Raw genomic sequence first — 56,942 nt, 5'->3', positions numbered from 1 at the left:
GCCGCCGACGTCTTCGTGGCCACGCTCATCCCGCTGGCCTCGGCCGGCCAGGAGGCCGCCGCACGCACCTTCAACGCCGCGCTTCCCGGCATCGTGCAGAACAAGGTGAACAGCGGCAAGCGGGTCCACCTGGTCGACATGCACGCCGCGCTGACCACCGCGGACCTGATCGACGGCATCCATCCCACCGCGGGCGGCTACGACAAGATGGCCGCGGTCTGGTACGCCGCGCTGCGTTCGGTCCCCGGCACCATCGGCGAGACGACCGGCACCCCCACCCCCACCGGCGGCGCCCTGGTCGGCGCCGGCTCGGGGCGTTGCCTGGACGTGCCCGGCGGCAACAGCGCCAACGGCACCCAGCCGGTCATCTGGGACTGCAACGGCGCCGCCAACCAGAAGTGGACCGCCTCCGGCCAGACACTGCAGGCCCTGGGCAAATGCCTCGACTCACCGACCAACGCCACCGCCGGCGCCAAGGCACAGCTCTGGGACTGCTCCGGGGCGGCCAATCAGCGCTGGAACCGCAACGCCAACGGCACCATCAGCAACGTCGCGTCCGGCCTGTGCCTGGACGTCGCCGCCAACGCCACCGCCGCCGGCAGCCTGGTCCAGCTGTGGACCTGCACCGCCGCCGCCAACCAAGTCTGGACCGGTCGATAAGCCATGAGACGCCTCAAGACCATGCTCGCGGCAGGACTGCTGCTGCTGTCGGGCACCATGTTCGTCGCCACCGCCTCGCCGGCGCAGGCCCTGGACAACGGGGTGGGCCGGACGCCGCCGATGGGCTGGAACAGCTGGAACACGTTCGGCTGCAACATCAGCGAGTCGCTGATCCGGGGAATGGCGGACAGCATCGTCAGCACCGGCATGCGCGACGCCGGCTACCAGTACGTGGTGGTCGACGACTGCTGGATGAACCCCAACCGTGATTCGAGCGGCAACCTGCAGGCCGACCCGACCCGCTTCCCCAGCGGCATGAAGGCGCTCGGTGACTACATCCACGGCAAGGGCCTGAAGTTCGGCATCTATCAGGCCCCGCTGGACAAGACCTGCGCGCAGTATTTCGGCTCCTACCCGGGCGCGACCGGCAGCCAGGGCCACGAGGCGCAGGACGCCCGGCAGTTCGCGGCCTGGGGCGTCGACTACCTCAAGTACGACTGGTGCTCCCCCAGCGGCACCATCAGCGAGCAGGTCGCCACGTTCGCCAAGATGCGTGACGCGCTGGCCGCCACCGGCCGGCCGATCCTCTACAGCATCAACTCGAACAGCATCCACTCGAAGACCGGCCCCCAGCGCGACTGGGGCGATGTGGCCAACATCTGGCGCACCACCGAGGACATCCAGCTGGTCTGGAAGACCGACCAGGTCAACGGCTATCCGATGGGCGTGCAGAACATCATCGACGTCAACGTGCCGCTGGCCGGGTATGCGAAGCCGGGCGGCTTCAACGACCCGGACATGATGGAGGTCGGCCGGGGCACGCTGAGCGACACCGAGCAGCGATCGCACTTCGCGATGTGGGCGATCATGGCGGCCCCGCTGATCGCCGGCAACGACATCCGCAGCATGTCCGCGGCCACCCAGACGATCCTGAAGAACCCGCGGCTGATCACCATCAACCAGGACACCCTCGGCCGGCAGGGCGCCCAGGTCGCGGGCGACGCCAACCAGCGCGTACTGGCCAAACGCCTGTCCAACGGTGACGTCGCGGTCGCTTTGTTCAATCAGACCAACGCCACCCGTACGATCTCCACCACGGCCGCGGCGATCGGGAAGAGCGGAGCGTCGTCGTACTCCCTGGCCGACGCCTGGACCGGCTCCACGACCACCACCAGCGGCACGATCAGCGCGAGCGTTCCCGCCCACGGCACGGCCGTCTACCGGGTCAGCGGCGGCACCACCGGCGACCCGCAGACACCGGCGTCGGCCAGCCTGGTCAGCACCTCGTCCGGGCGCTGCCTCGACGTGCCGAACAGCAACACCGCCAACGGCACCCAGCCGGTCATCTGGGACTGCAGCAACGCCGCGAACCAGAAGTGGACCATCTCCGGGCAGACCCTGCAGTCGCTGGGCAAGTGCCTCGACTCTCCGACTAACGCCACCGCCGGGACCAAGGTGCAGTTGTGGGACTGCAACGGCGGCACCAACCAGCAATGGACCCAGACCAACGGCACGGTCCGCAACAACCAGTCCAACCTGTGCCTGGACGTCAACAACAACCAGACCGCCAACGGCACCCTGACCCTGCTGTGGACCTGCACGGGCGCGGCCAACCAGCAGTGGACCCGGCGATGAGCGCGCTGTTGCGGCGCGTCCTCGCCTCGGTCGTCGCGGCGCTCTGCGCGCTGGCGCTGCCCGCCTTCGCCGGACCGGCCCGGGCCGACAACCCGATCGTGCAGACCATCTACACCGCCGACCCGGCGCCGCTGGTCCACAACGGCCGGGTGTATCTGTACACCGGCCACGACGAGGACAACTCGACCTACTTCACGATGAAGGAATGGCGGGTGTACTCGTCGGCCGACATGGTGAACTGGACCGACCACGGTTCCCCGATGAGCGTGGCCACGTTCAGCTGGGCCAGCGCCGACGCATGGGCCGGCCAGGTCGTCAGCCGCAACGGGAAGTTCTACTGGTACGTCCCGGTCAAGAACCGGGCCACCGGTCGGATGGCCATCGGCGTGGGCGTCTCGAGCAGCCCGACCGGGCCCTTCACCGACGCCATCGGGCGGCCCCTGGCCGAGAACGGCGAGATCGACCCGACCGTCTTCATCGACGACGACGGCCAGGCCTATCTCTACTGGGGCAACCCGAACCTGTGGTACGTCCGGCTGAACAGCGACATGATCAGCTTCAGCGGTGGCGTGAACCAGATCCCGCTCACCACGGCCGGTTTCGGCGCCCGCTCCGGCAACACCAGCCGCCCGACGCTGTACGAGGAAGGGCCCTGGGTCTACAAGCGCAACGGCGTCTACTACAACGTCTTCGCCGCGAAATGCTGCTCCGAGTTCATCGGCTATTCGACGGCGCCGGGACCGACCGGCCCGTGGACCTATCGCGGCACCGTCATGCCCACCCAGGGCAGCAGCTTCACCAACCACCCCGGAGTCATCGACTTCAACGGCGGGTCGTACTTCTTCTACCACAACGGTGCGCTGCCCGGCGGGGGCGGCTACACGCGCTCGGTGGCCGTCGAGAAGTTCACCTACAACGCCGACGGCACCATCCCGGCGATGACCATGACCACCGGCGGGGCCCCGCAGAACGGCACGCTCAACCCGTACGCCCGGCAGGAGGGTGAGACCATCGCCTGGAGTTCGGGGGTCGAGACCGAACCGTCGTCCGAGGGCGGGATGAACATCGCCAACCTCGAGAACGGCGACTACGTCAAGGTCAAGGGCGTCGCGTTCGGCGGTGGCGCCACCTCGTTCACCGCCCGGGTCGCGTCGGCCACCAGCGGCGGGCGCCTCGAGGTGCGTACCGGAAGCCCCACCGGCGCCCTGGCCGGAACCTGCACCGTGCCCGGCACCGGCGGCTGGCAGGCCTGGACCTCGGTCTCGTGCGCGACGACCGGCCTGACCGGCACTCAGGATCTCTACCTGAGGTTCACCGGCGGCAGCGGCTACCTGTTCAACGTGAACTGGTGGCAGTTCGGCGGCGGCACCACCGGCGGGAACCTGCTCGGTAACCCCGGCATGGAGGACGGCACGGCGAGCTGGCAGGTGAACGGCAGCGGCACGCTCGCCGCCGACACCGGCACCGTGCGCAGCGGCACCCGCGCTCTCACGATCACCGGCCGCACCGGAGCGTGGAACGGCCCGGCCCAGGACGTGACCTCCCGGATCACCAGCGGCCGGGCCTACACGGCCGCCGTGTGGGTCCGTAGCCAGGGTGGCGCACCCAGCGCCAAGGCCACCCTGGCCCTGACGGCCGGCGGCACCACCAGTTATCTCCAGCTCACGCCGGCCGCGACGGTGAATGCGAACGGCTGGACACTGCTGTCCGGCACCGCGACCCCCACCTGGAGCGGGACGCTGTCCCGGGCGCTCTTCTACGTCGAGACCGCCGCGGGAACCGACAACCTCACCATCGACGACGCCTCGTTCCAATAGCCGGACCTCTTGGGGGTACAGCCTGCTGTACCCCCAAGAGGGCAGTTAGCCGGATCGATCAAGCGACGGCCGGCAAATAGATTTTTTACATGACCACGACGAAGAAGTACCGCAACGTGACGGTCGGTCTGACCACCGCCGCCATCCTCGCCGCGGGTGTCGGAGTCGCCCACGCCGACGTCACCGCAAACGCCGGCACCGGCGGAACCCGGGCCGTCGCCGCGGCCGGGCAGTCCGGCTGGGAAGGCATCACCCGCGAGCAGGTGAGCATCGACTTCGGCCAGGGCTGGGTCACCAAGGCCGAGCTCACCTATCCGGCCAACGCAACCGGCCGCCTGCCGCTGGTCATCTTCCTGCACGGCAGCGGCCACAACGACATGAACCAGACGCTGCCGGACGGCAAGGGAGCGACCTTCATCCCGCTGGCCCAGGCGGCCGGCCGGGAAGGGTTCGCGACCCTGCGGTTCAACAAGCGGGGCGTGACCGACATCGGGCCGGTGGAGAGCACCGACCCGGCCCAGCTGCTGCCGAAGAACCCGTACGCCCGGATCCAGCAGGACGCCGCCGCGGTGGTGCGGTTCGCCGCCCGCTCCGACAAGGTGGACCCGTCGAAGATCTTCCTGCTCGGCCACAGCGAAGGCACCAACGTGGCCGCCAACCTCGCCGCCGCCCCGGCCAAGTTCGACATTCCCAAGCCGGCCGGAGTGGTCGAGATGGGCGTCGTCGGCCTGCCCATCAGGCAGTTGCTGACGTTCCAGATCTACGGCCGGCTGCTGGCCGAGCTGCACGACGAGTTCGACGTCGACGGCGACGGGCAGCTGACCCGGGCCGAGGCGGCCAACGGCCTGATCGGGCAGCCCAAGGAGGTCGCCGACCAGTTCCGGTCCGTCCTGCTCGACGGCCGGAAGGTGCGGGCGACGACCGACCGCAACCGTGACGGCCGGATCGCGATCGACGCCGAAGCGGGCCCGGTCTTCCGTAAGCTGACCAACATCGACCTCTACCCGAACCTGCCGGACCTGGACGACTACACGATCAGCTACGCCAAGGACTTCGCCCGCTTCCCGACCGTGGCCCAGGCCCTGCCCAAGTTCTCCGGCCCGACCCTGATGCTCAACGGCGAGAACGACATCCAGACCCCGGCGCGCGCCGCGATCGTGGCCGACGCCGCCGTCGCCGCGGCCGGCAACCCGGACCACAAGCTCGTCATCTACCCGGGCATGTCGCACACCATGAACATCACCCCGAAGTTCCAGCCCGAGTTCGGCGACCCGGACCGGCAGGTCGTCACCGAGATCCAGGGCTGGCTCAAGGCCCACCGCTGACCGGCAAACGACCGGGGGCGGCCGCCGACCAGGCGGCCGCCCCTTCCGCGCGCGCTCACGGGCCGAGGGTGACCTTCAGGATTCGTTCGTTGCTGTTGCTGGGCACGCTGTCCTTGTCGCCGCCGCTGCTGGTGGTCAGCCACAGGTTGCCGTCGATCGACGGTTCGACCGTCCGGAGCCGGCCGTACGTGCCGACGAAGTACTGCTGGACGTCGGTGAGGGTGTCCCCGCTGATCACCGCGCGGTAGAGGCGGGCGCCGCGCAGGCACGCGATGTAGAGCACGTCCCGGACGATCGCGATGCCGCTGCAGGAGCCGGCCGCAACCGGGTAGGTCCGGACGGGCGCCACCAGACCGGCTCCGGCGCAGTCACCGGTGGTGCCCTCGCACGCCGGCCACCCGTAGTTGCCGCCCTTCACCACGATGTTCGTCTCGTCCATGACGTTGTTGCCGAACTCCTGCTCCCAGAGCCGGCCCTGCGAGTCGAACGCCAGCCCCTGCGGGTTGCGGTGCCCGTAGCTCCAGACGTAGCTGCCGGCGAACGGGTTGTCGGCGGGCACCCCGCCGTCCGGCCTCAGCCGCAGCACCTTGCCGCCGAGGTTGCCCAGATCCTGGGCCTGGTCGGGGTCCTGACCGTCGCCGGCCGCGGCGTACAACATGCCGTCCGGACCGAACCGGAGCCGCCCGCCGTTGTGGTACTTGTTGCGGGGAATCCCGGTGAGCAGAACCTCGAGGGTGTCGGTGCGCAGCGTCTCGTCGTAGCGGATCCGCACGATCCGGTTGTCGGTCGCGCTGGTGTGATAGATGTACAACCACCGGTCGGCGGCGAAGTCCGGTCCGATCGCCAGCCCGAGCACGCCGCCCTCGCCGTTGGTGCCCTGCACGCCGGGCACGGTGCCGATGCTGTGCTTGTTCCCGCCGTCCGGATCCATCGCGATGATGTCGAAGACGTCCCGCCGGCCGTAGAGGACAGTGCCGTCGGGCGCCTGCACCAGACCCCACGGCAGATCCCGCTCGGTGGTCACCTGGGTGGTGCCGCACACCGGGTTGGTGCAGCTCGCCCCGGTGGTGACGGTGAACGACGCGCTGCGCGCCGAGGTGTTGCCCTGGGCGTCGCGGGCCACCACGGCGTACCGGTAGGTGGTGCCCGGGCGCAGCCCGCTGTCGGTGAACGAGGTCGCCGGCGGGACGGCGGCCGAGCCGGTGACGGTGCCGATCGCCGTGCCACCGCGGTACACCACGTACGCGGTCACCGCCACGTTGTCGGTGGCCGCCCGCCAGGACAGGGTGGCCGTGGTCCCGCTCGTGGTGCCGGTCAGCCCGGTCGGGGCGGCCGGCGCCTCGTCGTCTGCCTCGCAGAAGGGTGGCGTGACCGGCACCGTGGGGCCGGCCTGCGAGACGTTCCCGGCCCGGTCCCGGGCATTGACGTACCAGCCCCAGGTGACCCCGCCGACCACCGGCAGCGTCGCCGAGGTCGTGGTCCCCGGCACCGAGGTCACGAGCTGACCGTCGTGGTAGACGTCGTAGGCGTCCACGCCGACGTCATCGGTGGCGGCCGACCAGCTCAGCCGGACCGAGTCGCAGGTGAGGGCGCCGGCGTCCAGCTCGGCCGGGGCGGTCGGCGGCGTGGTGTCGGCCGCGATGAGTGCCGGCAGGAGCAGCAGCAGCGCTACAGCACGCATGGGAAGCACCTTTCTCCGGGCGTCGGGAAACAGCAGCGTCAGTACGGGTAACCGGGCACGCCGAGCGAGATGGCGGAGATCCCGTAGTCGCCGGTCCGGCCGGCCGTGATGTAGAGGGTGCGCCGGTCGGGACCGCCGAACGCCGCGTTGGTGGCCTCCGGGCCGGCCGTGATCGTGCCGAGTTCGGCGCCGGACGGGGAGAACACGTGCACCCGGCCCTCGTTGTGCGAGACCCAGTAGACGTTGCCCGCGCAGTCCACCGTCACCCCGTCCGGGCTGCCGATGCCGGCGAAGACGGTGCGCGCGCCGGTGCTGCCGTCGGGCCGGACGGCGTACGCGTAAATGCGGTTCTCCCCGTACGCGCCGACGTACAAGGTGCGGCCGTCGGGCGACAGGGCGATGCCGTTGGGCTGGCGCACGGTGTCGTCGACGAGGGCCACCTGGCCGTTCACGACCCGGAACACCCCGGTCCGGCCGCGCATCTCGTCGGCCCGGCGCCCGCGCTGGAAGTTGGGGTCGGTGAAGTAGACGACTCCGTCGGCGCGGACCGTGACGTCGTTCGGCGAGTTGAACGCCCGGCCCTCGAACGTGGCCGCGACCACCGTCCGGGTGGCGTCGGACAGCCGGAACTCGGAGACGGCGCGGTTGTCGTGCGTCGCCGCGACGATCCGCTGCCCGTCCGGGCTGAGCGCCAGGCCGTTGCTGCCGGAGGCGGCCACAAAAGTCTCGGCCGGAGCGCCCGGGGTCAGCCGGTGGATCGTCGAAGGCTGGACCTGCTGGGCGCCGGCCGCCGGGCGCATATCGGACACGAGCAGATAGCCCGGCCGATCGATCCACACGGGACCTTCGAGGAAGGAGAATCCACCCTGGACCCGCGGGGCGGTCAACGTGGTCCCGGGAAGGGGCGGCTCGGCCGGAGCGGCAGCCTCGCACACGCCGGGCGGCGCTCCCGGCGCAGTGTCCGGTTCGGCGGCGGCCGAGGCGCCCGGCACCAGGAGGCACGCAACGCCGGCCACGGCCGCCAGGGATCGACTCATATCGACGTACATGATTGTGAACGTAACATCTGAGGCCGGACGCGCAAGTCGTAGGGGAAATGCTTTGGTGAGGGTCTGACCTGGACGCAGTGGCGTTTGCACAGTGCGTGGGAGCGCTCCCGATCAGAGTAGGTTCTGTCGTTAACGCTCACAGGATAGTTGCCGATCCGAAGGGACTCGAACGTGTCCGAACCCGAATCGCTTGCTGACGTCCGTTCCCGCATCGACGACCTTGACACCCAGCTGGTCTCACTGCTGGCCCGCCGCCAGAAGCTGGTCGAGGCGGCGGCCCGCTTCAAACTCGACGAACACGCCGTGCGAGCGCCCGATCGGGTCGACCGGGTCATCGCCGCCGTCCGCGCCCAGGCCACCACCGCCGGACTCGACGCCGCCGTGGCCGAGGCGGTCTGGCGCGCGATGATCGGCGCGTTCATCGAACTCGAACTGACCCGTCACCGCGGCCCGGCCGAGGGATAGCCCGACACTCACGACGGCTTCCTCGAACACTCGTCCGCAGTGATGGCAGACCGGATCGTGGCGGCCGGCGTTCCGACCGATCGGCTTCGCCGCGTGCGCAACCCCGCCTGACCACCGGCAGGCCGGATCAACGCACGAATCAACGGCCGCTCTCCCCTTCCGGCGCCGCGGAGTCGACCGGCGTCTCGTCCGCGCCGACGGTCGGCTCGGACTTGAGCCGGCCGCGACGGGTGTCCCAGATGTCGCGGGCGATGATCTGGAGGATGCCGGCGACCGGGATGGCCAGCAGCGCACCGAGAATGCCGGCCAGCTCGACCGCGATGAGGATCGCGATCAGCACGGTCAACGGGTTGATTTTGACGGTCCGCGCGAAGATCAGCGGCTGCAGCAGGTGGTTCTCCACCTGCTGGTAGAGCACGAAGAAGACGATGACGACGATGCCCGCGGTGGTCGACTGGACGAAGGCGGCCAGCGTGGCGATGACCGCGCCCAGCGTGGCGCCGACCAGCGGGATCAGGTCGGCCAGCCCGACGAAGAGCGCGATCAGACCGGCGTACGGGACCCCCAGGATCGCGAGCACGACGAACGTGAGGCTGCCGCAGATCGCGCTGATCAGAAGGTTGCCGGTGATATAGCCGGTGATCGTTCTGGCGCAGTCATGGCCGACCCGGCGGATTCGCCGACCGCGCCGCTCGTCGAACAGGGCGAGGAAGCCGGTGACGACCTTCGGCGCCTCCAGGACCATGAGATAGGCGAGCACGAAGATGGTCACGATGCCGGCCACACTGGTCGCCGCGCCACGCAGGACGGCGATCGTGGGCGCGCCGAGCCGGCCCGCGTACTCCCGGAACTGGTCGGCGTGATTCTGCGCGTACTGGAGCAGGTTGAACCGCTCGATGAGCCCGCCCACCGGGCCGCGACCGGCCCGCGCGTCCTCGATGATCTTGGGGAAGTCGGCCACCACCTGGCTGCCCTCCCGGATCAGCGGGACGACGAACAGCGTGACCAGCGCGCCGATGAGGACGAGAGCGACGAGGAAGACCAGCAGCGTGGCCAGCCAGCGCTTGCCGAACGCGGCTCGGCGCTGCACCCAGGTGACGGCCGGATTCAACGCGATCGCGAAGAACATGGCCACCACGATCCAGGTCAGCACCTGGCTGGTCGCCTGAATCAGGCGATAAAGAAGAAGAGTGGCCACGACCAGCCCGATGACAATCATCGTCCGCCGGGCAGTCAATCGCGTGTCTGCACTACTCACCGTGTCCGCACTACTCACTGAGCATGAATACCCGGCGAAACGGACGCCAAACGGGCGGAGAGTGCCACCGCGAGGAACTCGGGCGAGAGCAGTCCGGCCGATCAAAGTTTATCACATAAACTCACCGCTCCCGGGAGGCCGCCGGTCGGCCTTTCTTCTTGTGCTTTTGGTCGTCGCGTAGCTGGTAGAACGGCCCGTGGGCCGACGATCCGGAACGGTGCGGGCGGGTGCCGTAACAGACGTTTATGTCCTAAACGTAGGCATGAGAATCCCTCGCCTCGACAGGTGCTCAAGGCCTTCCCGGACGAGTCGGCGAATACCTCACCGTCATGGCGGCGTACGCTCTTCGCGAACTGCGAAACCGTTTTGGCCCAGCATTACCTAGCGACAGGGAGCCCCTTCGTGGGAGCATCGCCGATCTGGCGGCACAGCGTCGTCCAGCGCGACGATCAGGTGATCGTCGCGCTGGCCGGGGAGCTTGACGTCTCGGCTTGTGACGACCTTCGCGAGCTGCTGCTCGACGAGATCGGCCGACCGGGGACAGCGCTGGTGCAAGCCGACCTCGGTGACGTCGGCTTCATCGATTCCTCGGCCCTGGGGAGCCTGGTGGCCGCGCACAACGGGGCGCAGGATCAGGGCAAGCAGTTCGTGGTCGTCAACGCGTCCGGAGGCGTACGCCGGGTTCTCGAGGTCACCGGTCTGCTCGACGTGCTGACGCGAAGTTCAGGCGGCCACGGCGGACGGTAGGAGAGCGAGCCGGGCCCATACGACCTTGCCGCGCGGGGTCGCACGTGCGCCCCACTCGTTGGTCAGCCCGGCCACCAGCAGCAAGCCCCGCCCGCCCACGCGGCGCCCGTCGGGCGGTTGGGGCCTCGGCAGCACCGGATCATCGTCGTGAACCTCCACTTCGACCACCCGCTCGCCGACCGTCAGCACCAGCTCGCCGCCTCCGGTGGTGTGCTGGGAGACGTTCTGCACCAGCTCCGACACCACGACCAGGACGTCCTCGACGTAGTCGGCCGGGCACGACGGCGCCAGCAGGTCCCGGACGTCGCGGCGGAGTGGACCGGCGGCCGAATCGTGCGCGAACGGCACCCGCAGTGTCGTCATCGTCGCCGCCACCTTTCCCTCCGCACCCACTGCCGCAGACCTGAGCGAACACCATTGAAGCAACCCGCCACCCACCGCGTGACGCGGCCGCCTCCCCGATCGGCACCCGGCCGCCTCCACTTGAGCGGATCCGCGAACCCGTCAGGAGTGGTGGACGCCCCGCCGCTCCGCTTGGCGCCCCGAATGCCCGAACCGCCCTTATTTATCCAACGAGAGTCCGGCTATATCGGCGTGGCGGACACCGCCGCGGGTACGCCCTCGCCCTCCGTAAGGGAACGGTAAGCGCCCCGATCTGGCGCGACCGGCCATTCCCGGGTTGGCTCGGAGTCGTGAACCGGAGACCGCTTTCGAAGCCCCTGACCTGGATCGTTGTGGCGCTGGTGGGCTTCGGCGCGGCCGGGGTCCTCTACTGGTTCCAGCCGTGGCGGCTCGTCACCAACACGACCGTGACCGACACGTTGTCCGTCGACGCTTCCGCGGCCGCCCCGCGCACCTCGGCGTCCTCGGCGAAGATCCCCGCACCGGCGGCGACGGTGCTCGCCCAAGGCACCTTCGTCACCCATGAGCACGACACCACCGGCACCGCCCGGCTGGTGCGCAACGCGGACGGCAGCCATCAGCTGGAACTGATCGGCCTCGACACCTCGGACGGACCCGACCTGCGGGTATGGCTCTCGGACCGGCCGGTTCGCCCGGACGCCGCCGGCTGGCACGTCTTCGACGACGGCGCCTACGCGGAACTGGGACGGCTCAAGGGCAACCACGGCAATCAGGTCTACCGGCTGCGCCCCGGCATCGATCCGGGCGACTTCCGCAGCGTCAGCATCTGGTGCAAACGCTTCTCGGTGTCGTTCGGCGCGGCCGCCCTGGCCTGACTTCTAACGGCGTTTCCGACCCCGTACGGGTGACACAGTGAGACGGTTGAGCACATCGCGCACGCCGGGCGTCGCCCACGCCCGCTGCCCGGCGACGTCACAGGCATCCTGCGTGTCCAGGCGGCCGGCCAGGATCACCACGCCGTTCTGAACATCGACGACGAGGTGGCCGCTCTCCAGCAGCGGGGGCCGTAACAGCTGCTCCGCCACCCGGTGCGCCAGCACGGTGTCGACAGTGCCGGCGCGGCCCTCGTCGTCACCGGGAGGATCGGTGTGCCCATCCCAGTAGGGCCAGAACGGGTACATGTCCGTGCCTCCCTGCGCCGCCTGCCATCTGAGCCCAGCGTCGCGGCCCGAGTTGGCGCGCTCTGCGCGGGCCCATGACGAACAGATGACAGTCCGGGCGGATCAGGATCGGCGGGCGGTGGTGGCGACGTAGACGGTGTTGGCCGAGGTTCCGCCGGTCAGCGGGTTGGCGAAGGACACCACGTGGGCGGTGGCGGTGGCGAAGCACTCCCGAAGGACGGCGAGGAAGGCGTCGTCAGGGGCGTCGTCGGACCACAGACCGAAGGCGCCGCCGGGGTGCAGGCGGTCGCCCAGCCGCGCCAGCCCGGCCGGGGTGTAGAGGTCGGCGTGGGTGGGGTCCAGGACGTTGACCGGTGAGTGGTCGATGTCGACCAGGATGGCGTCGAAACGGCGGCCGGGGGCGGCCGGGTCGAAGCCGGCGCCGTCGCGGAGCAGGCCGAAGAAGTCGCCTTCGAGCAGCGTCGTGCGCGGGTCAGCGGTGAGGGCGCGGGCGTGCGGGATGAGATCCTGGCGGTGCCAGTCGATCACCGGGCCGAGGGCCTCGACCACCGTCAGGGATGTGACCCGGTCGTCGTCGAGAGCGGCGCGAGCGGTGTAGCCGAGGCCGAGACCGCCGACGACGACCTCGAGCGGGGCGTGCGACAGGGCGGCCAGGGTGAGCCGGGCCAACTCCTCCTCGGCCACCGTGAACAGGCTGGACATCAGGTATTCGTCGCCGAGCTTGACCTCGTACACCTCGGTCTGGAGGGTGGGGTCGAAGCGCCGCCGCAGGCTGATCTCGCCGATGCGGGTCGGGGCCCAGGCCAGTTCGGCGAATCTCGGATGCATCGGTTGTCCTCCCGGCGCGCGCGGTTTCGCGCCGACGGGGAATGGCCGGATGTTCGAGGAACGCGACACGTCTGGCCATAGTCTGGCAGCCACCGGGTGCGGCGGGCCCACCGCGTCCCTCGGTCGCCCGGGCCGCCGACCGGCCGGGCACGCAGCTCACCGGCGGTGTGTGGCGGGCTCCGGAACAGCCGATCACAGCAGCGGTTACGCTGGGTCGACAGTAATCCCAGGGATGTGGCTGCAGATGATCAATGCGCAGGAATTCGCCCGGCGGCTCAGCACCCTCGGAGTCGATGAGTTCACCATCGACGACGTCGTGGACCTGGCGACCGCCGCCGGAGTTCGCATCAGCGCCGACCTCGAGATCGACGCCACGGTGGCGCAACGGTTGCTTGACGGGGTCTCCCCCGCGCTGCCGGTCACCGGGGCGCAGATCGTGGCGTCTCAGTGGCCGCCACCGATGTCGTCCCGGCCGGCGGCGCCTCCGGTGACGTTCTCCAGTCCCGGCGCCTTCGACGCCCCGGCTGATCAACCGACCCGCTCCCGCGGTTCAGGGCCCGCGCGTGGCCGGCGACCCGGCCCCCGGCGAACCAACAACAGGTGACAGGTTCAGCGGATCGGGTCATGCGTCGTGGATGCTGCCCAGGCCCGGGATCGGTGAGAAGGCCACCCACAGGGTGGCGGCCGCGACGCCGGCCGCACCGGACACCATGGCCGTGAAGGGGCCGGCCTGGGTGGCGATGATGCCTCCGGCGGCGGCCCCGATCGGAATGGCACCCCAGGACACCAGCCGGTAGGCGGCGTTGACCTGGCCGCGCAGGGGTTCGGGGGTGGCGGCCTGGCGCAGGCTGACGGCGTGGACGTTGGCGATCCCGATGCCGATGCCCATGACGACAAAGATGCCACACAGCAACGCGAGAAGCCCGGAACCGGCCCGGTCGGCCAGCGCCAGGCCCAGCGGGGCGCCGTTGCCCGCGGCCAGGGTTACCAGCAGGACCCGGCCGTAGCCGAAGCGGCCGGTCAACCGGGCCCCGAACCAGGCGCCGGCGAACGAGCCGAGGCCGCCGGCGGTGAAGACGGCGCCGATCGCCAGCGGGCTCAGGTGAGCTTCCCGGACGGCGTACAGCAGCAGGCCGAGCATCAGGATCTCGTTGAAGAGGTTGAAGGTGGTGGCCTCGCCGAGCAGCGGCCGGACGAAGCGGTGGCGGACCGTGAAGCCCAGGCCGCGGACCAGATGGCGCCAGGCCGGGGTGCGGGCGGCGGGCTGATCGGCGACCGGCGGCGTGGTGGGGCGCGGCAGGCGGATCCGGCTCAGCGACATGGCCGACACCAGGTAGCCGCCCGCGTTGAGGAGCAGCGCGAACGGCGCCGACAGGGCCTGGACGAGCAGAGCGCCGACGCCGCGACCGCCGATCTCGGACGCGGACTGTGTCGCGGCCAGCTTGCCGTTGGCGTCGACGAGCTGGTCCGGCGGGACGAGCTGCGGCAGGATCGCGAAGTCGGCGACCTGGAAGACGACCGTCAGCACGGCGGCCGCGAACACCACGACATAGAGGACCGGCATGTCCGCCGTGCCGGTCCAGGCGGCGATGGGAAGCAGCACGACGAGCAGCGCCCGCCCCACGTCGGCCCCGATCATCAGGCCGAGACGGCGGTGTTCGTATCGGTCGACGATCAGCCCGACCGGCAGGGTGGCCAGCAGGAACGGCAGGAACTGGGCGACCCGCAGGGCACTCGCCTGTGCCGCCGTGGCCGACAAGGTGACCAGGGCGAACAGCGGCAGCGCGATCTCGGCGACCTCGCTGCCCAGCGTCGAGGCGGCCGATCCGCGCCAGAGCCGGCGGAAGTTCGGGTGGGACCAGACGGACGGCGTACGGCCGGGGGTCGTTCTCGTAACCACCTTCATGCTCAAGGAGGTTATGGCTAACCGGGTTCATGGGCAACTCGGTTACGATGGCCGCATGTCAACCGGCTCGACGGCGGCCCCGGACCGGCTGGAGCCGGTGCGGCAGTTCATCAACACCCTGGACATCGAGGCCGGCACCGACGCGTTCGACGACGCCGAAGGGCTGCGGCAGTGGCTGGACGTGGCCGGCCTGCGCGACGGCGGACCGGTCGGCGACGACGAGCTGCGCCGCGCGCGCGAGTTCCGGGAGGCGTTGCGTACGGCGGCCTCGGCCAACCACGACGCGACCGCCCTGCCTCCCGGTGTGCTGGCCGTCCTCGACGAGGTCGCGCACCGGGCCGGCATCGCGATGACCTTCACCCGGGACCGCGACTGGCGTGCGACGGCCCGGACGGGCGGCGTCGACGGGGCCCTGGGCGAGCTGATTCTCCGGGTGATCGAGTCGATGAGCGCCGGCACCTGGCCCCGGCTCAAGGTGTGCGCCCGGGACTCGTGCCGCTGGGCGTTCTATGACACGTCGCGGGCCGGCAGCGGCAAGTGGTGTTCGATGCGCCTGTGCGGCAACCGCGCGAAACAGGAGGCCTGGCGCGACCGGCGACGCACGACCGGGCCGGATCCCGCCTGAAGCGGCCCGGTTACGGCGCGGCCGGCGTCACGGCTTTCGGGCAACGGCTCCATAGATGCTGATGCGGCTGGGGTCGGTGTCGTCGGCCTGGGCGTCGGGACGCCACCGGCTGATCAGTTCGATGCCGGGGCCGACCAGTTCGAGACCGTCGAACAGGGCGGCGAAGGCGGCCCGGTCCCGCGGCCAGATGTCGCTGATGCCCGCATCGAGCAGTTGCTGATAGCGGGCCTGCTCCTCGGCCGGCATGAAGTCGACCGTGAAGTGGGTCGCGGCCAGATAGCTGCCGGAGGGAAGCGCGTCGATCAACGTGCGTACGATCGCTTGGGCCTGTCCTTGACCGGGCGGGATGAAGTGCAGCACGGCGATCAGCATCAGCGCGACCGGCTGGGAGAAATCGAGCACCTGCCGCTTGCGCGCGGCGTCCAGGATGGCTTGCGGATCGCGCAGGTCGGCCTCGATGTAGTCGGTGGCGCCCTCGGGGCTGCTGGTCAGCAGCGCGCGGGCGTGCGACATGACCAGAGGATCGTTGTCGACGTACAGCACCCGGGTCTGCGGCGCCGACCGTTGTGCCACCTCGTGCGTGTTGTCGGCGGTCGGCAGGCCGGTGCCGATGTCCAGGAACTGCCGGATGCCGGCCTCGGCCGCGAGATACTCGGTCATCCGGCGCAGCACAGCGCGGTTGGCCCGGATGCCGGCGCGCATCCCGGGGAACTTCGCCTCGATGGCGTCCGCGGACTCCCGATCGGCCGCGAAGTTGTCCTTGCCGCCCAGCCAGTAGTCGTAGCGCCGCGCCGGATGCGGCACCGACGAGTCGATCACCGGCGCGGGATCTGGCTCAGTCACGATGTCCCCTGTCGACGTCGGGAAACGATCTAGACACTGTACCGATTCTGCCGGTACAAAGTGGACCCTGAGCGAGCGAGCCGGGCCGGGTTCCTGGTCGGGTCAGGTGGAGGCCGAATCGGTCAGGCGGATCCGGATCAGGTCGCCGTCGGCGTGGCCCAGCTCGTCGAGGATGTCCACCGCGGACTGCCAGGCAGCGTGGGCGTCGGCGTGATGACCGGCCGACTCGTGGGTGTCGCCGAGGTTGATCAGCGCCTGGGCCTCATTGGGCCGGTCGCCGGTTTCCCGGTACAGCCGCAGGGCGTGCCCGTAGCAGTCGATCGCCGCCTTCGGCCGACCGAGCCGGTGGTGCACGAACCCGAGGCTGTCCCAGGCGGTTGCCTCGCCGTGACGGTTGCCGATGGTGTGGTGCAGGTCGAGGGCCTGCCGGCAGTGGGTCAGGGCCTGCGGATACTCGCCGAGCTCGGCATGCTCGGCACCGACGTTGTTGAGCGCCCGGGCCTCGCCGGCCCGATTCCCGGCCGCCCGAAACAGGCCGAGCGCGTGCTGGTCGTGGCCGAGGGCCTCGCGGTGCCGGCCCTGCCGCTCGCATTGCCGGGCCAGGTTGACGTAGGTCGTGGCCGTGCCCACCAAGTCACCCACCTCGGCGAACAGTGCCAGGGCGGCGAGGAAGTGCGGCCGGCTGTCGTCGTAGCCGCCGATCATGTCGAGAGATCGGCCGAGGTTGCGGTGGATGTGCGCCTGCTCGCAGCGGTCGTCGAGGCGGCGGGCGGCGGCGAGGGCATGGCTCTGCACGGTGATCTGGTCCTGCCAGTGTCCGCGCAGGTTGAGGAAGTTGGTCAGGGCCCAGGCCAGGCCCGCGGTGTGCCGGTCGAAGCCTTCGGCCGCGGCCCGCCCGGCCACCGCCAGCAGGGCCGCGTGCTCGGCGGTGAACCAGGCCATGGCGGCTTCGACGCCGGCCAGGGGGGCCACCGTCAAGCCGGCGGCCGCCGGGGCGAGGGCGGCCGGCTCACGGTGGGGGTAGAGCAGCCGGTCGGCGGCGTGGGCGGTGTGCAGGTAGTAGTCGAACAGCCGGGTCAGGGCGGCGCGGCGGTCGGCCGGTGAGTCTTCGTCACTGGCTCGGCCGGACGCGTAGGTGCGGACCAGATCGTGCAGCGTGTACCTCATGTCGGTGGCCTGCTGCAGCAACTGGTCGCGGTGCAGGTGGCGCAGGTGGGCGTCGGCGGCGGGCGGCTCGATGCCGGCCAGAGCCGCGACGGCGTACGCGTCGAAGTCCTGGCCGGGATGCAACGACAGCAGGCGCAGCACCCGTCGCTGACCGGCGGGCAGCTGCTGGTAGGACACCCCGAGGGCGACTTCGACGTCGGTGTCCAGGCGCCGCTGCTGGTGGCGTTCGTCCAGACGGTCGGCGTGGTCGGTCAGAGTCCAGCCGGATGTCCCTCGGATGTGGGCGCCGACCAGGCCGAGCGCGATCGGCAGACGGCCGCACCGGCGGACTATCCGGGCCGCCGCGTCCGGATCGGCGCCGATCGGGCACCGGGGCACGACGCCGGTCAGGAAGGCGACCGCCTCCCCCGGGGTGAACACGTCGACCACGAGGTGGGTGGCGCCGCTCAGGCCGGTGAGCTCGCGCCGGCTGGTGATCAGCACGGCACAGTCCGGGCTGCCGGGCAGCAACGGGCCGACCTGGCCGGCGTCGGCGGCGTCGTCCAGCACGATCAGGGCGCGGGTTCCGGCGAGACGACGGCGGTAGGCGGCGGCCCGGGCGGGCAGGTCGTGGGGAATCTGCTGACCGGCGACGCCCAGCAGGCGCAGAAAGCCGTCGAGGACCGAGGACGGGTCGGCCGGTGGTTGCGCGGGGTCGGGATGAAATCCGCGCAGGCTGACGAACAGCACCTGGTCGAACGGCTTCTCACGGTGCAGCCGGTGCCCGGCGTGAACGGCGAGTTGTGTCTTGCCGATTCCGGCCATCCCGGCGATCACCACCGCACCGCCGTGGCGTCCCCGGCAGGACAGCTGGTCCAGCTCGGCGAACCGGCCGGTGAACCCGGGCAGTTCCCGCGGCAGGGTGTCCTGGACGTGGACCCGGGTGGCCGCCTCGAGCCGCCCGCCGATCACCCGGAGCGACTGGCGCCAGCGTGTCACGTACCCCAGATCCGGGTGCAGGGTCTGCACCACCGCGAGGACCAGGTCGGGGTTGAGCCGGCGCCGCCCGGACCGGAAGCAGTCCACGACGGTGGTCTTGCCAGGTCGTTCGGCCGCCGGTCGACCGGCGGCCCGCCAGGCGGCGTTGACCTGGTCTTTGATCCATTCGTACGACGGGTTGCCCGCCCAGGTCTTCAGCAACCGCAGCCGCTCGATCAGGGCGTCGAGGGTGTGGGCGGATTCGGGATCGGGCGGATCCTCGAACGGCATGGCCAAAGGCTAGTGAGCGGACCGCACGGTCACTGTCGGTGTCTGGACACTTCGCACCCCTCGGCGGTCGGATTCGGTCGGGATGCTTCGCCGGACGCTGCCCGCGGCGAAAAGTGGCCGCAGATCAGCGACCGCGAGGTCGCCCAACTGGGGGGAAAACAATGACCAGAATCGCTCCGCGGCTGTTCTTCGCCGCGGTCCTGACCGGCGCCTCCGTGCTCTTCGGCACGGTGGTGGCCACTGCGCCGGCCTCGGCCGCCGCGACCTGTTTCGGCCGGGCCGCCACGATCGTGGTGGCACCCGGCAGCGGCACCGTACAGGGCACGGCCGGCACCGATGTGATCGTCGGCAGCTCGGGCGCGGACACCATCTTTGCAAACGGGGGCAACGACTTCATCTGCGGCGGCGGTGGCAACGACTTCATCAACGGCGACTGCCCGTCCTGCGGGTTCGCTCCCACCGGCAACGACTCCATCGACGGCGGCATCGGCAACGACACCCTGAACGCCAACGGCGGGAACGACACCGTGTTCGGCGGGGCCGGCGACGACAACATCGACGGCGGGGACGTGGCGGCCGGCGGCGGCTTCGACACCCTGAACGGCGATGCCGGCAACGACCACATCTTCGGCGGCTCCGAAGACGGCGAAGTGATCAACGGTGGGGCCGGCGACGACTTCCTGGCGGGCAGCGGCGGCGCCGACATGATCAACGGGGCCGGCGGCAACGACCAGATCTTCGGCGCCTTCGGAGACGACACCCTGGTCGGCGGCCCGGGCACCGACTCGGTGCGCGGCGACTTCGGCAACGACCGCCTGGACGGGGTGGACGGCATCGGCGGCAACGACACCCTCGACGGCCGTGGCCCGTTCGTGAACAGCGGCAGCGACTTCTGTGTCGCGGACCCGGGCGACCACCTGGCCAACTGCTGAGGGGCGTGACGTGCCCTGCTCGCAACGACGCGAGCAGGGCACGTTCGCGTACCCGGCCTTCCTCCGGCGCCTACGGTTCGATCACCAGCCGGGTGATGTGGTCGCCGTCGAGGGTGAACCGGTAGTGCAGGTCGACCGATCCGCCCGGGAAGTCGCCTTCCAGATGCTGCAGCACGTCCCACCGTGACTCGCCGTCGTGGGCGGCGCCGGCGAAGTCGGTGGTGAACGTGTACTCGCCGGCCGACTTGTCGACCCAGGCCAGGATCTGGTCGCGGCCGCGATAGGTGCGGCCCTCATCGGTCACCGCGGCGTCGGCGGCGAAGGCACCGACCGCAGTCTTGGTGTCATGCTCCTGGTGCGCGGGCAGGTACGTGGTGATGGCGGCCGGCAACTCGTCCCAGGAGAGGTTGGTCTCGTTCATGACGTGACTGTCCGGCCTCCCCCGGGGAGAGGGTCAAGGCGTGTCACCACTACCGCCTTCCTACGCGGACGGGCCGCCGTTCGCCTCCAGCACGAAGACCTCGTTGAGGCTCAGCCAGTTGTCCCGGGCGGCCGCCGCCGCCCCTTCCACGTCGCGGGCTTCGCACATGGCGATGATGCGATCGTGCAACGCCACCGAGGCACGGCCGTTGAGCGACGAGAAACGCAGCCGCTCCAGCCGCCGCAGCACAGGCGTGTACTGATCGATGACCGCGCGGACCACGGGATTGCCCGAGACCCGCACCGCGACGCCGTGGAACTCGTCGTCCGAGGCGATGGCCGCGTCGACGTCGTCGGCCTGCAGGGCCGCCGCGAAACGGGCGTTGGCCTCACGCATGGCGTCGATCTCGCCGGTGGACAGGTGCGACACCGCCTCCCGGACCGCGAGTTCGTGCATCGCGGCCGTCACCGTCTGCACGGCCCGGGCGAGGCGGTCGTCCAGCGGGCTGACGATCGTGTAGCGGCCCGGCTTGGTCTGCACCAGCCCGGTCTCCTCGAGCCGGGTCAGCGCCTCGCGCACCGGGGTGCGGCTCACCCCCAGCCACTGCGCCAGCTCGGCATCGTTGAGCCGCTCCCCCGGGGCCAGGGTGCCGTCGACGATCGCATCAAGAATGGAACGGTAGGCGTTCTCCCGCAGCAAGGATCGCGGAATCGCCCCCACACGCTCAGGAACCGGCATACAACATATTCCACATCGCATAACGGTCGAGAGTCAAAGCGACGCACCTTTGTCAGGCGAGGACGCTGCCTTCGGACGTACCGCGCGCTGTTCGGGAAGGGTCCAGCCGAACCCGACGGCGGCCAGGCGTACGGACGGGCCCGGTCAGCGCGCCGTCGTGAGGGCGTTCTCGGCGGCGGTCGCGATCACGTCAGCCACGACCCCGGCCTGGGTCACGAACAGGGCGTGGCTGGCCGGGACGTTGGTGACCTCCGCGCCGATGCGCTTGGCCATGTGCTGCAGCATGGCCTGGTCGAACGCCTTGTCGTCGGTCGCGATGACCGCCCAGCTCGGCTTGTCACGCCAGGCGGCGTTCTTCACCGGGGCCGAGAACACCGCCATGTTGACGGGCACCTGCGAGTCACGCAGGAACGCGGCGTCGGCGTCGCTGACGTCCGCGGCGAAGCCGGCCTGGAACTTGCCGGAGTTGAGGAAGCCGTATCCGTCCTCGGCCACGTCGATGACGAAGTCGGGCGTCGCGGCGAAACCCTCGTACTGCTGGGCGCTGGTCTCGCCCGCGTCGGGGGCCAGCGCCGACACGTAGACCAGCCCGGCGACCTTCGGATGCACGCCGGCCTCGGTGATGACCGTGCCGCCCCAGGAATGACCGACAAGGATCGCCGGGCCGTCCTGCTGGTTGAGCACCCGGGTGGTGGCCGCGACGTCGTTCTCCAGCGAGGTCAGCGGATTCTGCACGATCGTGACCCGGTAGCCCCGGGCCGTCAGGTTGTCGTACACGCCGCGCCAGCCGGAACCGTCGGCGAACGCCCCGTGCACCAGCACGACATTCTTGATCTCTTGACCCGTGATGCTCATGAAACTCGTCCTTCCGTGCGCCGGCCTCGCCGACACGAATCGATCTATCAGCGACTCTTCATGCGACATGCAATATATTGCATGCCGAAAAGGATGGCCAGGGGTGCTCTCGCGAACCCGAACCGGTGATAGACGGCGACTTCAGTTCGGCGAACAGAGAAATGCCTCGAATGTGTGTAAACGTGGCAGGATTCCGCAGGCCAGGAGAGGCAACGATGATTCGCGTTCTGTGCGCCGCCACGATGATCGGCCTGATCGGCCTGATCGGCCTGTCCGGCGCCTCGGCCGCCTCGGCCGCACCCGTCACCAAGGTCGAACTCACGGCGACGGAGAGAACGGTCGTCGAGACCGACCAGGTGCGCTTCTACGCGACCGTTCAGCCGGTCCGGGCCGATGCGATGCTGGCCCTGCAGACCAGGGCACACGCCACGGCGCCGTGGGCCACCGTACGGAACGTCAAGGCGAACGCGTCGGGTCGCACAGCCCTGAGCACACGTGCCTACAACCCCGGCGGCTCAATGACGCTGCGGGTGCTCGCGACGGTTCCCGGCTCCACGCGGGCCACGGTCTCCAACACGGTGGTCGTCCAGGTCAGCCACCTGCGCACGTACGAGGGAAACCGTTCCGGACCGGACCTCATCGCCCTGCGCTACCGGTTCTGCGTCGCCGTGGCCAACTCGTTCAAGGTCCTGACGCCGGTTGAAGGACCGGCATACGGGGCTCTCGTGGCCTTCGCCAGCAGCAGCTACAAGGCCGCGGAATGTGACCGGCGGCCCTTCGCCCAGGCCATCTGGGCCGGCCTGTCCGACGGCCTGTGGACGTATCTTTCGGGCCGGACGCTCACCGCGGCGGCCAACGCGGCGTGGGGTCCCGTCCTGGACCGCCTCCTGTCCGTGGTGCGCGCCGACGCCATCGGCCTGAGCACCACCGCGAAGAACCTCTTCAACTCCTGGGTCCTGCAGAACGTCGCCCGGATCATGGAGGAGTCGCGCCGATGCTTCGCGACACACAAGTTCCCGGCCTGGGAATGCAGCTGGGTCCCGGCGGTCAGCGCCCTCAACAAGCAGCTGATCCGCTGAGGTGCCCCGAGTGAGTGGCCCCGGCCGGGGTATCAGCGGCGAATGACTACGAGCAACGACGAATCGCCGGAGCCGAACCGGCCGGAAGCGCAATCCGCACCGCACCGCGACCAAAAGCACCCCGAGCAGGACGCGCACGGGGGAAGCATGGCCCCCGGTCTGGTGGACGGCACCGGTCATCCCCTCGAGGAGGCCCCACCGGGAGCCGAGCCGGAATGACCGCCGGCGTGTAAGGGCCGTTCAGCGGTAAGCGGGGATGCGCCACAGCACCGCCCGCATGGCCTGTTCAGCTCGGGCCGCGCACGGCCAGACGGGCCAGCTGCGGCAGCAGCCAGGGCGCGATATGGCGGCGCACGCCCGCAGGCGTGAAGTGCAGGCCGTCGCTGCGGACGCGGACGCCACCGGCGCGCCAGGTGAAGCGGCCGTCGGGGCAGACCCGTCGGTTGAGGTCCAGCACGACGGCGTGGTGACGGGCGGCGGCCGCGCGCAGCAATGCGTTCCACGCGTCCACGCGTTCGGGCCGGTCCTCAGGCCAGAGGCCGCCGTCGGGGCGTTCGGCCCGGCGGGTGTAGGGGGCGGTCAGCAGCACCGGCAGGGCGCCGCGGCGGGTGACGACGTCGATGGCCAGGTCGAGCTCCTTGCGCAGGTACGCGTCGTAGTCGGGCTGGCCGATGTGCCGGTAGTGGTCGCCGAGCCGGCGGTCCATCAGCTCCCACCGGTCGAGCAGGATCACCGACACGTCGGGGTCGTCCCGGCCGACGTCGCGGCGCCAGCGTTTGTCCCAGGTGTCGCAGCCCGGATAGTTGGTGTGTGGTGAGCCGACGTAGCGGATGTCCGGCAGTCGCGCGATCCCGCACCCCTGCACGCCGCGCGCCTTGACGTCGAGCCGGGACTGCCCGGGCAGGTAGGTGCCGAGCGTCCAGGCCACCGAGTCGCCGAAGATGCTGATCCGGGGCTTGTCGCCGGCGCGGCGCCCGGGGCGGTCCACGGGGGCGGACGTCGTCGTGGCGGACTTCGTTGTGACGCCGATCCGGGCCGGCCGCTCCAGCGCCCGGTCGAGGTCGATGGGCGGAGCGGGCGGCACCGGGGGCGGCACGGTGGCGAACACGGCGACCGCGGCCAGGGCGGCCACGGCGGCGACGGCGAGCGCGGGCGTCCGCACCGGGCGGCGGATCCACCGGGCCCGGCGCACCGGAAGCTCGACCAGCACGTAGGACACGGCGGCGACGGCCAGCGTCGCCGCGCAGCGGACGCCCAGCAGGGCGGGACCGGTGAGGCCGGTGCGCTCGGCGTCCAGCCACTGGAACAGCGGCCAGTGCCACAGATAGACGCCGTACGAGATGCGGCCGAGCCACACCAGCGGCGGCACCGACAGCAGCCGGGCCGTCGGGGAGCCCGGCGAGATCACCGCGTGGGCGAGGACGGCGGCGACCGCGAGCGCGGCGACGACGAAGCCGCCGCGGTAGAGCCAGGCGTCGTCGCCGCCGGCCGTCACCCAGAGCCAGCCGGTGACGGCCGCGCCGGCGGCAGCCAGCGCCCCGGGCAGGCGCCGGGCCCGCACGGTGCGCCCGGCGAGGGCGACGGCGAGAGCCGCGCCGACCAGCAGGGCGACCGCTCTCGTGTCGGTGCCGTAGTAGGCGCGGTCCCGGTCGGCCTGCAGGGCCAGGGCCACGGCGGAGGCAGCCGCACCGGCCACGCACACCGCGAGCAGCGCTCGCCGGGCGAGCAGCAGCACCACCACGACGACCAGCGGCCAGAGCAGATAGAACTGTTCCTCGATGCCGAGCGACCAGGTGTGCTGCAGCGGCAAGGGCGCGGCGGTCTCGGCGAAGTAGCCGCCGCCGCGGTCGGCCATCCGCCAGTTGGCGACGTACCCGAGCGCGGCGAGGGCGTCCAGCCGCAGCGCGGGCAGCTCCTCGGGCGCCAGCAGCCAGTGGCTGACCAGGAGCACCGCGGCCAGCAGCACCAGCAGCGCGGGCAGCAGCCGGCGGGCCCGGCGCGCCCAGAACGCCGCCAGGCCGATCCGGCCGGTGTCGCGGTGCTCGGCCAGCAGCAGCGACGTGATCAGGAAGCCGGACAGCACGAAGAACGCGTCGACGCCGAGGAAGCCGCCGCCGACCGCCGCGACTCCGCCGTGAAACAGCAGGACCGCGGCGACGGCCAGAGCACGCAGGCCGTCGAGAGATGGGTAATAGGGCACTTCGGCGCTTTCCCCGCTGGGCGGGCTCTACACCTCGTTCCCGGCGATTCGGGGACGTAGCGGACCGACATCGGACCGCCGGCCTGGGCGGAGCGCGGCGTGCCGCTGCCCCGGGCCCGGGCCGTCGCGCTCGGCGAGGGCGTCGGCGACCGCTCCGGTGGCGAAGCCGTACACCGCCTTGTGCACCAGGTCGACCACCAGTTCCTTGCGCGGCCACGTCTGCGGCGGGGCGCCCACGCCGGTCGCGTTCTCGAGGATCTGGTCGGTGGTCAGCCGCACCACCGTGAACATGCCGGATGCCACCGGGCCGCGCAGCCCGGCCTGCGCCATGATGGCCCGCACCACGCCGACCAGCGCGGCCTGTCCGAAGTGCATGGTCAGGTTGCGCCACTGCGGCTGCCGCCCGCCGTTCTCGGGCAGACCGGCGAGCCGGGTGAGCACGAGCGCCGGCACGTACGAGTCGGGGCGCCGGGTGAGCCGCTGCTCGATCTTCTCCCCCGCCGTCATCACCGCCGCGCCGGCCAGCCCCGCGACGGCTCCCTGCCACAGTGCCCGCCGCATCGTCATCGCGGCACCGCCGGGGTCGCGGCCGCCCGGCCGGCCAGGGTGGCCAGCGCGGTGCGCAACTCGGCCACGCCCTCGCCGGTCAGCGCGGAGACGGCCAGCGCGTCCGGGTAGGCGCGGCGCAACGCGGCCACCCACTCCGGCGGCGCAACGTCGATCTTGTTGAGGACCAGCTGCTCGGGCAGGTGCCCGGCGCCGATCTCGTGCAGCACGCCGTGCACCGTGGTGATCTGGCTGATCGCGTCGGGCGCCGACGCGTCGACGACATGCAGCACCAGGTCGCTGCGGGTGACCTCCTCCAGCGTCGAGCGGAACGCGTCGACGAGCTGGTGCGGCAGGTTGCGGACGAAGCCCACCGTGTCGGTCAGCGTGAAGGTCATGCCGTCCGAGACGACCCGTCGCACCGCCGGGTCGAGCGTGGCGAACAGCACGTCCTCGGTCGGCATGTCGGCACCGGTCAGCCGGTTGAGCAGGGCCGACTTGCCGGCGTTGGTGTATCCGGCGATGGCCACCGAGGGCACCTGGTTGCGGGCGCGGCGCCGGCGCAGCCGTTCCCGCCGGCGCGCCAGCTCGGCCGTCTCGGCCCGCAGCCGGGTCGCGCGGCGGCGCAGCGTGCGGCGCTGCACCTCGAGCCGCATCTCGCCCGGTCCGCGCACGCCCATGCCGGCGCCGCTCGACATCCGGCCGCCGCCCACTCGCGACAGCGCGCGGCCCTCGCCGCGAAGCCGGGGAAGCTCGTAGACGATCTGGGCCAGCTCCACCTGCAGGCGGCCCTCGCTGGACCGGGCATGCCGGCCGAAGATGTCCAGGATCAGTGCCGTACGGTCCACGACCGGCACCCCGGCGAGGTTCTGCAGGTTGCGGGCCTGCCCCGGGCTCAGCTCGCCGTCGGCGATCACTACTTGGGCGCCGTGGCGCTGCACGACCGCCGCGAGCTGGGCGGCGCGGCCGGAGCCGACGAACGTGGCCGGGTCGGGCCGGTCGCGGGCCTGCACGACCTCGTCGACAACCGTCAGACCGTCGGTGCCGGCCAGCCGGCGCAGTTCGTCGAGCGAGGTCCGGGTGCCCGCCGCGCCCTCCTCCGCGTCGTCGCGCCGCACGGCCAGCAGCACAGCCTTCGGCCGCTCTCCGCCGTCCCGCACATCGGTTCCCAGCAGCCACACGCCGGCCATCGGCACCTCTCCTCACTCGGTGTCCGGCCCGACTACCCGGGTTCCGCCCGGTCATTCCCCCGTACGCGAACCGGGCCGCGCAACATCACGAGGGGCAGAGGGCCAGGCGGTGGTCAGGGCGACGCCTTGCTCAAGAGCCCGCCCGGGCTGCCGATGAGCGCTGTATGCCGACCAACCGCCTCGACGACCACGGCGCCGACTACTGGGCCCGCCAGGTCCGTGTCGGCGGGCTCATCGCCATGATGGTCACGCTGCTCGGCGCCGTTCAGGTGTTCGCCAACTGGGCGCCCGCGGAGCGCTGGTGGGTGGTGCCGATGATCGCGGCGGCGCTGGTTCAGGGCACGCTGGCGCTGCTGCCGTGGCGACGGTGGATCGGCCGGGCCCGCGTCCGCGCGGCTCTGATCCTCTGGTGGGTGCTCGAATTCCCGGCGCTCGCGCTCATCGCGTACAAGGACCCCAACGGCGTCGTGTTCTATCTGCCGTGCGCGATGCTGATCGTCATCCTCGCCACCGCGCTGTACCGCACCGCGGTCGTGGCCGGGCTGGGCGTCGCGGCGATGGCCGGGTTCTTCGTGCTGCTGCCGGGCCATCCGGGCACCAGCACGGCGCTGATCGCCGGCATGGTGTCGGTCATGGGCTGCGTGGTGCTGATCACCTCGATCATCGCGCACAACCGGCGGCGGCTCGACGACCGGCGGCAGGTGGCCGAGCGGCGCACCGAGGCGCTGCTGCAGAACTCCCCCGAAGTGGTGATCGCGCTCGGCCACGACGGCGAGGTCCGGTACGTCTCCCCCTCCGTGGAGCCGGTGCTGGGGCACGACCCGGCGGCGATCACCGGCACGCTCCTGCTCTCGCTGGTTCACCCCGACGACCTGCCGCGGTTGCGCACCTGGACGGCGACGCTGCGGGCCTCCACGCCCGGCACCACCGCCGAGGTGGAGGCCCGGTTGCTCCGCGCCGACGGTTCGTGGGCCGTGCTGGACGCCATCGGGACCAACTGCCTGCACGACCCCGACCTCGAGTCGATCGTGCTCAGCGCGCGCGACGTCGGCGCCCGCAAGGCGCTGGAGGAGCAGCTCAGCCGGCAGGCGTTCACCGACGCCCTCACCGGGCTGTCCAACCGCGCGCTGTTCCGCGACCGCCTGCAGCACGCCACCGCGCGCCGCGACGCCGGTGTCACCGTGCTGCTGATCGACCTCGACGACTTCAAGGACATCAACGACAACCTCGGGCACAGCGCGGGCGACGAGCTGCTCACCACGCTGGCCGCACGGCTGCGCGACAGCGTGCGCCCCGGCGACACGCTGGCCCGGCTGGGCGGCGACGAGTTCGCCGTGCTGGTCGAGGACCTGGACGGCCGGGAACCGGGCGTCCTGGCCGAACGCCTTCTGCGCGAGCTGCGCCAGCCGATGCGCATCGCCGGCCGCGACGTCCGGTGCACGGCCAGCATCGGCGTGGCCGACGGCTACGGGCCCGGCGGCCCGGCCGACGGGGAGGAGCTGCTGCGCAACGCCGACCTGGCGATGTACGCGGCCAAGCGCCAGGGCCGCAACGCGTACGCGCTGTTCGACCAGGACATGTACGCGAGCCTGGTCAGCGAGACCCAGCTGCGCCACGAGATGGAGCGCGCGCTCGCTGAGGAACAGTTCGTCGTGCACTACCAGCCCGTGGTCGACCTGCCCACCCAGGAGGTGACCGGCGTGGAGGCGCTGGTGCGCTGGCAGCACCCGGAGCGTGGCCTGCTCGCCCCCCAGCACTTCATCGACACCGCCGAGGAGAGCGGGCTCATCGTGCCGCTTGGCCGCTGGGTGCTGCAGGAGGCCTGCCGGCAGCTGGCCCGCTGGTCGCATCCCGGCCTCAAGATGAACGTCAACCTGTCGGCTCGCCAGTTCCAGGACCCGGGCCTGGTCGCCGACGTCCGCGACGCGCTGGCGGTCAGCGGCGTCGACCCGGCCTGCGTGACGCTGGAGCTCACCGAGTCGATGCTGCTGCAGGACATCGACGCGGCCACCGAGACACTGCACGCCTTGCGCCGGCTCGGCGTCCGGCTGGCCATCGACGACTTCGGCACCGGCTACTCGTCGCTGAACTACCTCAAGCGCCTCCCCGTCGACATCCTCAAGATCGACCGCGCGTTCATCACCCAGGTCGCCACCGACCCCGAGGACAAGGCGCTGGTCGACATGGTCGTCAGCCTGTGCCAGGCGCTGCAGATGCAGACCGTCGCCGAGGGCATCGAGACCGACGACCAGTGGGCGATGCTGCGCCGGCTGGGCTGCGACTACGGTCAGGGCTACCTGTTCGGCCGCCCGGCCGACGCCGGCGCGATCGAGCGGATGCTCGCCGCCCCCGCCGCGGCTTGAGTCGCTGCGTCGTCGCCCGCCTCAGCGATGCGGTGGCGCGGTGGAAGCGCGGACCATGAGTTCGACCGGTGGATCGACGGCGGCGGGCAGCTCGGCCTCGGGCTTCTCGATAGCGAGCAGAAGGAGCTGGACCCCCTCCCTGGCCGCGGCGTCGAAGGGCTGGCGCACGGTCGTCAGCGGAGGGGTCACGTACGAGGCGACCGGCATGTCGTCGAAACCGACGACGCTCACGTCGTCCGGGACCCTTCGGCCCGCCTCGGTCAAGGCACGGATGAAGCCGATGGCCATCTCGTCACCGGCAACGAACGCGGCTGTCAGCTCCGGCTCACCGGCGAGTTCGAGGCCGGCCGCGTACCCCGACGCGGCGGACCAGTCTCCTTCGACGATCGGCGGCGCGGTGATCCCGCGGGCCTGCAACGCGGCCCGCCACCCCTCCAGCCGGTCGCGGGCGGCGTACCACCGTTGTGGGCCAGCGACGTGATGGACGGTTGCGTGTCCCAGGTCGAGGAGATGCTCGGTGGCCGCGTACGCCAATTGCCTGGAGCCGACGCCGGCCGTGACCGTCCGCGCCGCCGCGAAGGCCGGCGGCGCGCCGAGGAACAGCACCGGGACATCGACGCGGAGCAGAAACTTTCCCTCGTCGACCGGCTCGGAGATCACGATCCCGTCGACGCCCTGGTCGAGCAGGGACCGCACAGCGCCGGTGATGCCCGCCGGGTCGCCTTCCGCGGTGCTGACGATACGCAACGCGTAGCCGGCGTCCCGGACGGCTCGTTCTATGCTGACCAGCAGGGAGGCCGGGCCGTACCCGGCCGTGCCGATGGTGACCACGCCGACGGTCCGGCTGCGGCCGGAGGCGAGCGCCCGGGCCGCGTTGTTCAGTCGGTATCCCAGTCTGTCGGCGGCGTCCAGGACCCGCCTGCGTACCGCCTCGGAGACGTACTGCTCGTCGTTGAAGACCCGGGAAACCGTCTTTTGCGAGACGCCCGCCAGGCGAGCCACGTCCGCCCCGCGGGGCGTGGCGGAATTGCCAGCATGTTGTTCCGAGGATGCCATGAATTCTCCGCTGATCGGACACCGAGGTGGAAGCGTAACTGACCGCGCTGTCATGTTTGCGCAGTCACCAAGGCCGCCCGGCACCGGCGGTCAGGGATGTTCCGGGTTCGTTTCCACGAGAACCCGCACGTCCCAGGGGCCCAGTTCGATGTCGTGGCCGGCCGGCACCGCTGTTCCGGCGAGCAGATCATGACAGTCGACGGGCACGGTGACGCTTGCGGCCGGCCATGACCAGTTGTGCAGGAAGCGGAGCCGGCTTCCGTCGACGGCGGTGGCGCCGGTGCTGGTGACCGATGCGGGACAAGCATTCCAGCCGGTGCGGTGTCCAGCGGTCGCCCAGCTCAGGATGGCCTCGGCGAGCGCGATGTTGGGAATGGTGCCGACGTGGGTGATACGCCCCAGTCCGGCGGATCGGGTGGTGACGGCGGCCCATCGGCCGAAATGAGGGTGGCGGTAGCCGGCGAGCACGGTGGCGCCGTCGGGGTTCAAGCCGTCGATCCAGCGCGTTGCCGCGGAACCGCCGGCAACGGTGAGCGCGCCCGGGTCGGCCGAGGTCACCTCGATCGGCGCCGGGATGGTGCTGAACTCGTCGTACCAGACACCGGCGGCGTCGTGCAGCCGCGCCGGCATCCGGCCGGAGCGGGCCCGGGCCTCCTGGTCGGCGTAGCCGGTGCGCGGGCCCACGATGAGGTGTCCGCCCGCGTGGGCGTAGTCGTGCAGCCAGTCGAGTGTCTCGTCGTCGGTGAGGTAGAGCCCGGCGGCGATCAGGACCGGGAACTGCCGGACGGCGTCGGCCACGTCGAGGCGCCGGTCGGCCCCGGCGGTCAGGCGAGACGCATGCACGACGCGCACCTGCATGCCGGCGTCGAAGGCGCCGCGGTAGAACGGCTCGATGAGTCCCTGGTAGGCACGATCGTCGGGGGTGCCGTCCGGATGCGACAGGGCCGGATACTTCTGCATGATCCATCGGGTGGGCATGGAGAAGAGCAGCGCGATGTCGGCGTCCGGGGTGAGCCCGGCGACGAACTCGCCGGCCTGCGCGAACTCGTTGCCGAGCCGGGCCAGCTCGGCGTAGGTGCGGCCGGGTTCGCCGCTGTGCGGCAGGATGCCGCCCCAATAGGTTTCGGTGCCGAAGCACAGGGTGTGCCAGTGCCAGTAGCTGATCATGCGAGCGCCGCGGGCCACCATGGCCCAGGCGACCTGGCGCCACTGCCCGTCGTAGGCGGGCCGGCTGTCCCAGGAGAAACCGATGTGGGAGGCGTTCGTCTCGGTGATCAGGAACGGGGCCTGCTTCGACGAGTACATCCGGTCGGCGCTCAGATAGAGCGCCCAGGCGCCGTCGGTGGTCCAGGTCTGGGCCGGTGTGCGGTCGTCCGGCCGGGCCAGACCGTCCTGCATGACGTAGTAGGCGTTGCCGGCGGTCACGTCGAGATGGTCGGTGAGCCGGTCGTCGTCGAACGCGGGACGGTCGTACGCCAGACAGGTGGTGACGAACTGGTTGTCCTGCGCGTACTCGCGCACGATGCCGGCCTGCCAGGCGATGAACTCCTCGGTCTGGCGGGCCTGGAACCGGCGCCAGGCCAGCTCGTACTGGGGCTGGGCGTTGCCGTCGGGCCGCCAGAGGTCGGCCCAGGTGGACAGCCGGTGGGACCAGTAGACCAGCCCCCATTCGGCGTTGAGGTTCTCGACGGTGCCGTAGGTGTGCCGTAGATGGTCGACGAAGCGCTGGAACACGCCGTGGTTGTGCAGTAGTTCCAGGCCGGGTTCGTTGTCGACCTGGAAACCGAGGATCGCGGGGTGTCCGGCGTAGCGGCCGACGACCTTGCGAATGATCCGTTCGGCATGGTGCCGGAAGGCGGGATGGGTGAAATCGGCTTCCTGCCGCGCGCCCCACGGGATCGGCCGGTCGGAGCCGCGCCGGCCGGCGATCTCCGGGTACAGCCGGGCCAGCCACGGCGGCACCGCGTAGGTGGGCGTGCCGAGGATGACGGCGATGCCTCGCCGGTGGGCGCCGTCCAGGACAGGCAGCAGCCACTCGAGGTCGAAGCGGCCTTCCTCGGGCTCCCACGTCGACCACACCGATTCACCGACACGGATGACTGTGAAGCCGGCGTCGGCCATCAGGTCGAGATCGGAGGCGAGCCGGCCGGTGGGCTGGTACTCGTGGTAATAGGCAGCTCCGAAGAGGACCGTGGCGGGAAAGTCCGGCATGGGCGGCGAGCTCCTGACGATGGGGACGGGTGGACGGGTCATTCCTTGACGGCGCCGGCCGCGAGACCGGACTGCCAGTACCGCTGCAGGAGGAGAAACGCGGCGATCAGCGGGATGACCGACAGCAGGGAGCCCGTGACCACCAGCGCCAGCAGATCGGCGTTGGCGCCGTTGCCGCCGACCGCCTGCGCCGACCAGGAACTGAGTCCGACAGTGATCGGGTAGTAGGCCGGGTCGTTGAGCATGATCAATGGCAGGAAGTAGTTGTTCCACGTCGCCACGAGGGTGAACAGCAGGACCGTGACGAAGCCGGGGGCGAGGCTGCGCAGGACGACGCCGAAGAAGATGGTCAGTTCCCCGGCGCCGTCTATCCGGGCTGCCTCCAGGATGCTGTCGGAGACGGCATCGCGGGCGTAGACCCACATGAGGAACAGCCCGAACGGGCTGACCACCGAGGGCAGGATGATCGCCCAGGGGGTGTTGACCAGGCCGGCCTGGCTGAAGAGCAGGTAGGTCGGGATGGCGAGCGCGGTGGTGGGCACCATGATCGTGCCGAGGACGAGACCGAGCATCGGGCCTCGGCCCCGGAACGCGTACCGGGCGAAGCCGTAACCGGCCAGGGTGGCCAGGGCGGACGCGCCGAGGGCGCTGACCGCCGCGTACACCAGGGTGTTGGCCATCCACCGGGCGTACTCGCCGTGGTTGTGGGTGAACGTCCGGCCGATGTTGGTGAACAGGGAGAAGTCGTGGCCGAACCACAATCCGAAGGTGGAGAAGAGATCGCCGGTCGTCTTGGTGGACGCGATGACCAGCCAGAACAGCGGGAAGAGGAAGTAGACCAGCAGAGCGCCCATGGCCAGGGTCAGGACGTTGCTCCTGGTGCGGCGGCGGGCGGTCACCGACGGCTCCTCCGGCTCGTGAAGAACAGCATGACGTACGACACGACCAGGATCACGAAGCCCAGCAGGAACGAGACCGCGGCCGCATAGTTCACCTGCTGGGAGGTGAAGGCGAGGCTGTAGGCGTACACGTTGGGCGTGTAGGACGAGTTGATGACGGTCGGAGCGAGCCGCTGGACGAGGTTGGGCTCGGCGAATAGCTGGAAGCTGCCGATGACCGAGAAGATCAGGCAGAGCAGCAGGGCCGGACGCACCGCGGGAAGTTTGATGTGCCACGCGGTTCGCCATGCGCCGGCGCCGTCGACCGCCGCGGCTTCGTACCGTTCGGTGGGCACCGAGCGCAGGGCGGCGTACAGGATGATCATGTTGTAGCCAGTGAATTCCCAGGTCACGATGTTACCCAGCGACGCGAGCATCCACCTCTCGCCGAGCAGGTCGGGCGCGGTGAAGCCGACCCGGTCACCGAGCTGGGCGAGCGGCCCGAAGTCCGGTCCGTACAGATAGCCCCACATCAACGCGGCGACAACGCTGGGGACCGCGTACGGGACGAAGAAGCCGAGCCGGAAAAGTCCGGCCAGCCGCAACAGTCCACTATCGATGGCGAGCGCGGCGATGAGCGCGAGCAGCATCATGACGGGGACCTGGATTCCGAAGAACAGCGCGACGCGCAGGACACCGTGCAGGAGCTGGGTGTCCTTGAGCGCCCGGGCGTAGTTGTCCAGGCCCACGAACGCCGTGCCGCCGACCAGTTGGTCCTTGAAGAGGCTCAGGTAGGCGGCATAGCCCAGGGGCAGCAGGAACAGCAGCGCGAAGCACAGCAGAAAGGGGGCAACGAACAGATAGGCGGCTCGGCCGGGAGCCGCTCGGCGCCCGGGCCGACGCGGCGCCGAAGCGGCGACCCGGGTGGTCACGGTGCTCGTGGTCATGGTCATGGTCAGCCCGCGCTGACGGTGAAGCCCTGATCCTTGGCGTAGGCGTTCAATCGCGCCTGCCATTGATCGGTCGCTGCGGTCACGTCGGTCCGGTCGGCCAGAGCCTTGCCGGCCGTCTCGGTCCAGTCCTTGACCGACTGGTCGAGGAAGGGCGGCCACTGCCATCCGACGTCCACGGTCGAGCCGATGTCGCCGAACAGCTTGTTCACCTGCTGGCCCCCGAAGAACGGGGACTTCTGAGAAGTGAAGGTGGGATCGGAGAGCAGCGCCTTGGTCGCCGGGAAGAGGTTCTGAACGGTGTTGAACATCTTGGTTGTCTCGGGGTCGGTGTTGAGGAACTCAGCGAATTTGGCCGCGGCGACGGGATTCTGCGTGCCCTTGATGACGGCTGTCGTGGAGCCACCCCAGTTGCCGGATACCGGCTTGGCCGCGTCCCACTGCGGGAGCGGGGCGGCGCGCCACTTCCCCGAGGTCGACTTGGCGCTGCCGCTGAGGAAGACCGGACCCCATGCGGCGGTCAGCCAGGTGGCGTACTTGCCGCTGGTGAAGCCCTGATACCAGGTGTCGGTGAAGTCGGGGTCCGTCGAGACGAGACCTTCGGACACCAGGGCGCCCCAATAGTCGGCGATCTTCTTGGACGGGGCGTCGTTGACCGCCAGACCGACCGTGCTGCCCTTGACCGAGTACGCCCGGGAGCCCGCCTGCCACATGAGGCCGTGCCAGCCGGCGGCCTCGTTGGCCGACATGTTGGTCAGATAGACCTTCGGGTCGGCGGCATGCAGCTTGCGGGCCGCGGCCGTGAACTCCTCCCATGTCTTGGGGACGGCGATGTCGTGCTTCTCGAACAGATCAGCCCGGTACAGCATGCCCATCGGCCCGGTGTCCTGCGGATAGGCCAGGATCTCGCCGTTCGGCCCGGTCACCTGGCCCCACGTCCAGTCCACGAACTTCGACCGGTTCGCGTCCGCCCCGTAGGGCCTGAGGTCGACCAGACTGCCGGTGATGGAGAACGTCGGGATGTACTGGAACTCGACCTGCGCCAGATCCGGGGCGCCCTTGCCGGCCTTCAGCGCCGTCCGCAGTTTGGTGTACGCGTCGAGGCCTTGACCGGCGTTGACGACCTTCACGTCGATGGCCGGATACTTCTTCTCGAAGACCGCCACTTCCTTCTCGATGTCGGGCGCCCACGTCCAGAACGTCAGGGTCGTGGGCGTGGTCATCGCCTTGTCGATGTCGGCCGGACTGACGGCCGTGGCCGGGGCGCCGTCGGAGTCCGGCGAGTCCGAGCAGCCGGCGAGACCGGCGGCCGCCACCGCGGCAGCGGCCGAGGCGGCCAGCAACCGCCGGCGGCTGAGGTGGGCAAGGGTAGTGGACACGGTGAATCAATCCTCCATTTGTCATCGATGCGCGCCTTCGCGCACCGGTCGGGAAGCCGCCGGTCAGTGCGGCTGACGCACCACTGCGACTCCTCCGGCGGGGACGGCGACCGAGCCGTCCACCTGCTTGCCGGTGAGGAGCTCGACGCCGTTCGCGGTGATGTGGGCGCCGCTTCCGGAGTGATCGATGAGGAACAGATAGTCCGCGCCGGCGCCGCGGCGCCGAATCATCTCCACCCCGGCGGGAACGGCCGGTTCCGCATGTACGCCGGCCTCCCGGCAGATGCGGTCGAGCAGGGTCTCTAGCGTGGCGGTGTCCGGACGGGTGGCCAGATACCACGTGGCTCCCCCACCGTGGCGGCGCCGGGTGACGGCCGGTACGCCCGCCAGCGGTCCGTCGGCGTACGTCGCGACCGCCTCGGCCTCGAGGAGCCGGACCCGCTCGGACCACAGCGAGGCGCTCGCGCCGGCCGGGACGTCGCCGGTCAGACCGACGAGCTGCCCGGGCAGCAGCGGAAAGAGCTCGTCGCTGCGCACGCCCAGCACCTCGCGGAACGCGCCGGGGTAGCCACCCAGGCGGACGTGGCAGTTCTCGTCGGCCGCCCCGCTGTGGAAGCCGACGGCCAGGGAGCCGCCGCGCTCGGCGAAGCCCGACAGGTTGGCCGCGCCCGCGTCGTCCACCACGTAGAGGCTGGGAACGAGGACGAGCCGGTAGCGGTCGAGCGCTGAGCTGCCGGGCCGGACGAAGTCGACCGCGATGCCCGCCCGCCACAGCGGCGCGTACCAGTCACGCACCAGGTCCTGGTAGCGCAGTTCACCGCTGGGCTGGGAGGGCAGCTCGAGGGCCCAGCGCGCATCCCAGTCCCAGATGATGGCGACGTCGGCGGCGCCCGTGCTGCCGCGCACCTCGGCCAGGGTCCTCAGGTCGGCGCCCAGACGGACCACGTCCTGCCAGATCTGGCTGTCGGTGCCGGCGTGCGGCAGCATCGCCGAGTGCCACTGCTCGGCGCCGGCCTTCGCGGCCCGCCACTGGAAGAAAGCAATGCCGTCGGCGCCGCGGCCGACATGCGCCAGGGCGTTGCGGTACATCTCCCCCGGCCGCTTGGCCCGGTTGACGTGTTGCCAGTTGACCGCGCCGGTCGAATGTTCCATCAGCAGCCAGGGGCGCCCGTTCCCGAGCGACCGTACGAGGTCTCCGCTCAGAGCGATGTCGATTTCGGCCTCGGTGTCGTCGGACATGACGTAGTGGTCGTTCGAGACGATGTCCAGTTCGGGAGCCCACCGCCAGTAGTCCAGCGCGTCGATCGTGCGCATCACCATGAAGTTGGTGGTGATGGGGGTGTCCGGGGTGGCACGGCGAAGCACGTCGCGCTCGGCGGTGCAGAGCGAGAGCAGTTCGTCGGAGCAGAAGCGTCGCCAGTCGAGGCGGTGGGCCGGGTTGGGATCAGCGCCGGTGGCACGGGGCGGGAGGATCTCGTCCCAGGAGTAATACCACTGGCTCCAGAAGGTGGTACCCCACGCCTGGTTGAGGGTCTGGAGGTCGTCGTCGTAGCGGTTGCGCAGCCAGGTGCGAAACGCGGCGGCGCTAATGTCGCAGTAGCAGGCGGCGTTGTGGCAACCGTATTCGTTGTGCACATGCCACATGGCGAGCGCGGGATGGCCGGCGTAACGCTCGGCCAGCTTCCCGGCGATGCGCATTGCGGCCTGCCGGTAGGCCGCGTTGCTGGAACAGAACGTCTGGCGGCTGCCGTAGGACAGGACGTGGCCCTCGCGATCGACCGGCAGCGCGTCGGGGTGGGCGTGGAAGAACCAGGCGGGTGGCGCCGCGGTAGGCGTGGCCAGATCAGCCGCGATGCCGTTGTCGTGCAGGAGGCCGAGGACCCGGTCCATGCGGGAGAAGTCGTAGCGACCCTCCGAGGGTTCCATCAGGGCCCACGAGAACACCCCGACATTGACCATGGTCACCCCGGCCACCCGCATGAGCCGCATGTCCTCGGCCCAGACGTCTTCGGGCCACTGTTCGGGGTTGTAGTCCGCGCCGTAGACGATGCCGGGCACCCGGAGCCGGGCGGTCATCGGTTGCCCGGCGGCGTCTGCGGGGCCACTTCGATCGGCTTGCGAAATTTCACGGCTCTCTCCGTAAATGCAAATGGGTCCGCCGAACGGCACCAAACGAGGGCGCGAGGAACGAAGCCCGCCGGATTTCCGTACGGCGGGCAGTCCGGCCGGCGGCACAGCACTGCCGCGAGGCGACCACGGTTATGACTGCGCAGTCATGGTGGCTCACAGATGTGATCTCCGTCAAGAGCCCGAAACACATCGCGAGCAGCCCACGGCGATCGGAACGGTGACCGGAGCCGACCTGCCGGGCGTACCGGAGCCGGTTCTGACTGCGCAATCATGTTTGCGCAGTCATATCCTCGTCGAAGTCTTGACATTGCCGTTTCCAGAGTGAACATTCTTGTTACATCGAGGTGACGCGAACAATACCCATCGGTACGCCGACGTTCGTCATCGTCCTCTTCGACCAGATCACCTCCCTTTATCGCCTCCCCATGCCCGGACGCCCCCACTGCCGTCCGGTTGACCCCGCACAGGAGGAATGTGTGAACACGAAGAAAGCCCTTGCCAGAGTGGCCACCGCCGGACTGGGGGCTGCACTGCTGACCCTGCCCGCCGCCGCCGGCGAGGCCGCCAGTCCGACGCCGCGAACGCTCTACGAACTGCCCGCCGACGCCCAGTGCACCAAGGGCAAGGGGAACTGTGCGATCTATTCGAAGTCGGCCGCGTTACCGGGCGGGCGCCTCGTCGCCGGCTTCGAGCGGGCGACCGTCGGGCCCACCGGATCCGCGGCCGGTCAGACCATCCCGGTGTACCGGAGCGACGACGACGGCACAACCTGGCAATGGCTGTCCGAAGTGCGCGCACCGGCGTACATGTCCAGCAACCCCGCACATGCCAAGTACACGAGCAACTGGGCCAGCCCGTACTTCTTCGTGTTGCCCCAGAACGTCGGCAGCCTCCGCGCCGGCACGTTGCTGCTGGCCACCACGGTGACCGGCGAGGACGCCTACTACACCGAGCAGAAGGCGGCGGATCCGAACTGGGTCCCGACCAACGACGGCGACCGGCGAGACACGGCGATCGCGCTCTATGCGAGCACCAACCAGGGTTCCTCCTGGAACTTCCTCAACATCGTCACGACGGGCGGCTGGCAGGGCGGCAGCGCCGGGGCCATCGGGCAGCGCATCGCCCGGGCCAACACATACCGGCAGGTCGACCCGGTCTGGGAGCCCTACCTGATGGTCTACAACAACCAGCTCGTGGCCTACTACTCCGACGAGAACGACTTCACCGGCTACAACACCTCGACCGGCGTGCTGAGCATGCGCGGTGACAACAACACCGCCGGCGACTCTCACGGGCAGGTCATCGCGCACCGCACCTGGAACGGCAACACCGCCGGCGGCTGGAGTGCGCCCGTGCTCGACGTCGCCGGCCGCACCGAGAACGTCGGCGGCGTCAACCAGATCGGTGGCGCGCGCCCCGGCATGCCCAACGTGGTGCCGACCTCCGACGGCCGGTGGATGATGACCTACGAGTACTTCGGTGGCGGCGACAATGTGCGCTACAAGATCTCGTCGAGTCCGTTGAACTTCTTCGCCGCCGGTGGCGAGGCCGGAACCAACATCACCGCCCTGCCGGTCACGAGCGGATCGCCGGCCCTCACGACCGGTGGCAGCCCGGTCATCGTCCGGCTGCCCGATGGTCGGTTGATCTACAACGCGGCGGGCAGCGGGGACGTCTGGGTCAACTCGAGCGGCAGCAGTACGGGCCCGTGGACGCGCCAGCTCACCACGATCGAGGCGGGCTATTTCCGCAACCTGACGTACGTTCCCCGCACCGGCCGGGTACTGGTCCTGTCGGGGGCCGGCACCATCCGCCACGCCGATATCGACTTCGGGCGTTCCGCCGGCCTCTACTACAAGCTGATCAACCGGCGCAGCGGCAAGGCCCTGGACGCGTTCGAAGCGAGCCTGGCCGACGGCACGAGCCTCGTCCAGTGGGCCGACAACGGCGGCTACAACCAGCAGTGGCACGTCAGCGACATCGGTGGGGGTTACCGGACACTCCTCAACCGCAACAGTGGCCGGGCCGTCTCCGTCCTCAACGGCAGCACCGCTGATGCGGCAAGCACCGGCCTCTGGGTCGAGAACACCGCCTTCGACCAAGCATTCACGCTCGAGCCGGTCGGCGCCTATTACGAGATCCGCGCACGCCACAGCGGCAAGCTGCTGAGCGTCGCACAGGGATCGCCGGACGACGGCGCGCAAGTGATCCAATGGCCGGACCAGAATTTGCCCGAACAGCAGTGGTCGTTGATCCAGGTGTCCAGCTGAGACGTCTTTCGTAACCGCTGGACACCATCGATCCCTCGTCCGATGCCGGAGGCAGGTCGCGCCACCTGTCTCCGGCACGGCATGGTGGTCCGCGGCAAGGCCTTACGCAATCCTTACGACCCGCGCCAGGGTTCAACCGGGCCTTGTTCCAGTGCCGTACCGGACGACTGAATGCATCATTCTCTCGTTCGAGGTAGGGAACATGCGCAGGAGAACTGGTATTGCCGTGGCCGTCGGTCTGTTGCTGGCGGCCGGTGGTGTGTCCACGGGAATCGCGTCGGCACACGAGAACCCGTCCGGCAAAGGCGCCAAGACGTCCGGGGACGGTGCGGCGGCACAGCGCGGCGGGATGGTCTTCGTCCAGTCGAACGACCCGAAAGGCAACTCCGTCCTGGCCTTCCGGCGCGCGGGGGACGGCAAGCTGACGGCAGCCGGTGAATATCCGACCGGCGGCCGCGGCGGCGCCCAGAAGGACAACCCGTTCGACCCTCTGGCGTCGCAGGACTCCCTCGTGTTCGATCGCCGGACCAGCGTGATGATCGCGGTGAACGCCGGCAGCAATTCGGTCACCACCTTCCGGGTGCGAGACGGCAGACTCACCCACCGGCGCACCGTCCGGTCCGGCGGCGAGTTCCCGGCAAGCATCGCCGTCTCGGGCCGGACCGTTTACGTCCTCAATGCCGGCGGCAACACCAACGTGACCGGATTCCGGCTGACCCACGACGGCCTGCGCCCCATCGCGGGTTCGACCCGGAAGCTGGGGATCAAGAACGCCGCTGTGCCGCTGTTCACTGACTCCCCGCCGCAGGTCGGCTTCAGCCCCGACGGCCGGCACCTGCTGGTCACCACGAAGAGCAAGAACACGATCGAGGTCTTCGCGGCGGCCCGCGACGGGCGGCTCTCGGCCAAGCCGGTGACCACCAAGTCGGCGGGGGACGTGCCGTTCTCGTTCGTCTTCGACCGGGCCGGCCACCTGCTCGTCACCGAGGCGGCCAAGTCCGGGGTCACTTCGTACACGCTGCGCAGGAACGGCGCCCTCGACGTCATCACGCCGTCAGTGGAGTCCGGCCAGCAGGTGTTGTGCTGGATCACCCGGGCCGGGAAGTTCTTCTACGGCACCAACCCGGGCAGCTCGACCATCAGCCTCTACACGACCGACGCTGCGGGGAAGGTCCGCATCGGCGGCCGAGACGGCGTGATCGCCGACGCCGGCGGCCCGGAGGCGGTCGCGGAGGTGGCCGCCGCGGCCCGAGCCGCCGAACAGGACCCGGACGCCGAACCGGCCAAGGCCCCGGGCGCCGGCCCGATCGATCTCGCCGCCACGGCCGACGGCGCGCTGCTGTACGTGCAGAACACCCTCTCGGGAACCATCGAAGGATTCCGGGTCGGCCCCCACGGCGAGCTGACTCTCGTGGAGACCGAGAACGAGGGACTTCCCGTCTTCGCCGGCGGGTCCGGCATGGAGGGCCTCGTCGTCTGGTAGCCGGGGCCAGGTTCTTACCGATCGCTTACCTGGTCCCCGCCGACCTGTCTTCCGCCTCGTCCCGCCCGTACCGATCGGTGGCGAATCTCCGCCGAGCCAGACCGGTCCCCCAAGAAGTAACGAGGAGCAGAGCGTGCAAACCACACCGCGCCGAGTAGGCCCCATGCCCAGACGTGCCTTGCGGATCACCATGGCCGTGGCCGTCGTCGCCGCATCCGGTGCTCTTACCGCCACCTTCGTCTCGAGCGGCGGCAAGGGCACCGCGGATGCGGCCACCGAGCTGAACCAGTTCCTGCCCATCGAGAATGTCCGGCCCAACGTACGGAACCCCGCGCCCGGCGCTGGATCGTCGAGGGGTTCCTTCACTGTGGACTGCGGCACCAACGGCAACGGCAAGTTCAGCCCGGACAACCCGGTCGCGCAGCCGGGCATCAAGAACGGCGCCGAACACCTCCACGACTTCATCGGCAACCTGGCCATCACCACGAACTCGTCGAACGCCGATCTGGACGCCTCCGGGACCACGTGCAAGAACGGCGACAAGTCCTCGTACTTCTGGCCGGTCGTCCGCATCGACAAAAGCGTCCGGTCCGGCGACGAGACCCAGCGCGCCCTGGCGGCGACGACCCCGATGGTGACGTGCCCCAGCGTTCGCGACCGGCTGCCCGCCGTACCGGTGCGGGCCAAACGCGCCGTCGACAACCGGCTGGCCGCCCTCGACCGCGGGTACGCCGCGGCGAACGAGCGGATGGCGGCGGGCAGGGGCCGCGTCGATGCCCGCCTCAACTCTTCCGTCCTGGCCGATCTGCGGCAACAGCGCGCCGAGCTGATCAAGGGCATCAGCGACAGCATCGCCGGGGCCGGCGGCGGGCGCACCTCCGGCATGGTTTCGCTCGTGGAGTGCGACACCAACTATGACGGCATGCACGCGAAGATGCGGCACACCGCCGCCAGCCTGAAGGCCGGACTGGACGCCTCGTCGCAGATCCAGTGCCCGACCGTCCGCGACAAGCTTCCCGGCGTGCCCGCCCGAGCCGTCGACGAGGTCAACCGCAACCTCGCCGAGCTCGACCGGCAGATCTCCGAGGCCAACGAGCGCCTGTTCACAACGCGCGGGCAGGGCGGGAAGAACTTCGTCGACAACGCCATCCTCGGGCCGCTGAAGGCCAAGCGAACCGCCGTCCTCGACCGCATCGGCATCGCCCTCTCCCGCCAGGCCGTCCGCCCGCAGGGTCTCGAGGCCCTGGCCGGCTGCACCGTGACCGGCGAGGCTCAGCCCGGCACCAGTCAGGGCAACCAGAACGGTGGGCCGGCCACCCCCAGTGCCCCGGCCGCTCTGCCCGACCCGCAAGGCCCGAATCTCGAACTGCCCAACAACACCGGCGGCATCGTCCGGCCCGCATCGGTCCTGATCGAGTACCGCGGCAACGCCACCAGCAAGGTCGTCCCCATGCCGAAGTTCCTGCGGGCGCTCACCGGTGACGCCAAGCCGACCAGCCGCGGCCCGGCCAACGCCCGCGCCACCTGGTCCTGCTCCGGATTCGCCGACCGCCTCTCCGACAAATACCCGATCTGCCCGGCCGGCAGCCAGGTTCAGCGTGTGCAGGACTTCCCCGGCTGCTGGGACGGCAAGAACATCGACAGCACCAACCACCGCGACCACCTGGCCTTTGCCGACGCCGGCACCGGCGCCTGCAAACAAGGCTTCGTGGCCATCCCGCAGCTGCGCATCACCATCTCCTACGACATCCCCCGCGACGTACAGACCAAGGGTCAGTTCGCCCTGGATTCCTTCCCCGAGGAGGACCACAACCCCTTCTCCGACCACAACGACTTCATCAACGTCAACTCGGCCCGGACCATGCAGAAGATCGCCACCTGCATCAACAAGGGCCGGAACTGTTCCTGAGCCGGGCCGGACGCCGGAGGCAGGTCGCGCGACCTGTCTCCGGCACGGCATAGTGGCCCCCGGCGCATCGACCGGTGTGGCCGGCCCTCGGCGAAGGTGGTTGCAAGTGACGACGTGCTCACGTGTCCGATGGACCCGGGTTGCCGCACTGATCGCCCTGACCGGGGCGGCGCTCGCAGTGTCGGCGGCACCCGCCACGGCCGCCCGGGAGACCGTCAGCATCCTGAGCGTGTCGGCGGAAAACGTGAAGCCCGGCCAGACGGTACGCGTGCGGTACCGCGTCTCGAACACCGCAAGCACGACCGAGACGGCCATCGTGGTGGTCGGCGGCGGCCTGCGATGCACCTCCGGGTGCCGGGCCGAACCGAACCTCGGACCCCGGCGCAGCCAGACCTTCGACACGACGCTCGTCGCCCCCGACGCCCGCCCGGGTGAGATCACCGGCCTCAACATCTCGATCGGCGTGCGGCTCGGCGACCAGAACAGCTACGCCCACAAGATGGTCTACGTCCACGGGTCGGGTGCGTCGTCACCCGGCGGGACCAAGCCGGCGGCCGGGGTGAGCGGGCTGTCCGGCCGGGTCCGCGACACCGGCGGAAAGGCGATCGGCGGTGTAGACCTGACCATCCGGGACAGCGCCGGGCACAAATACCGGACGACCAGCGGCCGCAGCGGGAAGTTCTCGATCTCGCCGAGCACCGGCAAGCCGATCGCCAAGGGCGCCATCACGGTCGCCGCGGCCAAGGACGGCTACCGCAGCACTCGCACGACCGTACGGGGCACCGCCGGCAACGCCGTGACCGTGCGGCTGACCCTGTCGGCCGTGGCCACACCGCCCAAAACGCCGCCGTCGTCCGCCGCCGCCGCAAGCCCCCTCCCCGTTGCGGCGGACGTCACCCCCGAGGCTGCGGCGCCCACCCTCGAGGCCGTCAGCGACGAAGGAAGCAGTTCGTGGCCGTACGTTCTCGTGGGCGGCTTGCTCGTCGCGTCGGGCCTGACCGCGCTGGCCCTGGTGATGATGCGCCGCAGGAACGGCTATCGCTGAGAATCGCCAGTTGATCAGGACTTGGCGCGCCAGCGGCGGCGCAGCGCGAAAGCGGCCGACTTGGGCCGGCGGTCCCGGGTGAACACGCCCTTCTTGTTGCCGTCGACCCGCATGATGCCGGACTTGGTGGCGAAGTCCGCGAAGTTCCACACCTGCTCACCGACCACGGCGTCGCAGGCGTCGAAGACACGGTGGTTCATGTCGAGATAGTCGACCTGGTACTCCTCGCTCCACGGCTGCGGGGTGAGCGAGTGCAGGCCGGGCATGGTGTCGGCACCGTACTCGGTGATGATGATCGGCTTGCCCTCGCCGGCCCAGGCGGAGATCTCCCGGGTCCAGTCCCGCTCGGCGCCGGCCAGGTCGCCGGTGTTGACGTACCAGCCGTAGTAACGGTTGAGCATGAGGACGTCGGCGAACTGGGAGACGCGGCACTTGCCGTGCGGGGCCAGCATGACGTTCACAAAACCGACCGGGCGTGACGGGTCGGCCTCGCGGGCCACCTCGAACAGGGGCCGGAAGTACTCCTCGGCGCCCGCGGTGTCGGACTCGGGCTCGTTGGCGATCGACCACAGGACGACGCTGGGGTGGTTCTTGTCGCGGGCGATGAGCTCGCGGATCGCCTGCGCGTGCACCTGCTGGGTGGCGTCGTTGATGGTCTCGGGTGAGTAGGTCTGATAGCCCTGCCCGCCGAAGATGCCGCCGCCGAGGCCCATGTTGAGGCCGACGGCCGCGGTCTCGTCGATGATTACGATGCCGTGCCGGTCGGCGTAGTCGAGAACGTCCTCGGAGTACGGGTAGTGCGAGGTCCGGAACGAGTTCGCGCCGATCCATTTCAGCAGCTCGAAGTCGTGCACGAGGTGGGCGTCGCTGTGCGCCTTGCCGATGACGTCGTGGTCCTCGTGCATGCCGAAACCCTTGAAGTAGAAGGGTTCGCCGTTGATGAGGAACTGGTTGCCGCGGACCTCCACGGTGCGGATGCCGACCGGCTGGTGGTAGCAGTCGTGGACCTCGCCGGCGTCGTCGACGAGCCGCACCTCCAGGTCGTACAGGTAGGCGGCGCCGGGCGCCCAGGCAACGACGGCCGGGACCTCGAGACGACCGGTCGCCCCGGCCGATTCGGCCACCACGGCGCCGCCGGCGTCGCGGAGCACCACGTGGGTGCCGAGGCCGTCGGCGCCGGCGGCCTCGGTGGCGTAATCCACGGTGCCGGTGCTCCCGTCGAGACCGGTCACGACGGTGACGTCCTCGACCCGGGCCTGCGGTGTGGCCACCAGCCACACCGAACGGTGCAGGCCGGCGAAGTTGAAGAAGTCGTGCCAGTAGATCTGCGCCGTGCCGGTCGGGGTCTGCTCGATCACGCCCGGGGGGATCGACTGGAAGGAGAGGGTGTTGTTGACCAGCGCCGTGATCCGCAGTTCCCGGCCGGGGCTGACAAGATCGGTGATGTCGGCTTCGAACGGGGTGTAGCCGCCCTCGTGGCTCATCACTTCGGTGTCGTTCACCCAGACGGTGGCGCGGTGGGTCGCGGATTCGAAGTGCAGGACGACGCGCTCGCCGGCCCAGCCTCGCGGGACCCGGACGGTGCGCTGGTACCAGATGTCGCCGAAGTAGTCGCGGACCGAGGCGTCGGCGGCCACGTCGTTGAAGCTGGCGGGCACGGCCATGTCGCGGGCGCCGGGGAGGGAGCGGCGGAACCAGCCCTCGGTCCGGCCGGTCGCGCCGGGGTCCGGTTTGAACGACCAGAGGCCGTCGAGGCGCTTCTTCTCACGGGTGGCGCTGTCCTGAGGACGCAGCATGATCGGGCCCTTTCGCTTCGGTGATGTCCCATTGACTCATCGGGACCGGCCCGGGGCGCCGTGATTGCCATGAGTTGCCACGCCGCGACCGGCTCGCACTGTTCGGCAACTGAATGCAACAAGCTGAACTCACACCGTCGGCGGGGCTCTACTGGCTTCAGCCACCGAAGCCTTTCGATGCAGCCCTCGAGGAGACCCGCTCCGATGTCCATCAAAGACGTCGCACCGAACCCGCTGGTCGCGGGTGACCGTCTCAGCAGACGCACGATCGTCGGTTACGGCCTCGGCGATTTCGCCGGCAACCTGGCCTTCACGCTGTCGACCGCCTTCCTGCTCTATTACTACACCGATGTCGCGGGCATCTCGGCCGCCGCGGTCGGCACCATGTTCCTCATCGTCCGGCTCTGGGACGCCTTCGCCGACACCTTCGCCGGTCGGCTCGTCGACCGCACGATGACCCGCTGGGGCAAGTTCCGGCCGTTCATCCTGTTCGGCGCCGTTCCTCTGCTGTTTCTGAGCTACCTGACCTTCCACGTGCCGACTTCCTTGTCGGACAACGGCAAGCTGCTGTACGCCTACCTCACCTACGCCGTCCTCGGCCTGCTCTACTCGCTGGTCAACATCCCGTACGGCTCCCTCGCCTCGGCCATGACCCAGTCGGTCCGCCAGCGCGCCAAGCTCGTCGCCTCCCGGTTCTTCGGCGCGGGCGTCGGCGGCATCGTCCTGACCTATCTGATCGCCCCGAGAATCTCCGACGTCCGCTCGCAGAAGGGTGAGCTGACCCCGGAGGCGTACGCGGCCAAGGTCCAGACCATCTTCACCCAGACCACGCTGGCGTTCATCGTGATCGGCACCCTGGCCTATCTGCTGACCTTCTACCTCTGCCGCGAGCAGGTCGTCCGCACGCAGCCGAAGGTGTCGCTGCGCGAGACGATCGACACCCTGAAGAGCAACAAACCCCTCGGATACCTGTGCGCGGCGAGCTTCTTCTACCTCATCGGACTCTTCGCCGTCGGTGGCGCGTCGGCCTACTACGCCGAGTACGTCATGGGTGACATCAGCTGGCTCGGCCCGATCACCCTGGTCAACGTCGGCACCTCGATCGTTCTGGCGCCGTTCATCCCCAAGCTCGTGGACCGCTTCGGCAAGAAGGCGATCTTTCAGTACTGCGGCATCTTCACCGTCATCGGCGGCGTCGCGTTGTTCTTCACCCCCGGCGGGCTCGCCGTTCCCGCCCTGATTTTCCTGGCCGTCAAGGGCGTCGGCGCGGCCCTGATCAACACGGTCATGTTCGGTCTCGAGGCCGACACCGTCGAGTACGGCGAATGGCAGACCGGCAAGCGGTCCGAGGGGTCGACGTACGCGATCTTCTCCTTCACCCGCAAGATCACCCAGTCGATCGGCGGCGCCATCGGCGCCTGGGCCCTGGCCATCGGCGGCTACCTCTCGGCCACCACCGCGGTGCCGAACCCGGTTCAGCCCGACTCGGCGATCTGGTCGATCCGCTTCACCATCGGCCTTCTGCCGGCCATCGTCGCGGTGATCGCGATCCTCATCTTCTGGAAGTACCCGCTCATCGACGAACGCTTCAAGCAGATCCGCGACGAGACGGAACTCCGCAAGCGCGAACAGGGTTCACTCATCGCCCCCGACGGCCACGTGATCAACTGATGCGCTTCCGCCGCCGGCCGGGGATCGGCGGCGGCCCGGTGGACTGCCGCTTGACGAACCTGACCGGCAGAACCAGTGGCGGCGCGCTGGGCCGGGCACCGTGCAGCACCGCGATGCTGTTGCGCACACCGGTTTCGCCCATGTGCCGCAGCGGCGCGGCCACCGTGGTCAGCGCAGGCTCGACGATCTCGCTGAACTGGGTGTTGTCGAAGCCCACCACGCTGACGTCATCGGGGACCCGGAGCCCCAGCGCGTGCAGGCCCTTGATCACTCCGATCGCCAGCTGGTCGTTGTAGGCCAGCACGGCGGTCGCGCCGAGATGCGCCACCCGCTGGGCCCGGCGGAAACCGGCGACCACGGTCGGCGCATTGGGCCCGACCCGCCGGACGTCCAGCTCCAATTCCATCGCCGCCTCCCGCAAGGCCTGCCACCGCACCCCCTCCGACCAGCTCTGCTCGGGACCGGCCAGATAGAGGATGCTTCCGTGACCGAGCATCCCCAGGTGCTCGGCGGCCCGCCGCACCCCGCGCGGGTTGTCGGGGATCAGGCAGGACACCTCGGGGATCGTGCGATTCAGCAGCACGGTGGCCTTCTGCTTGGCGATCAGGCGCAACGTGGAGTCGCTCAGCCGGGAGCTGGCGATGACCAGGGCGTCGACCGCGCTGAGTCCGGCTTCGATCATCTGCCGCTCCACTTCCGGCGACTCGCTGGTGTGCGAGAGGATCAGCAGATAGCCCTCGGCCCGGGCGGCGTCGGACGCTCCCTTGATGATCTCGCCGTAGAACGGATTGGTCACATCGGAGACGACCAGACCGATCGCCCCGGTCACCGGGGCGCCCAGCGGGCCGCGTCCGTCCAGCCGCTCGGTGCGGTAACCGAGCCGCTCGGCGGCATCGAAGATCGCCCGGGCCGTCCGCGCGCTGACCCGGCCCGGCCGGGCATACGCGCGGGACACCGTCGACGCCGCGACCCCGGCTTCCCGGGCCACGTCGTAGATGGTGGGCCGCGTCGCCATCGAATCAGCTTACGACCTGATCGGTGGGCTCTCCGTCACCCTCGGTCACAGTTTCGGACCGCGATGACGGAGAACGGCCACCGTCCGTCGGCCGGTCACCCGGCGTACGGAATCATGGGTTGTGCGGGCACCTCACCGGGAGGCGACGGCGGGGCAGTCGATCTCAACCTTGTCGATGTCGTTGGTGAAGAAGGCGCCCTGGTGGCCGGAGTCGACCCACCCGTGCAGCTCCCAGTAACCGGCGTTGCGCCAGATCCAGACCCAGACGGTGCCGCCGGTGTTGTTCTTGATCGCGGAGATCCGGTTCTGGTAGGCGCCGCCCCGCAGGTCGTGCTCGCCGCAGCGACCGGCGACGAACAGCGTGTTGTAGCCGATCTCGGAGTCGTAGAAGCAGGCGCTGCTTTGTTCCCTTCTCGGCGAACGATCTGACGCCGAGTGTCGGGCAGCGCCGTCCCGCGCGGGTGGAGCCCGGACAATTCCGGACGCCGGGAAACGGCGGAACGACAGAGGGCACGACCGTGATCCGGTCATGCCCTCTCGAACAGCGGCGGATCCGGTCAGACCGGGTTGGAGGTCTGCCAGCCGCGCTTCAGGATGTGGGTGGAGCACTGCCCCGTCGATGACCAGCCGTTGATGCCCTTCCAGGCCCCGTACTGCCGGAAAATGGTCTGGCCGCTGGAGGACTCGCAATCCTGCCAGGCCCGGATGATCCCGGTGCCCGAGGTGTACCGCACCAACGTGTGAGTGCTGAGGTATTGCCTCTGGATTCCGCCGGGCGCGGCCTGGGCGGCGGTGGGCACGGCCAGCAGGGCGACGGTCGTCACGCCCGCGGCGGCCACGGCGGTAAGAGTTCGTGTCATGAATTTTCCTCTTTCGGCTTCGACGATGAGGCTGCGCCTACTGTGCTTGATGCCGGTCGAAGGATTGTCGAAGAACTGTCGAGCGCGGGGGCGTCATGCGGTTTCAGCTGCTCGGAGAGCCGCAGGTGCACGCCCGGGGACGGGCGGCGGCGATGGGCCCGCCCAAGCAGGCCGCCGTCCTCACCGCCCTGCTCCTCGACGCCAACCGGCCGCTGTCCACCGAGGTGCTCGTCGAACGGGTCTGGGGTTCGGAGGCGCACGAGCGTGCGGCGCGGACGCTGCACACCTACGTCTCCCGCATCCGGCAATTGCTCGATCCGGCCGACGACCGGATCCGGTTGCACCGCCACCGCAGCGGCGGCTACCTGCTGGAGATGCCCGAGGAGTCGCTGGATCTGCACTACTTCCGGCAGCTGGCCGCCCGCGCGTCCGAACTGGACCGCGACGATCCGAAACGTGTCGTCCTGCTGCGCGAGGCCATGGCGCTGTGGCGGGGCCAGCCCCTGGCCGGGCTCCCGGGTGACTGGGCCGCCCGGGCGCGCACGCTGCTGATCGACGAGCGGATCGACGCGACCGTGCACTGGGCCGACGCCGAGATCCGGACCGGCAACCCGGCCACCGCCCTCGGGCCCCTGACCGAGCTGGCCGAGCAGCACCCGCTCGTCGAGCCGCTGGCCGCCGCGCTGATCCGGACGCTCGCCGCCACCGGCCACACCGCCAAAGCCGTGAACCAGTTCCTTTCCGTACGCCGCCGCCTCGTCGACGAACTGGGCGTCGAGCCCGGCGCCGAGCTGCGGGCGGCCCACCGCGACATCCTGCGCGAGACGCGCGAGCCCGACGAGATAGTTCCGGCCCAGCTCCCGCTGGACGTGCCGGACTTCGTCGGCCGCGACGCCGAGCAGCAGCGGTTGCACGAGCTGGCCGGCACCGCGGTGATCGTCGTGTCCGGCACGGCCGGCGTCGGCAAGAGCACGCTCGTCGTGCACTGGGGTCACCGGATGCGCCGCCGGTTCCCCGACGGCCAGCTCTACGTCGACCTGCTGGGCTTCGACCCGTCCGGCACCGCGCTGAGCGCCACCGACGCGTTGCGCAACCTGCTCCTCGCCCTGGCCGTGCCGGCCGCGCGCATCCCGGCCGGGCTGGACGCGCGGTCGGCGCTCTATCGCAGCGTCCTGGCCGACCGCCGGGTCCTGGTGGTGCTCGACAACGCGGCCCACGAACGCGACGTGCGCCCGCTGCTGCCCGGCGCGCCGAACTGCCTGGTCGTCGTGGCCAGCCGCAGTCAGCTGCCCGGCCTTGTCGCCGCCGAGGGCGCCCGGCCGGTCGAGTTGGGCCTGCTGCCGCCCGCACAGGCCCGGGAACTGCTCAGCCGGCGGCTCGGCGCCGGCCGGGTCGCCGCCGAACCGGCCGCCGTGGACCGGATCCTCGCCGCCTGCGCGCGGCTTCCGCTGGCGCTGACCGTCGCCGCCGCCCGGGCACTGCAGCAGCCGGGGCAACCGCTGGCCCGGCTGGCCGAGCAGCTGCACGCCGTACGGGAAAGCCTCGATGCCTTTGCCGGGGATGACGAGGCGACCGATGTGCGGGCGGTGCTGTCCTGGTCCTACCGTGCCCTGACGCCCGAGGCGGCCCGGCTGTTCCGGCTGCTCGGCCTGCATCCGGGTCCCGACCTGGCCTTGCCGGCCGTCGCCGCTCTGCTCGGGGAGCCGATCGGACGGGCCGAGCGGCAGCTGCGGGTGCTCATCCGGGCCAGCCTGCTCAGCGAGCACCGGCCGGACCGGTACGCGGTGCACGACCTGCTCCGGGCCTACGCCGGCGAGCTGGTGCGGCCGGAGGAGACCGCCGCGCCGCTCGGCCGGATGCTCGACTACTACGTGCATTCGGCCTACGCCGCCGACCGGATCCTGTATCCGCACCGGGAGGTCCCCGAGCTCACCACCGGCGGCCCGGTGACCAGGCCGGCCGACCACGCCGCCGCGCTCGCCTGGTTCGCCGAGGAACATCAGGTTCTCGTACGCCTGGTCCGGCACGCCCACGACGCCGGGCTCGACTCCGGGGCCTGGCTGCTGGCCCGCGGCCTGACCACGTACTTCGACCTGCAGGGGTACTGGCCGGACTGGGTGCTCACCCAGCAGATCGCGCTGGCCTCGGCCACCCGCGCGGGCGATCCCGACCGGGCGGCGTTCGCCCACCTCAACCTGGGTCTCGCCTTCGCCCAGCTCGCCCCGGACGACTCGGCCCGCCACCTGCGGCTCGCCCTCGACGGCTACCAGCGTCTCGGCCAGGCGAAGGGACAGGCACACACGCACAACGCGCTGGCCCGGGTGCTCGGCAGCCAGGGCGACCCGCGGGAGGCGCTGCGCCAGACCGAACAGGCGGTCGAGCTGTTCGGCCGGGTGGGCAACCACGGCGGGCAGGCCCGGGCGCTGAACAACCTGGGCTGGTACCACACCCAGCTCGGCGAGAACGATCAGGCGCTGGCTCGCTGCCAGGAGGCGCTGCGGCTGCACCGGCGGATCGGCGACCGGTACGGCGAGGCCAACACTCTGGACAGCCTGGGGCTGACCTATCACCACCTCGGCGACCACGACCGGGCGGTGCGGGAATACCGGGCGGCGCTGGACGCGTGGCGTGAGGTCGGCGACCGCTACAACGAGGCCGGCACGCTGGGCCGGCTGGGCGACACGTACCGCAGCATCGGCGAGAACGGCGAGGCGCGAAAGGCGTGGGAACGGGCGCTGACCATGCTGACCGAGCTGGGCCACGCCGACGCGGAACAGATCCGCCGCAGCCTCGAGGCGCTGCCCTAGACAATTCTTCGACATTGCTTCCACACGGCGGGCGCACCCTTGCCAACCATGACACCAACGAGAAAACGCCGGCTGGCCGTCGCGGTCTCGACCGCACTGCTGGCCACCACCGCCGCGACCGTCCTGCCGACGCCGGCCTACGCGGCCGACGGCCGGGTCAAGGCCAACAACGGGTACGGCGAGACGGCGATCTACTGGTCCCGCCGGGCCGACGTGATGCTGGTGACCGTCCAGGTCAAGGACCTCAAATGCGACGGTAAGACCATCTCCTCCGGCGTATCACCCAGATTCGCGAGCGTCGAAACCGACGCCGGAAAGTATTTCAAGTACGACTATTCGGTCAACTCCGGCTGCAAGACGGAGGTGCTGAAGAAATTCAGCTACTCGGTCAAACAGCTGGGCGGCTCGAAGGGCCGCTCCGGAACGGTCTGCGCCGTCGTGATGATCGGCGGCGTGGGTCCCATCAACCGGCACCTCACGGAGAAGTGCGCCTTCTACGACTGAAACACCGGCGGCGCCCTGTGTCCGTCCAAATGCGGGCACAGGTCGCGGCTTCAGCCGGCGTGAACGTCGACGGTCGCGGTGATCGTCCCTGGCATGCCGGCGATCCGGCCGGCGGCGTCACCGTCCAGGCGCCCGATGATCACGATGCCGGGATAGTACGACTGGTCGCCGTAGTAGAGGACGAGATCGTTGCCGGGCGCGTAGTAGCCGACATCTCCGACGTCAGGGTCGGCACCGTCCGGCTGGCCGTCCCGGGACAGCGGTGACGGCAACGGGCCGGTCTTCTCCACCGAGCCGTGATCGGTCATGTCGACGGTCAGCGGCAGCTGGTCGACGAGGTCGCGGCCGGCGGCACTGTCGAAGATCGTGGCCGACAAGCGCTCACCGCCGATGGTGATCCGGACCTTCATCTGCTCTCCCTTCGTTGGTGAGGCCTGGCCCGGCTCGGCGGATGCGTTCCGGGGGTTGCTGGGCGACGTCGACGGTGTTCCCACCGCCGTTTCACCGCAGCCGGTGACAGTCAGTCCCACGACTGTCAGCAGCACTGCACAGACGGCCGCGCGTGAGGCTGGCATGGCTTCTCCATCTGCCGGACGAACCGGCTCTCAGCGGTCTCGGACGACCTCGTCAAGGATCCGGCCGGCCATGGCGGCCTGCCGCGAGCCGACCTCGTTGCCCAGCACCGCGACGAGTCCCCGCAGTTCGGCTTCGCTGAGGCCCGTGTTGAGCCCGATGGCGAAGTGGGACCGCAGCTGCGACTCCGTGCCTTTCAGCGTGGCCAGGGCGGCGATGGTGGCGACTTCGCGGCTGCGCCAGTCCAGGTTGTCGCGGCCGAAGATGTCGCCGAACAGGTGGGCCTTGAGAAACTCGTCGATTGCCGGCACGAAGTCGAACATCGGACCGGCGACCGGGGCGCCGGTCAGCTCCGCCTGATTGCCGGCGCCGAGCGCGAGGGCGTCCGTGCCACCGGGCAACGGACGCGGTTCGGGCCCGGCCTCATCCTTGATCCCGTTGTCCTGGCGGTGCTCCAGAACGGTCATGAACGTGCCGATGGCGTTCAGGCTGCGGGGGAAACCGGCGTAGGCGTACATCTGCACCAGCACCTCCTTGACCTGGTTGACCGTCACACCGGAGTCCAGGCCCCGGTTCAGCGCGGTCGTCAGCCGGGGCAGGTCGCCGGCGGCGGTGAACGCGCCGATCAGGGCCATCGCGGCGTGCTGCCGGCCGAGCGCGCCGGTCTCCCGGTGGTCACCGGCGACGCGGCCGTTGTACTGCTCGTCGGACACGTGCTCCAGCCAGTTCACGCCTTGGCCGTCACGCACCCCGGTCAAGGCCATGTGGGTCATGACGCTGTCCGGCGCGGCGCCGTGCCAGTGCTTGACGCCGGGCGGGCACCAGACGACATCACCGGCCCGGATTTCCTGCAGCGGTCCGTCCCACTGCTGGGTGCGGCCAACGCCCTCGGTCACGACCAGCCGCTGCCCGGCCGGATGGGTGTGCCACGCCGATCGGGCGCCGGGCTGGAACGTCACGTACGCGCCCGAGTACGGGGCCGTCGCGTCGGCCCCGAACAGCGTGCCGACGCGGACCTCGCCGGTGAAGGTGTCCGGCGAGCCCGCGGTGGAGGTCTGGTCCTGGCTGCGGGTGATCATCTGCTTCTTCCTCCGATCGTCCTTGTCGGCGGCGGGCCCCGGAGCGCCGGCCACGACAAGCAGGGCAGAACGAGTGCTGCGAACGCTCGTTCCAGCAAACCGCGCCGACGCCGTACGGGGGAAGTTTCTGCTGATGGGTGTACCGACAGGGCACCCCAGCACGACTCGACTCGTCGTACCGCGCCGACATGGCCCGTGGCCAACTTGCGCACCCGACCCCGACCTCACCATGATCCTGTACGCCCCCGAGCCCGCCTCCTCCACCGAAGACACCCTGCGCCTGCTGACATCGGCGGCGCGCGCCCGTCGGCCACTGGGCGCATAGGAGTGACCGGTTCGCGAAAACACGGACACAGGCCGTTCGGAGTGCATGCACCGTTCATCCACCGCTCCGGCCTCCCCTGCCCCGGGGAGCACGCGGAAAAAGGCGGGCCCGCTACGACCGCAGCCGATCTCGCCAGGCGCGCCGCTAAGGGCGTCGGAAATTTGGCCGAACCAAGTGGTGCGGGAGGCGGGGGCTGCCCGCGGGACACGCGTTCCGACGTGAGCCGGACAGGTGCGTCTCTGGTATCAGAGAACGGAACCAACGTGAGCGAGACTAGTGTTGTTGAGCTGCTGGTCAGTCGACCGGGAGGGCGGCGACGATCATTCGCTGACCTGGGCGTCAACGTCAAAATTCTGGCGGCGATCACCGTCGCGGCCGCGGTTGCGCTGGTCGTCGGCATCGTCGGCCTGACGGCGCTGAGCAGTTCGAGTTCGGCCGCGCAGCAGATCTATCGATCGAACCTGGCCAGCGTCGACGCTATCGGCGTCATTCACGCGGCGACCGTGCAGGCCCGGGTGGACCTGGCCAACCATGCGATCTCGCGGGACGCGGCCACCATGGCCAAGTACGAGGAGCAGTTCTCCAACAGTCTCAAGGCGGTTGACGCCGGCCTCGCCGCCTACCGCGCCAGCAACCCGGTGGGTAGCGCCGCAGCGATCAACGATCTGGAATCCACCTGGCAGAAATACGTTGGGGTCGCGCAGGGGCAGCAGATTCCGGCCGGTCGGCGTAACGACCTCGCCGCCTGGCAGCGGACCCGCGACGCCACCATCACTCCGCTGATCACCTCGATGGCCGAGCGCCTTCAGGAGCTGGGCGAGGCGGAACGTAGCGACGCGGCCGCCGCGGCCGAGTCGGCCCGATCGGGTTATGAGAGAAGCCGCGTCCTCTCCATCGTCCTGCTGACTGTGGGACTGCTGATCGCCGCGGGAATTGGCGTCTGGGTGGCCCGGCAGATCGTGCGGTCGCTGCACAGAGTGAAAAGCGTGTGCGAAAGTCTGGCCGCCGGTGACCTGACCCGCACCGCCGGGCTGGAGTCGCGGGACGAGCCCGGGCAGATGGGCGCGGCGCTGGACACCGCGGTGGGACGGTTGCGGGAGACCGTCACCACGATCGGCGGATCGGCCACGACACTGTCCGCGGCCTCGGAGGAACTGTCGGCCGTCAGCACACAGTTGCAGGCGGGCGCGGGCGATGCCGCATCGCAGGCCACCAACGCCAGTGCCGCGACCGAGGAAGTGAACGCGAGCGTGCAGACGATCGCCGCCGGCGCCGAGGAGATGAACGCGTCGATCGTCGAGATCGCCACCAACGCCTCTCGCGCCGCGGAGGTCGCCCGGCAGGGATTGTCGGTCGCCGAGCGCACCAACGAGCAGGTCGCCGAGCTGGGCGTGGCCAGCGCGGAGATCGGCGACGTGGTCAAACTGATCACCAGCATCGCCGAGCAGACCAACCTGCTCGCCCTCAACGCGACGATCGAGGCGGCCCGCGCCGGTGAGCTGGGCAAGGGGTTCGCGGTCGTGGCGGGCGAGGTCAAGGAGCTGGCCCAGCAGACCGCGAAGGCGACCGAGGAGATCACCGCCCGGATCACCAACATCCAGGCGTCCAGCGGATCAGCGGCCGGGGCCATCGGGGAGATCACCTCGGTGATCGCACAGATCGGCGACTACACCACCACGATCGCCTCCGCGGTCGAGGAGCAGACCGCCACCACCAGCGAGATGAGCCGATCGGTGGCCGAGGCCGCCACGGGAAGCGGCGACGTCGCCCGGACCGTGTCCGGCGTCGCCGAGGTCGCCGGCGCCACCGCCGACGGCGCCAAGGCGACCCGCGAGGCCGCAGCCGACCTCACCCGGCTGGCCAACGATTTGACCACCCT

The 56,942-nt window shown here is 70.1% G+C and carries 48 protein-coding genes (2 of these 48 cut by a window edge); 21 read left to right on the top strand and 27 right to left on the bottom strand.

All coding sequences use genetic code 11. The annotated features are described in order from the left end of the window. The 4 genes from ACZ3I4_RS21830 to ACZ3I4_RS21815 form a co-directional block, all read left to right on the top strand. Positions 1-660, top strand: partial view of a ricin-type beta-trefoil lectin domain protein gene (locus ACZ3I4_RS21830; protein ID WP_465383807.1) — the 3' portion only. 450 nt of this gene lie to the left of the window's left edge; the window shows 660 of its 1,110 coding nt (coding positions 451-1,110); its start codon lies off the left edge, out of view; its stop codon occupies positions 658-660. Positions 661-681: 21 nt separating this feature from the next. Continuing rightward, positions 682-2,295, top strand: a complete 1,614-nt coding sequence (locus tag ACZ3I4_RS21825; protein ID WP_465383815.1) for a glycoside hydrolase family 27 protein — start codon at positions 682-684, stop codon at positions 2,293-2,295. Then, positions 2,292-4,112 carry a family 43 glycosylhydrolase gene (locus tag ACZ3I4_RS21820; RefSeq protein ID WP_465383806.1) on the top strand — a complete coding sequence of 607 codons (1,821 nt, stop codon included), beginning with the start codon at positions 2,292-2,294 and terminating at the stop codon, positions 4,110-4,112. The genes ACZ3I4_RS21825 and ACZ3I4_RS21820 overlap by 4 nt, the downstream gene beginning before the upstream one ends. Positions 4,113-4,201: 89 nt before the next feature. Next, on the top strand, positions 4,202-5,437 hold the full coding sequence (locus ACZ3I4_RS21815; RefSeq protein ID WP_465383805.1) for an alpha/beta hydrolase: 1,236 nt from the start codon (positions 4,202-4,204) through the stop codon (positions 5,435-5,437). 55 nt (positions 5,438-5,492) lie between these two features. On the opposite strand, the gene ACZ3I4_RS21810 is transcribed toward ACZ3I4_RS21815, so the two are convergent. Beyond that, positions 5,493-7,118, bottom strand: a complete 1,626-nt coding sequence (locus ACZ3I4_RS21810; protein ID WP_465383804.1) for a PQQ-dependent sugar dehydrogenase — start codon at positions 7,116-7,118, stop codon at positions 5,493-5,495. 38 nt (positions 7,119-7,156) lie between these two features. After that, entirely contained in the window at positions 7,157-8,155 is a 999-nt protein-coding gene (locus ACZ3I4_RS21805) for an SMP-30/gluconolactonase/LRE family protein (protein WP_465383803.1), read from the bottom strand. A 183-nt stretch (positions 8,156-8,338) separates the two neighbouring features. Between ACZ3I4_RS21805 and ACZ3I4_RS21800 the strand changes: the two genes are divergently transcribed. Then, positions 8,339-8,632, top strand: a complete 294-nt coding sequence (locus ACZ3I4_RS21800; RefSeq protein WP_465383802.1) for a chorismate mutase — start codon at positions 8,339-8,341, stop codon at positions 8,630-8,632. Between the two features lie 139 nt (positions 8,633-8,771). Here the strand turns inward: ACZ3I4_RS21800 and ACZ3I4_RS21795 are convergent, their stop codons facing one another. Further along, on the bottom strand, positions 8,772-9,851 hold the full coding sequence (locus tag ACZ3I4_RS21795) for an AI-2E family transporter (RefSeq protein ID WP_465383801.1): 1,080 nt from the start codon (positions 9,849-9,851) through the stop codon (positions 8,772-8,774). Positions 9,852-10,292: 441 nt separating this feature from the next. Here ACZ3I4_RS21795 and ACZ3I4_RS21790 point away from each other — a divergent pair, with 441 nt between their 5' ends. Next, positions 10,293-10,637, top strand: a complete 345-nt coding sequence (locus ACZ3I4_RS21790) for an STAS domain-containing protein (RefSeq protein ID WP_465383800.1) — start codon at positions 10,293-10,295, stop codon at positions 10,635-10,637. Here the strand turns inward: ACZ3I4_RS21790 and ACZ3I4_RS21785 are convergent. Beyond that, positions 10,614-11,000 (bottom strand): ATP-binding protein, encoded by a 387-nt coding sequence (locus ACZ3I4_RS21785; RefSeq protein WP_465383799.1) that lies wholly within the window; start codon positions 10,998-11,000, stop codon positions 10,614-10,616. The two genes, ACZ3I4_RS21790 and ACZ3I4_RS21785, sit on opposite strands and share 24 nt — an antisense overlap. Positions 11,001-11,329: 329 nt before the next feature. On the opposite strand from ACZ3I4_RS21785, the gene ACZ3I4_RS21780 reads away from it, so the two are divergent. Continuing rightward, a complete protein-coding gene (locus ACZ3I4_RS21780) occupies positions 11,330-11,875 on the top strand; it encodes a DM13 domain-containing protein (RefSeq protein WP_465383798.1) in 546 nt (181 codons plus the stop codon). Between the two features lie 3 nt (positions 11,876-11,878). Here ACZ3I4_RS21780 and ACZ3I4_RS21775 read toward each other — a convergent pair whose 3' ends face one another. Both ACZ3I4_RS21775 and ACZ3I4_RS21770 read right to left on the bottom strand, forming a co-directional pair. After that, positions 11,879-12,181 carry a BON domain-containing protein gene (locus tag ACZ3I4_RS21775; protein ID WP_465383797.1) on the bottom strand — a complete coding sequence of 101 codons (303 nt, stop codon included), beginning with the start codon at positions 12,179-12,181 and terminating at the stop codon, positions 11,879-11,881. A 102-nt stretch (positions 12,182-12,283) separates the two neighbouring features. Next, the gene (locus ACZ3I4_RS21770; RefSeq protein WP_465383796.1) at positions 12,284-13,009 is read right to left on the bottom strand and encodes a polyamine aminopropyltransferase; all 726 of its coding nucleotides are present in this window, start codon (positions 13,007-13,009) and stop codon (positions 12,284-12,286) included. Positions 13,010-13,253: 244 nt separating this feature from the next. On the opposite strand from ACZ3I4_RS21770, the gene ACZ3I4_RS21765 reads away from it, so the two are divergent. Continuing rightward, the gene (locus ACZ3I4_RS21765) at positions 13,254-13,613 is read left to right on the top strand and encodes a hypothetical protein (RefSeq protein ID WP_465383795.1); all 360 of its coding nucleotides are present in this window, start codon (positions 13,254-13,256) and stop codon (positions 13,611-13,613) included. Between the two features lie 18 nt (positions 13,614-13,631). Here ACZ3I4_RS21765 and ACZ3I4_RS21760 read toward each other — a convergent pair whose 3' ends face one another. Further along, positions 13,632-14,915 carry an MFS transporter gene (locus tag ACZ3I4_RS21760; RefSeq protein ID WP_465383794.1) on the bottom strand — a complete coding sequence of 428 codons (1,284 nt, stop codon included), beginning with the start codon at positions 14,913-14,915 and terminating at the stop codon, positions 13,632-13,634. 55 nt (positions 14,916-14,970) lie between these two features. Here ACZ3I4_RS21760 and ACZ3I4_RS21755 point away from each other — a divergent pair, with 55 nt between their 5' ends. Beyond that, complete coding sequence (locus ACZ3I4_RS21755; protein ID WP_465383793.1) at positions 14,971-15,540, top strand: CGNR zinc finger domain-containing protein; 570 nt, start codon at positions 14,971-14,973, stop codon at positions 15,538-15,540. Between the two features lie 27 nt (positions 15,541-15,567). Here the strand turns inward: ACZ3I4_RS21755 and ACZ3I4_RS21750 are convergent, their stop codons facing one another. Both ACZ3I4_RS21750 and ACZ3I4_RS21745 read right to left on the bottom strand, forming a co-directional pair. Beyond that, positions 15,568-16,383 (bottom strand): SAM-dependent methyltransferase, encoded by an 816-nt coding sequence (locus tag ACZ3I4_RS21750; RefSeq protein WP_465383792.1) that lies wholly within the window; start codon positions 16,381-16,383, stop codon positions 15,568-15,570. 102 nt (positions 16,384-16,485) lie between these two features. After that, complete coding sequence (locus tag ACZ3I4_RS21745; RefSeq protein ID WP_465383791.1) at positions 16,486-18,798, bottom strand: tetratricopeptide repeat protein; 2,313 nt, start codon at positions 18,796-18,798, stop codon at positions 16,486-16,488. Positions 18,799-18,959: 161 nt separating this feature from the next. Between ACZ3I4_RS21745 and ACZ3I4_RS21740 the strand changes: the two genes are divergently transcribed. Next, the gene (locus ACZ3I4_RS21740) at positions 18,960-19,730 is read left to right on the top strand and encodes a calcium-binding protein (RefSeq protein ID WP_465383790.1); all 771 of its coding nucleotides are present in this window, start codon (positions 18,960-18,962) and stop codon (positions 19,728-19,730) included. 70 nt (positions 19,731-19,800) lie between these two features. Here the strand turns inward: ACZ3I4_RS21740 and ACZ3I4_RS21735 are convergent, their stop codons facing one another. The 3 genes from ACZ3I4_RS21735 to ACZ3I4_RS21725 all read right to left on the bottom strand — a co-directional run bounded on the left by ACZ3I4_RS21735 (position 19,801) and on the right by ACZ3I4_RS21725 (position 21,744). Next, complete coding sequence (locus tag ACZ3I4_RS21735; protein ID WP_465383789.1) at positions 19,801-20,151, bottom strand: nuclear transport factor 2 family protein; 351 nt, start codon at positions 20,149-20,151, stop codon at positions 19,801-19,803. A gap of 60 nt (positions 20,152-20,211) precedes the next feature. After that, on the bottom strand, positions 20,212-20,889 hold the full coding sequence (locus tag ACZ3I4_RS21730; RefSeq protein ID WP_465383788.1) for a GntR family transcriptional regulator: 678 nt from the start codon (positions 20,887-20,889) through the stop codon (positions 20,212-20,214). A gap of 144 nt (positions 20,890-21,033) precedes the next feature. After that, entirely contained in the window at positions 21,034-21,744 is a 711-nt protein-coding gene (locus ACZ3I4_RS21725; protein ID WP_465383787.1) for an alpha/beta fold hydrolase, read from the bottom strand. Between the two features lie 215 nt (positions 21,745-21,959). Here ACZ3I4_RS21725 and ACZ3I4_RS21720 point away from each other — a divergent pair, with 215 nt between their 5' ends. Both ACZ3I4_RS21720 and ACZ3I4_RS21715 read left to right on the top strand, forming a co-directional pair. Further along, on the top strand, positions 21,960-22,823 hold the full coding sequence (locus ACZ3I4_RS21720; protein ID WP_465383786.1) for a hypothetical protein: 864 nt from the start codon (positions 21,960-21,962) through the stop codon (positions 22,821-22,823). A gap of 42 nt (positions 22,824-22,865) precedes the next feature. Beyond that, a complete protein-coding gene (locus ACZ3I4_RS21715; RefSeq protein WP_465383785.1) occupies positions 22,866-23,042 on the top strand; it encodes a hypothetical protein in 177 nt (58 codons plus the stop codon). A 67-nt stretch (positions 23,043-23,109) separates the two neighbouring features. Here the strand turns inward: ACZ3I4_RS21715 and ACZ3I4_RS21710 are convergent, their stop codons facing one another. The 3 genes from ACZ3I4_RS21710 to hflX are packed head-to-tail and all read right to left on the bottom strand — an operon-like array spanning position 23,110 to position 26,759. Then, entirely contained in the window at positions 23,110-25,023 is a 1,914-nt protein-coding gene (locus tag ACZ3I4_RS21710) for a DUF459 domain-containing protein (protein WP_465383784.1), read from the bottom strand. Positions 25,024-25,050: 27 nt separating this feature from the next. Then, on the bottom strand, positions 25,051-25,590 hold the full coding sequence (locus ACZ3I4_RS21705; RefSeq protein WP_465383783.1) for a hypothetical protein: 540 nt from the start codon (positions 25,588-25,590) through the stop codon (positions 25,051-25,053). Next, positions 25,587-26,759: a GTPase HflX gene (gene hflX / locus ACZ3I4_RS21700; RefSeq protein ID WP_465383782.1), complete on the bottom strand. Its 1,173-nt coding sequence runs from the start codon at positions 26,757-26,759 to the stop codon at positions 25,587-25,589. The genes ACZ3I4_RS21705 and hflX overlap by 4 nt, the downstream gene beginning before the upstream one ends. A gap of 164 nt (positions 26,760-26,923) precedes the next feature. Here hflX and ACZ3I4_RS21695 point away from each other — a divergent pair, with 164 nt between their 5' ends. Continuing rightward, positions 26,924-29,122 (top strand): putative bifunctional diguanylate cyclase/phosphodiesterase, encoded by a 2,199-nt coding sequence (locus tag ACZ3I4_RS21695; protein ID WP_465383781.1) that lies wholly within the window; start codon positions 26,924-26,926, stop codon positions 29,120-29,122. Positions 29,123-29,143: 21 nt separating this feature from the next. On the opposite strand, the gene ACZ3I4_RS21690 is transcribed toward ACZ3I4_RS21695, so the two are convergent. From ACZ3I4_RS21690 to ACZ3I4_RS21665, 6 genes are all read right to left on the bottom strand, one after another. Continuing rightward, positions 29,144-30,124: a LacI family DNA-binding transcriptional regulator gene (locus ACZ3I4_RS21690; protein ID WP_465383780.1), complete on the bottom strand. Its 981-nt coding sequence runs from the start codon at positions 30,122-30,124 to the stop codon at positions 29,144-29,146. Positions 30,125-30,268: 144 nt separating this feature from the next. After that, on the bottom strand, positions 30,269-32,389 hold the full coding sequence (locus ACZ3I4_RS21685; RefSeq protein ID WP_465383779.1) for a beta-galactosidase: 2,121 nt from the start codon (positions 32,387-32,389) through the stop codon (positions 30,269-30,271). A 38-nt stretch (positions 32,390-32,427) separates the two neighbouring features. Then, entirely contained in the window at positions 32,428-33,288 is an 861-nt protein-coding gene (locus tag ACZ3I4_RS21680; protein ID WP_465383778.1) for a carbohydrate ABC transporter permease, read from the bottom strand. Further along, positions 33,285-34,214, bottom strand: a complete 930-nt coding sequence (locus tag ACZ3I4_RS21675) for a carbohydrate ABC transporter permease (protein WP_465383777.1) — start codon at positions 34,212-34,214, stop codon at positions 33,285-33,287. Before ACZ3I4_RS21675 ends, ACZ3I4_RS21680 begins: the two co-directional genes overlap by 4 nt. Before the next feature lie 8 nt (positions 34,215-34,222). Beyond that, a complete protein-coding gene (locus ACZ3I4_RS21670) occupies positions 34,223-35,596 on the bottom strand; it encodes an ABC transporter substrate-binding protein (RefSeq protein ID WP_465383776.1) in 1,374 nt (457 codons plus the stop codon). A gap of 63 nt (positions 35,597-35,659) precedes the next feature. Further along, the gene (locus ACZ3I4_RS21665) at positions 35,660-37,672 is read right to left on the bottom strand and encodes a beta-galactosidase (RefSeq protein WP_465383775.1); all 2,013 of its coding nucleotides are present in this window, start codon (positions 37,670-37,672) and stop codon (positions 35,660-35,662) included. 530 nt (positions 37,673-38,202) lie between these two features. Here ACZ3I4_RS21665 and ACZ3I4_RS21660 point away from each other — a divergent pair. The 4 genes from ACZ3I4_RS21660 to ACZ3I4_RS21645 all read left to right on the top strand — a co-directional run bounded on the left by ACZ3I4_RS21660 (position 38,203) and on the right by ACZ3I4_RS21645 (position 44,433). Further along, on the top strand, positions 38,203-39,996 hold the full coding sequence (locus ACZ3I4_RS21660; RefSeq protein WP_465383774.1) for an RICIN domain-containing protein: 1,794 nt from the start codon (positions 38,203-38,205) through the stop codon (positions 39,994-39,996). 202 nt (positions 39,997-40,198) lie between these two features. Then, the gene (locus ACZ3I4_RS21655; RefSeq protein ID WP_465383773.1) at positions 40,199-41,479 is read left to right on the top strand and encodes a lactonase family protein; all 1,281 of its coding nucleotides are present in this window, start codon (positions 40,199-40,201) and stop codon (positions 41,477-41,479) included. A 163-nt stretch (positions 41,480-41,642) separates the two neighbouring features. Next, positions 41,643-43,388: a DUF1996 domain-containing protein gene (locus ACZ3I4_RS21650; protein ID WP_465383772.1), complete on the top strand. Its 1,746-nt coding sequence runs from the start codon at positions 41,643-41,645 to the stop codon at positions 43,386-43,388. Positions 43,389-43,494: 106 nt separating this feature from the next. Continuing rightward, complete coding sequence (locus tag ACZ3I4_RS21645) at positions 43,495-44,433, top strand: carboxypeptidase-like regulatory domain-containing protein (RefSeq protein ID WP_465383771.1); 939 nt, start codon at positions 43,495-43,497, stop codon at positions 44,431-44,433. Between the two features lie 14 nt (positions 44,434-44,447). Here the strand turns inward: ACZ3I4_RS21645 and uidA are convergent, their stop codons facing one another. Then, entirely contained in the window at positions 44,448-46,229 is a 1,782-nt protein-coding gene (gene uidA, locus ACZ3I4_RS21640; RefSeq protein WP_465383770.1) for a beta-glucuronidase, read from the bottom strand. Positions 46,230-46,433: 204 nt separating this feature from the next. Here uidA and ACZ3I4_RS21635 point away from each other — a divergent pair, with 204 nt between their 5' ends. Further along, a complete protein-coding gene (locus tag ACZ3I4_RS21635; protein ID WP_465383769.1) occupies positions 46,434-47,900 on the top strand; it encodes a glycoside-pentoside-hexuronide (GPH):cation symporter in 1,467 nt (488 codons plus the stop codon). Here ACZ3I4_RS21635 and ACZ3I4_RS21630 read toward each other — a convergent pair. The 3 genes from ACZ3I4_RS21630 to ACZ3I4_RS21620 all read right to left on the bottom strand — a co-directional run bounded on the left by ACZ3I4_RS21630 (position 47,893) and on the right by ACZ3I4_RS21620 (position 49,775). After that, positions 47,893-48,915, bottom strand: a complete 1,023-nt coding sequence (locus ACZ3I4_RS21630) for a LacI family DNA-binding transcriptional regulator (protein WP_465383768.1) — start codon at positions 48,913-48,915, stop codon at positions 47,893-47,895. The two genes, ACZ3I4_RS21635 and ACZ3I4_RS21630, sit on opposite strands and share 8 nt — an antisense overlap. A 132-nt stretch (positions 48,916-49,047) precedes the next feature. Continuing rightward, positions 49,048-49,446, bottom strand: coding sequence for a hypothetical protein (locus ACZ3I4_RS21625; RefSeq protein WP_465383767.1), 399 nt, complete (start codon positions 49,444-49,446; stop codon positions 49,048-49,050). A gap of 26 nt (positions 49,447-49,472) precedes the next feature. Then, positions 49,473-49,775 (bottom strand): hypothetical protein, encoded by a 303-nt coding sequence (locus ACZ3I4_RS21620; protein WP_465383766.1) that lies wholly within the window; start codon positions 49,773-49,775, stop codon positions 49,473-49,475. Between the two features lie 95 nt (positions 49,776-49,870). Here ACZ3I4_RS21620 and ACZ3I4_RS21615 point away from each other — a divergent pair, with 95 nt between their 5' ends. Next, positions 49,871-52,582, top strand: coding sequence for an AfsR/SARP family transcriptional regulator (locus ACZ3I4_RS21615; RefSeq protein ID WP_465383765.1), 2,712 nt, complete (start codon positions 49,871-49,873; stop codon positions 52,580-52,582). 48 nt (positions 52,583-52,630) lie between these two features. Beyond that, a complete protein-coding gene (locus tag ACZ3I4_RS21610) occupies positions 52,631-53,086 on the top strand; it encodes a hypothetical protein (protein WP_465383764.1) in 456 nt (151 codons plus the stop codon). A gap of 50 nt (positions 53,087-53,136) precedes the next feature. Here ACZ3I4_RS21610 and ACZ3I4_RS21605 read toward each other — a convergent pair whose 3' ends face one another. Both ACZ3I4_RS21605 and ACZ3I4_RS21600 read right to left on the bottom strand, forming a co-directional pair. Continuing rightward, the gene (locus tag ACZ3I4_RS21605; RefSeq protein WP_465383763.1) at positions 53,137-53,496 is read right to left on the bottom strand and encodes a cyclophilin-like fold protein; all 360 of its coding nucleotides are present in this window, start codon (positions 53,494-53,496) and stop codon (positions 53,137-53,139) included. Positions 53,497-53,691: 195 nt separating this feature from the next. Next, the gene (locus ACZ3I4_RS21600) at positions 53,692-54,738 is read right to left on the bottom strand and encodes a (R)-mandelonitrile lyase (protein ID WP_465383762.1); all 1,047 of its coding nucleotides are present in this window, start codon (positions 54,736-54,738) and stop codon (positions 53,692-53,694) included. A gap of 588 nt (positions 54,739-55,326) precedes the next feature. Between ACZ3I4_RS21600 and ACZ3I4_RS21595 the strand changes: the two genes are divergently transcribed. Next, on the top strand, positions 55,327-56,942 hold the 5' portion of the coding sequence (locus ACZ3I4_RS21595) for a methyl-accepting chemotaxis protein (RefSeq protein WP_465383761.1). 22 nt of this gene lie beyond the right edge of the window; 1,616 of the gene's 1,638 nt are visible here — the first part of the coding sequence; its start codon is at positions 55,327-55,329; its stop codon lies beyond the right edge, outside the window.

This window comes from Actinoplanes sp. NPDC021490 (genome assembly GCF_055562135.1).
The sequence above is the reverse complement of the archived record's forward strand: the minus strand, read 5'-3'. Positions and strand labels throughout refer to the sequence as shown.

What these genes read in the sequence shown, in the direction of transcription:
- ACZ3I4_RS21650 (WP_465383772.1), top strand. Translation starts at nt 41,643, where the DNA reads ATGCCCAGACGTGCCTTGCGGATCACCATGGCCGTGGCCGTCGTCGCC.
- ACZ3I4_RS21705 (WP_465383783.1), bottom strand. Translation starts at nt 25,590, where the DNA reads ATGACGATGCGGCGGGCACTGTGGCAGGGAGCCGTCGCGGGGCTGGCC.
- ACZ3I4_RS21825 (WP_465383815.1), top strand. Translation starts at nt 682, where the DNA reads ATGCTCGCGGCAGGACTGCTGCTGCTGTCGGGCACCATGTTCGTCGCC.
- ACZ3I4_RS21820 (WP_465383806.1), top strand. Translation starts at nt 2,292, where the DNA reads ATGAGCGCGCTGTTGCGGCGCGTCCTCGCCTCGGTCGTCGCGGCGCTC.
- ACZ3I4_RS21600 (WP_465383762.1), bottom strand. Translation starts at nt 54,738, where the DNA reads ATGATCACCCGCAGCCAGGACCAGACCTCCACCGCGGGCTCGCCGGAC.
- ACZ3I4_RS21730 (WP_465383788.1), bottom strand. Translation starts at nt 20,889, where the DNA reads ATGCCGGTTCCTGAGCGTGTGGGGGCGATTCCGCGATCCTTGCTGCGG.
- ACZ3I4_RS21765 (WP_465383795.1), top strand. Translation starts at nt 13,254, where the DNA reads ATGATCAATGCGCAGGAATTCGCCCGGCGGCTCAGCACCCTCGGAGTC.
- ACZ3I4_RS21745 (WP_465383791.1), bottom strand. Translation starts at nt 18,798, where the DNA reads ATGCCGTTCGAGGATCCGCCCGATCCCGAATCCGCCCACACCCTCGAC.
- ACZ3I4_RS21695 (WP_465383781.1), top strand. Translation starts at nt 26,924, where the DNA reads ATGCCGACCAACCGCCTCGACGACCACGGCGCCGACTACTGGGCCCGC.
- ACZ3I4_RS21735 (WP_465383789.1), bottom strand. Translation starts at nt 20,151, where the DNA reads ATGAACGAGACCAACCTCTCCTGGGACGAGTTGCCGGCCGCCATCACC.
- ACZ3I4_RS21665 (WP_465383775.1), bottom strand. Translation starts at nt 37,672, where the DNA reads ATGACCGCCCGGCTCCGGGTGCCCGGCATCGTCTACGGCGCGGACTAC.
- ACZ3I4_RS21725 (WP_465383787.1), bottom strand. Translation starts at nt 21,744, where the DNA reads ATGAGCATCACGGGTCAAGAGATCAAGAATGTCGTGCTGGTGCACGGG.
- uidA (WP_465383770.1), bottom strand. Translation starts at nt 46,229, where the DNA reads ATGCTGCGTCCTCAGGACAGCGCCACCCGTGAGAAGAAGCGCCTCGAC.
- ACZ3I4_RS21775 (WP_465383797.1), bottom strand. Translation starts at nt 12,181, where the DNA reads ATGTACCCGTTCTGGCCCTACTGGGATGGGCACACCGATCCTCCCGGT.
- ACZ3I4_RS21715 (WP_465383785.1), top strand. Translation starts at nt 22,866, where the DNA reads ATGACTACGAGCAACGACGAATCGCCGGAGCCGAACCGGCCGGAAGCG.
- ACZ3I4_RS21805 (WP_465383803.1), bottom strand. Translation starts at nt 8,155, where the DNA reads ATGAGTCGATCCCTGGCGGCCGTGGCCGGCGTTGCGTGCCTCCTGGTG.
- ACZ3I4_RS21760 (WP_465383794.1), bottom strand. Translation starts at nt 14,915, where the DNA reads ATGAAGGTGGTTACGAGAACGACCCCCGGCCGTACGCCGTCCGTCTGG.
- ACZ3I4_RS21615 (WP_465383765.1), top strand. Translation starts at nt 49,871, where the DNA reads ATGCGGTTTCAGCTGCTCGGAGAGCCGCAGGTGCACGCCCGGGGACGG.
- ACZ3I4_RS21625 (WP_465383767.1), bottom strand. Translation starts at nt 49,446, where the DNA reads ATGACCGGATCACGGTCGTGCCCTCTGTCGTTCCGCCGTTTCCCGGCG.
- ACZ3I4_RS21630 (WP_465383768.1), bottom strand. Translation starts at nt 48,915, where the DNA reads ATGGCGACGCGGCCCACCATCTACGACGTGGCCCGGGAAGCCGGGGTC.
- ACZ3I4_RS21620 (WP_465383766.1), bottom strand. Translation starts at nt 49,775, where the DNA reads ATGACACGAACTCTTACCGCCGTGGCCGCCGCGGGCGTGACGACCGTC.
- hflX (WP_465383782.1), bottom strand. Translation starts at nt 26,759, where the DNA reads ATGGCCGGCGTGTGGCTGCTGGGAACCGATGTGCGGGACGGCGGAGAG.
- ACZ3I4_RS21785 (WP_465383799.1), bottom strand. Translation starts at nt 11,000, where the DNA reads ATGACGACACTGCGGGTGCCGTTCGCGCACGATTCGGCCGCCGGTCCA.
- ACZ3I4_RS21755 (WP_465383793.1), top strand. Translation starts at nt 14,971, where the DNA reads ATGTCAACCGGCTCGACGGCGGCCCCGGACCGGCTGGAGCCGGTGCGG.
- ACZ3I4_RS21610 (WP_465383764.1), top strand. Translation starts at nt 52,631, where the DNA reads ATGACACCAACGAGAAAACGCCGGCTGGCCGTCGCGGTCTCGACCGCA.
- ACZ3I4_RS21770 (WP_465383796.1), bottom strand. Translation starts at nt 13,009, where the DNA reads ATGCATCCGAGATTCGCCGAACTGGCCTGGGCCCCGACCCGCATCGGC.
- ACZ3I4_RS21815 (WP_465383805.1), top strand. Translation starts at nt 4,202, where the DNA reads ATGACCACGACGAAGAAGTACCGCAACGTGACGGTCGGTCTGACCACC.
- ACZ3I4_RS21810 (WP_465383804.1), bottom strand. Translation starts at nt 7,118, where the DNA reads ATGCGTGCTGTAGCGCTGCTGCTGCTCCTGCCGGCACTCATCGCGGCC.
- ACZ3I4_RS21685 (WP_465383779.1), bottom strand. Translation starts at nt 32,389, where the DNA reads ATGCCGGACTTTCCCGCCACGGTCCTCTTCGGAGCTGCCTATTACCAC.
- ACZ3I4_RS21740 (WP_465383790.1), top strand. Translation starts at nt 18,960, where the DNA reads ATGACCAGAATCGCTCCGCGGCTGTTCTTCGCCGCGGTCCTGACCGGC.
- ACZ3I4_RS21720 (WP_465383786.1), top strand. Translation starts at nt 21,960, where the DNA reads ATGATTCGCGTTCTGTGCGCCGCCACGATGATCGGCCTGATCGGCCTG.
- ACZ3I4_RS21635 (WP_465383769.1), top strand. Translation starts at nt 46,434, where the DNA reads ATGTCCATCAAAGACGTCGCACCGAACCCGCTGGTCGCGGGTGACCGT.
- ACZ3I4_RS21675 (WP_465383777.1), bottom strand. Translation starts at nt 34,214, where the DNA reads ATGACCACGAGCACCGTGACCACCCGGGTCGCCGCTTCGGCGCCGCGT.
- ACZ3I4_RS21605 (WP_465383763.1), bottom strand. Translation starts at nt 53,496, where the DNA reads ATGAAGGTCCGGATCACCATCGGCGGTGAGCGCTTGTCGGCCACGATC.
- ACZ3I4_RS21655 (WP_465383773.1), top strand. Translation starts at nt 40,199, where the DNA reads ATGCGCAGGAGAACTGGTATTGCCGTGGCCGTCGGTCTGTTGCTGGCG.
- ACZ3I4_RS21795 (WP_465383801.1), bottom strand. Translation starts at nt 9,851, where the DNA reads ATGATTGTCATCGGGCTGGTCGTGGCCACTCTTCTTCTTTATCGCCTG.